Annotated in this window: 47 protein-coding genes (1 of these 47 only partly in view); 22 read left to right on the top strand and 25 right to left on the bottom strand. The window is 42.3% G+C overall.

Translation table 11 applies throughout. The annotated features are described in order from the left end of the window. The 3 genes in view from ACSX1H_RS15795 to ACSX1H_RS15785 are tightly spaced (at most 23 nt apart) and all read right to left on the bottom strand, a layout consistent with a single transcriptional unit that may run on beyond the window. Positions 1-1,188 carry the 5' portion of an aminoacyl-histidine dipeptidase gene (locus tag ACSX1H_RS15795; RefSeq protein ID WP_439185199.1) on the bottom strand. The gene continues 270 nt to the left of window position 1, outside the view, so only the first 1,188 of its 1,458 coding nucleotides appear in the window; its start codon is at positions 1,186-1,188; its stop codon lies beyond the left edge, outside the window. A gap of 23 nt (positions 1,189-1,211) precedes the next feature. After that, positions 1,212-2,105 (bottom strand): transglutaminase-like domain-containing protein, encoded by an 894-nt coding sequence (locus ACSX1H_RS15790; RefSeq protein ID WP_439185198.1) that lies wholly within the window; start codon positions 2,103-2,105, stop codon positions 1,212-1,214. A 6-nt stretch (positions 2,106-2,111) separates the two neighbouring features. Further along, positions 2,112-2,990, bottom strand: coding sequence for a nucleoside phosphorylase (locus tag ACSX1H_RS15785; protein ID WP_439185196.1), 879 nt, complete (start codon positions 2,988-2,990; stop codon positions 2,112-2,114). 231 nt (positions 2,991-3,221) lie between these two features. On the opposite strand from ACSX1H_RS15785, the gene ACSX1H_RS15780 reads away from it, so the two are divergent. After that, a complete protein-coding gene (locus ACSX1H_RS15780) occupies positions 3,222-3,677 on the top strand; it encodes a DUF4293 domain-containing protein (RefSeq protein ID WP_439185195.1) in 456 nt (151 codons plus the stop codon). A 50-nt stretch (positions 3,678-3,727) separates the two neighbouring features. Here ACSX1H_RS15780 and ACSX1H_RS15775 read toward each other — a convergent pair whose 3' ends face one another. The 3 genes from ACSX1H_RS15775 to ACSX1H_RS15765 form a co-directional block, all read right to left on the bottom strand. Continuing rightward, complete coding sequence (locus tag ACSX1H_RS15775) at positions 3,728-4,558, bottom strand: DUF4249 domain-containing protein (protein WP_439185194.1); 831 nt, start codon at positions 4,556-4,558, stop codon at positions 3,728-3,730. Positions 4,559-4,594: 36 nt separating this feature from the next. Then, positions 4,595-6,907 carry a TonB-dependent receptor gene (locus ACSX1H_RS15770; RefSeq protein ID WP_439185193.1) on the bottom strand — a complete coding sequence of 771 codons (2,313 nt, stop codon included), beginning with the start codon at positions 6,905-6,907 and terminating at the stop codon, positions 4,595-4,597. 74 nt (positions 6,908-6,981) lie between these two features. Beyond that, positions 6,982-8,226, bottom strand: coding sequence for a hypothetical protein (locus tag ACSX1H_RS15765; protein ID WP_439185192.1), 1,245 nt, complete (start codon positions 8,224-8,226; stop codon positions 6,982-6,984). A gap of 254 nt (positions 8,227-8,480) precedes the next feature. On the opposite strand from ACSX1H_RS15765, the gene ACSX1H_RS15760 reads away from it, so the two are divergent. After that, positions 8,481-10,127, top strand: coding sequence for a M28 family peptidase (locus ACSX1H_RS15760; RefSeq protein ID WP_439185191.1), 1,647 nt, complete (start codon positions 8,481-8,483; stop codon positions 10,125-10,127). Positions 10,128-10,174: 47 nt separating this feature from the next. Here the strand turns inward: ACSX1H_RS15760 and ACSX1H_RS15755 are convergent, their stop codons facing one another. The 3 genes from ACSX1H_RS15755 to ACSX1H_RS15745 form a co-directional block, all read right to left on the bottom strand. Then, positions 10,175-10,594: a GNAT family N-acetyltransferase gene (locus tag ACSX1H_RS15755; protein ID WP_439185190.1), complete on the bottom strand. Its 420-nt coding sequence runs from the start codon at positions 10,592-10,594 to the stop codon at positions 10,175-10,177. Between the two features lie 3 nt (positions 10,595-10,597). After that, complete coding sequence (gene odhB / locus ACSX1H_RS15750; protein WP_439185189.1) at positions 10,598-11,869, bottom strand: 2-oxoglutarate dehydrogenase complex dihydrolipoyllysine-residue succinyltransferase; 1,272 nt, start codon at positions 11,867-11,869, stop codon at positions 10,598-10,600. Positions 11,870-11,946: 77 nt separating this feature from the next. Then, positions 11,947-14,772, bottom strand: coding sequence for a 2-oxoglutarate dehydrogenase E1 component (locus ACSX1H_RS15745; RefSeq protein ID WP_439185188.1), 2,826 nt, complete (start codon positions 14,770-14,772; stop codon positions 11,947-11,949). 221 nt (positions 14,773-14,993) lie between these two features. Between ACSX1H_RS15745 and ACSX1H_RS15740 the strand changes: the two genes are divergently transcribed. After that, positions 14,994-17,846 (top strand): PD-(D/E)XK nuclease family protein, encoded by a 2,853-nt coding sequence (locus ACSX1H_RS15740; protein WP_439185187.1) that lies wholly within the window; start codon positions 14,994-14,996, stop codon positions 17,844-17,846. A gap of 9 nt (positions 17,847-17,855) precedes the next feature. Next, positions 17,856-18,458: a WG repeat-containing protein gene (locus tag ACSX1H_RS15735; protein ID WP_439185186.1), complete on the top strand. Its 603-nt coding sequence runs from the start codon at positions 17,856-17,858 to the stop codon at positions 18,456-18,458. 1,077 nt (positions 18,459-19,535) lie between these two features. Here the strand turns inward: ACSX1H_RS15735 and trmD are convergent. Further along, a complete protein-coding gene (trmD, locus tag ACSX1H_RS15730; protein ID WP_439185185.1) occupies positions 19,536-20,267 on the bottom strand; it encodes a tRNA (guanosine(37)-N1)-methyltransferase TrmD in 732 nt (243 codons plus the stop codon). A gap of 177 nt (positions 20,268-20,444) precedes the next feature. On the opposite strand from trmD, the gene ACSX1H_RS15725 reads away from it, so the two are divergent. The 5 genes from ACSX1H_RS15725 (at position 20,445) to ACSX1H_RS15705 (ending at position 27,707) form a co-directional block, all read left to right on the top strand. Then, a complete protein-coding gene (locus ACSX1H_RS15725; protein ID WP_439185184.1) occupies positions 20,445-21,053 on the top strand; it encodes a nuclear transport factor 2 family protein in 609 nt (202 codons plus the stop codon). Between the two features lie 5 nt (positions 21,054-21,058). Continuing rightward, on the top strand, positions 21,059-21,523 hold the full coding sequence (locus ACSX1H_RS15720) for a nuclear transport factor 2 family protein (RefSeq protein WP_439185183.1): 465 nt from the start codon (positions 21,059-21,061) through the stop codon (positions 21,521-21,523). A gap of 344 nt (positions 21,524-21,867) precedes the next feature. Then, a complete protein-coding gene (locus ACSX1H_RS15715) occupies positions 21,868-23,778 on the top strand; it encodes a DUF349 domain-containing protein (RefSeq protein ID WP_439185182.1) in 1,911 nt (636 codons plus the stop codon). A 216-nt stretch (positions 23,779-23,994) separates the two neighbouring features. Continuing rightward, a complete protein-coding gene (locus tag ACSX1H_RS15710) occupies positions 23,995-26,925 on the top strand; it encodes a DEAD/DEAH box helicase (RefSeq protein WP_439185181.1) in 2,931 nt (976 codons plus the stop codon). A 92-nt stretch (positions 26,926-27,017) separates the two neighbouring features. Further along, positions 27,018-27,707, top strand: a complete 690-nt coding sequence (locus ACSX1H_RS15705) for a head GIN domain-containing protein (RefSeq protein ID WP_439185180.1) — start codon at positions 27,018-27,020, stop codon at positions 27,705-27,707. A 42-nt stretch (positions 27,708-27,749) separates the two neighbouring features. Here the strand turns inward: ACSX1H_RS15705 and ACSX1H_RS15700 are convergent, their stop codons facing one another. Further along, entirely contained in the window at positions 27,750-28,340 is a 591-nt protein-coding gene (locus tag ACSX1H_RS15700; RefSeq protein WP_439185179.1) for a flavin reductase family protein, read from the bottom strand. Positions 28,341-28,472: 132 nt separating this feature from the next. Between ACSX1H_RS15700 and ACSX1H_RS15695 the strand changes: the two genes are divergently transcribed. Further along, a complete protein-coding gene (locus tag ACSX1H_RS15695; RefSeq protein ID WP_439185178.1) occupies positions 28,473-29,039 on the top strand; it encodes a hypothetical protein in 567 nt (188 codons plus the stop codon). 93 nt (positions 29,040-29,132) lie between these two features. On the opposite strand, the gene pyrI is transcribed toward ACSX1H_RS15695, so the two are convergent. The 4 genes from pyrI to ybaK all read right to left on the bottom strand — a co-directional run bounded on the left by pyrI (position 29,133) and on the right by ybaK (position 32,107). Then, positions 29,133-29,588 (bottom strand): aspartate carbamoyltransferase regulatory subunit, encoded by a 456-nt coding sequence (pyrI, locus tag ACSX1H_RS15690; protein WP_439185177.1) that lies wholly within the window; start codon positions 29,586-29,588, stop codon positions 29,133-29,135. A 24-nt stretch (positions 29,589-29,612) separates the two neighbouring features. After that, the gene (pyrB, locus tag ACSX1H_RS15685; RefSeq protein ID WP_439185176.1) at positions 29,613-30,521 is read right to left on the bottom strand and encodes an aspartate carbamoyltransferase; all 909 of its coding nucleotides are present in this window, start codon (positions 30,519-30,521) and stop codon (positions 29,613-29,615) included. A gap of 387 nt (positions 30,522-30,908) precedes the next feature. Further along, the gene (gene msrA, locus ACSX1H_RS15680; RefSeq protein ID WP_439185175.1) at positions 30,909-31,499 is read right to left on the bottom strand and encodes a peptide-methionine (S)-S-oxide reductase MsrA; all 591 of its coding nucleotides are present in this window, start codon (positions 31,497-31,499) and stop codon (positions 30,909-30,911) included. 122 nt (positions 31,500-31,621) lie between these two features. Next, positions 31,622-32,107 (bottom strand): Cys-tRNA(Pro) deacylase, encoded by a 486-nt coding sequence (ybaK, locus tag ACSX1H_RS15675; protein WP_439185174.1) that lies wholly within the window; start codon positions 32,105-32,107, stop codon positions 31,622-31,624. A 1,508-nt stretch (positions 32,108-33,615) separates the two neighbouring features. Between ybaK and ACSX1H_RS15670 the strand changes: the two genes are divergently transcribed. From ACSX1H_RS15670 to kdsA, 8 genes are all read left to right on the top strand, one after another. Next, positions 33,616-34,335 carry a DUF6261 family protein gene (locus ACSX1H_RS15670; RefSeq protein ID WP_439185173.1) on the top strand — a complete coding sequence of 240 codons (720 nt, stop codon included), beginning with the start codon at positions 33,616-33,618 and terminating at the stop codon, positions 34,333-34,335. A gap of 212 nt (positions 34,336-34,547) precedes the next feature. Then, entirely contained in the window at positions 34,548-36,362 is a 1,815-nt protein-coding gene (locus ACSX1H_RS15665; protein ID WP_439185172.1) for an AAA family ATPase, read from the top strand. Between the two features lie 226 nt (positions 36,363-36,588). Further along, a complete protein-coding gene (locus ACSX1H_RS15660) occupies positions 36,589-37,386 on the top strand; it encodes a type II toxin-antitoxin system antitoxin SocA domain-containing protein (protein ID WP_439185171.1) in 798 nt (265 codons plus the stop codon). Beyond that, entirely contained in the window at positions 37,383-37,727 is a 345-nt protein-coding gene (locus tag ACSX1H_RS15655; RefSeq protein ID WP_439185170.1) for a hypothetical protein, read from the top strand. Before ACSX1H_RS15660 ends, ACSX1H_RS15655 begins: the two co-directional genes overlap by 4 nt. Before the next feature lie 14 nt (positions 37,728-37,741). Further along, entirely contained in the window at positions 37,742-37,990 is a 249-nt protein-coding gene (locus ACSX1H_RS15650) for a hypothetical protein (protein WP_439185169.1), read from the top strand. 209 nt (positions 37,991-38,199) lie between these two features. Continuing rightward, positions 38,200-39,042 carry an MBL fold metallo-hydrolase gene (locus ACSX1H_RS15645; protein WP_439185168.1) on the top strand — a complete coding sequence of 281 codons (843 nt, stop codon included), beginning with the start codon at positions 38,200-38,202 and terminating at the stop codon, positions 39,040-39,042. A 290-nt stretch (positions 39,043-39,332) separates the two neighbouring features. Further along, positions 39,333-40,616, top strand: coding sequence for a replication-associated recombination protein A (locus tag ACSX1H_RS15640; RefSeq protein ID WP_439185167.1), 1,284 nt, complete (start codon positions 39,333-39,335; stop codon positions 40,614-40,616). Between the two features lie 120 nt (positions 40,617-40,736). Continuing rightward, positions 40,737-41,558 (top strand): 3-deoxy-8-phosphooctulonate synthase, encoded by an 822-nt coding sequence (gene kdsA / locus ACSX1H_RS15635; protein WP_439185166.1) that lies wholly within the window; start codon positions 40,737-40,739, stop codon positions 41,556-41,558. A gap of 51 nt (positions 41,559-41,609) precedes the next feature. Here the strand turns inward: kdsA and ACSX1H_RS15630 are convergent, their stop codons facing one another. Then, positions 41,610-43,856, bottom strand: a complete 2,247-nt coding sequence (locus tag ACSX1H_RS15630; RefSeq protein ID WP_439185165.1) for a sensor histidine kinase — start codon at positions 43,854-43,856, stop codon at positions 41,610-41,612. Positions 43,857-44,016: 160 nt separating this feature from the next. On the opposite strand from ACSX1H_RS15630, the gene ACSX1H_RS15625 reads away from it, so the two are divergent. Continuing rightward, positions 44,017-45,678: a dipeptidase gene (locus ACSX1H_RS15625; RefSeq protein WP_439185164.1), complete on the top strand. Its 1,662-nt coding sequence runs from the start codon at positions 44,017-44,019 to the stop codon at positions 45,676-45,678. Positions 45,679-45,747: 69 nt separating this feature from the next. Here ACSX1H_RS15625 and ACSX1H_RS15620 read toward each other — a convergent pair whose 3' ends face one another. The 9 genes from ACSX1H_RS15620 to ACSX1H_RS15580 form a co-directional block, all read right to left on the bottom strand. Further along, the gene (locus ACSX1H_RS15620) at positions 45,748-47,448 is read right to left on the bottom strand and encodes a formate--tetrahydrofolate ligase (RefSeq protein ID WP_439185163.1); all 1,701 of its coding nucleotides are present in this window, start codon (positions 47,446-47,448) and stop codon (positions 45,748-45,750) included. Positions 47,449-47,580: 132 nt separating this feature from the next. Continuing rightward, positions 47,581-48,306: a LytR/AlgR family response regulator transcription factor gene (locus tag ACSX1H_RS15615; protein WP_439185162.1), complete on the bottom strand. Its 726-nt coding sequence runs from the start codon at positions 48,304-48,306 to the stop codon at positions 47,581-47,583. Next, a complete protein-coding gene (locus ACSX1H_RS15610; protein ID WP_439185161.1) occupies positions 48,303-49,424 on the bottom strand; it encodes a sensor histidine kinase in 1,122 nt (373 codons plus the stop codon). Before ACSX1H_RS15610 ends, ACSX1H_RS15615 begins: the two co-directional genes overlap by 4 nt. A gap of 202 nt (positions 49,425-49,626) precedes the next feature. Then, positions 49,627-50,199 (bottom strand): RNA 2',3'-cyclic phosphodiesterase, encoded by a 573-nt coding sequence (thpR, locus tag ACSX1H_RS15605; RefSeq protein WP_439185160.1) that lies wholly within the window; start codon positions 50,197-50,199, stop codon positions 49,627-49,629. A gap of 2 nt (positions 50,200-50,201) precedes the next feature. Further along, positions 50,202-50,864: a rhomboid family intramembrane serine protease gene (locus ACSX1H_RS15600; RefSeq protein ID WP_439185159.1), complete on the bottom strand. Its 663-nt coding sequence runs from the start codon at positions 50,862-50,864 to the stop codon at positions 50,202-50,204. Next, a complete protein-coding gene (locus ACSX1H_RS15595; RefSeq protein WP_439185158.1) occupies positions 50,864-51,895 on the bottom strand; it encodes a threonine aldolase family protein in 1,032 nt (343 codons plus the stop codon). The genes ACSX1H_RS15600 and ACSX1H_RS15595 overlap by 1 nt, the downstream gene beginning before the upstream one ends. After that, positions 51,892-52,794 (bottom strand): hypothetical protein, encoded by a 903-nt coding sequence (locus ACSX1H_RS15590; RefSeq protein ID WP_439185157.1) that lies wholly within the window; start codon positions 52,792-52,794, stop codon positions 51,892-51,894. Before ACSX1H_RS15590 ends, ACSX1H_RS15595 begins: the two co-directional genes overlap by 4 nt. Before the next feature lie 35 nt (positions 52,795-52,829). Further along, the gene (locus ACSX1H_RS15585) at positions 52,830-53,933 is read right to left on the bottom strand and encodes a universal stress protein (RefSeq protein WP_439185156.1); all 1,104 of its coding nucleotides are present in this window, start codon (positions 53,931-53,933) and stop codon (positions 52,830-52,832) included. Positions 53,934-54,024: 91 nt separating this feature from the next. Continuing rightward, positions 54,025-56,235, bottom strand: coding sequence for a RelA/SpoT family protein (locus ACSX1H_RS15580; RefSeq protein ID WP_439185155.1), 2,211 nt, complete (start codon positions 56,233-56,235; stop codon positions 54,025-54,027). A 310-nt stretch (positions 56,236-56,545) separates the two neighbouring features. On the opposite strand from ACSX1H_RS15580, the gene ACSX1H_RS15575 reads away from it, so the two are divergent. The 3 genes from ACSX1H_RS15575 (at position 56,546) to ACSX1H_RS15565 (ending at position 57,542) form a co-directional block, all read left to right on the top strand. Next, on the top strand, positions 56,546-56,833 hold the full coding sequence (locus ACSX1H_RS15575; protein WP_439185154.1) for a YtxH domain-containing protein: 288 nt from the start codon (positions 56,546-56,548) through the stop codon (positions 56,831-56,833). Positions 56,834-56,902: 69 nt separating this feature from the next. After that, entirely contained in the window at positions 56,903-57,271 is a 369-nt protein-coding gene (locus ACSX1H_RS15570; RefSeq protein ID WP_439185153.1) for a phage holin family protein, read from the top strand. After that, positions 57,261-57,542 (top strand): hypothetical protein, encoded by a 282-nt coding sequence (locus tag ACSX1H_RS15565; RefSeq protein WP_439185152.1) that lies wholly within the window; start codon positions 57,261-57,263, stop codon positions 57,540-57,542. Before ACSX1H_RS15570 ends, ACSX1H_RS15565 begins: the two co-directional genes overlap by 11 nt. The last annotated feature ends 129 nt before the right edge of the window (positions 57,543-57,671 follow it).

The raw sequence follows: 57,671 nt of genomic DNA, 5'->3' as shown, positions 1-57,671 counted from the left end.
ATAGCCATCCGAGTGAATTACTTCAGCTGCTCCGAGAGTAAATACAGCGGTTACCATATTGGCAATGTCTTCTTTGGCACTCTCCACCGAACTGCGCTGACTGGTAGTAACCAGCACATGATCATCATGCATTTTTACCGATGCCAGATTGGTGGATGTTTCAACCAGCCCCTCAATATCACGACTCATTTCGATGACTCCATGCGGACAGGCGTAAAGCGCATTAAGTAAATTAGCCTGACTGGCTTTATCCATCACAAACTTGGGCATTTCAATTGATTCGAGTTTCATTCGCAACCCTGGCTCAGTTGCTTTAAGCTCCATTTGCACATCGTGAAACAGCATATTAAAAGCCACACGTACCTGCTCTTTGTAGGCACTTGGAACCACGGCAATGGCATGAGCTTCGCGCGCGATGGCGTTACGCAGGTTTCCGCCGTCAAATGTAGCTAAACGCGTATCATATTTACGGCCTGTTTCCCACAAAAAGCGGTTAAGTATTTTATTGGCATTTCCCAAGCCTTTGTGAATATCATCGCCCGAATGACCGCCTTTTAAGCCCGAAACAGATACTTTAAAAGCAAAGCCTTTTTCAGGAGCAGCCTCTTTCTGGTAGGGAAACTTAGCCAAAGTATCGACTCCTCCGGCACAACCGATAAATAGTTCGCCATCATCTTCAGAATCCAGATTCAGAAGAATTGGGGAGTTAAAAAACCCTTCCTTCAGTTCAAAAGCCCCTGTCAAACCCGTTTCTTCATCAACCGTAAACAAGCATTCGATTGGGCCGTGCTCTATATCTTCGGCTATCAAAAGCGCCATTTGCGCCGCCATGCCAATCCCATCATCGGCACCTAAGGTCGTTCCATCGGCTTTAACCCATTCGCCATCAATTACCGGAATAATCGGGTCGTTATCAAAATCATGCTTCTTATCACTGTTTTTTTCACACACCATATCGATGTGTGACTGCAATACAACCGATTTCAGATTTTCCATGCCAGGAGTAGCTGGTTTAGAAATCAATACATTTCCAATAGCATCCTTCTTGGCTTCCAGATTATTAGCTTCAGCAAATTTCAACAGAAATTCAATGATTTTCTCCTCTTTTTTTGAAGGCCTTGGCACCTGACAGATGGCTTCAAATTGCCTCCAAACCTCTTGTGGTTGTAATCCTGATAATTTATTCATTCTCCTTTGTTCAGTTAGAATTATTATTGTGGGTTTTCTTCATTTAACATATCGAAGAGCGCCAATAGCTTCTTTATTTCCTCCTTCTTTTGGTCCTCTCCAATACTGTCATATCCAAAGCTCAAATTATTAAACATGCGCCTGATGATGGTGATATTATCACAAGGCAAAAAGTATTCGGGCTGTGGCTGCAGCTTTTGCTGCTTTATAAAAAATTCAATCTCTTTCCGCCCCAAAACGGCTCCTTTGTTTATGGGGTTGATGTAAAACAGAACAGCAGCTTCGTTTGATGCCAGCTCGTTTTCAGTCATGGCAGCCTCATCAACAAAGGCTAAAATGAAATTTTTAGGCAGATTAACACCAAACACGGGCATCCCCAACTCCCTGCATAATATGGAGTAGATAACAGATACCGACAGCGGATTGCCCTTGTGCGTATTGAGCACCTCGCAGATGTAGTTATTTTCTGGCGCCAGGTATTTACTGGTATTGCGTGAAAATTTATGCACATCAAACAAAACATGGTTAACAATCCGTATTTTTTCCAGCGATGTCAGGTGTTCATTCATCTCCAGCCAAATATCCTTTCGCAGCTCAGAAAGCTGCTCCTTGATGCGGATGATACTCACATCAGGATATTGATATTTGCATGCCAGGTAGGCACCGTATAGCAAATCATTATTGGGGGACTTCAGCCATTTTTTTAGCTCTGCATGGATATCGTTCAGCTGAATGGAGTGGATAATGTTCTCTACCCGTGTTTGAAACAGGCCGTCCAGAGACTGCTCCCAGGCCTTTTCAAGCACCGGAACAATTTCAACCGGCTCTCTTAGTAAGGCACTTTCAACCGATGAGAAAACTTCATCATTCGGATCATCCAACAGAGCTATTAAAGCCTTTATCTTGTCCCTGTCCATGCTATGCTATTGTGTTAAACCATTCAAAACATGCTCAACGAGCTCTTTCATCACCGGTTTATAATCCTTACTGGCTTTTCCGGCCAGCCGGTTGGCTATTATTACACAAACGGTTGCTGCCCTATGCCCCAGCAAAGCTGATAAACCATAAATGGCCGAACACTCCATCTCATAATTGGTTACCCGATAACCCTGGTAATGAAAAGCCGTTATTTTATTGTTGATAGCCTTATCGGCAATGTCCAAACGCAGCTCACGCCCCTGCGGACCATAAAAGCCGGGTGCCGAAATAGTAATACCTCGCACAACCTTGCCCCCCTCCAGCTTGCCGAGTAGCGATGGTGCCGCATCGACCACGTAGGGTGCAGTTAATTGCGGGTTCCAATCCAGTGCTTCAGTAAATGCTTTTTCGAAGGATAAATCGCTCACTTCATTGCGGCGGGCATAGAAATTGATTAAACCATCAAACCCAATTGCTTTTTCACTAAGCAACCAGCTATCCACCGGCAAATCTTCTTGCAAAGCCCCTGATGTACCTATTCTTACAAAGTTTAGTGGCGTATGCTTATCTTTCACCATACGGGTTGCGAAGTCAATATTAACCAATGCGTCCAGCTCATTTACCACAATATCGATATTATCGGTCCCAATACCAGTGGCTACAACGGTTAGTCGTTTGCCATTGTATGTGCCTGTGCAAGACACAAATTCCCGGTTAGATTTTTTTAGCTCCACCGAATCGAACAGCGAGCTGATTAGCTCAACACGTCCGGGATCGCCTACCAGGATAATATTATGTGCGATATCTTCCGGCTTAAGGTGCAGGTGAAAAATACTGCCGTCCGGGTTAATGATTAGCTCAGAAGCTTCTATTTTCTTTTGCATGTAATACTAATTTGCAGTCAAATTAATGAATTTTTATCGTATAAAGCATTTGGAATGCGCAATTTTAAACGAACATAAGAAAAAATCGTTCGAAAAGGCACCGATTACCCATTGCTTTTTCTGTTTGACTAATGCAGAAAAGACTCAGACTGAAACCTTGAGTATGCTTCAGGATATTGCCAAGAAATATGTAAATTCGCGCTTGACAAAAATCAAAAAATAGGAACTACCATGATACAACGAATTCAGACTGTATACCTTTTGATAAGTGGCCTGCTGATGGGCAGCCTGTTTTTCCTGCCTTTTGCTCATCTTGAAGCACAAGCAGGTGAATTATATAATTTCATGTACAGAGGCCTGAGTAATACAGATGGCGAATTAGTGATTCCGACGCTGGCATTGGCTATATTAATAACCGTAGCCACTGTTATTCCGTTCATCACCGTGTTTTTATACAAAAAAAGGATGTTGCAGATTCGCTTATGTGGGCTCAACATGGCACTTTTATTAGGTTCGACAGGTATGGTGTATTACCTGGGCACCCAACTTGCCGAAGAAATATCTGGTATCGTCAGCTATAAAATCATGACTGCTTTCCCGATTGTGGCGCTGATTCTTACCTTTTTAGCTCTAAGAGCAATTGGGAAGGATATTGCACTACTTAAATCGATGGATCGAATTCGCTAGAGAACAAGATAATGAAACGAAGGGCCCTGCAAGATTAGTTGTGGGGCTTTTTAATTATATACGAGAAACTGTTGCGAGGCCAATCCTGTCCATCTTCCAATACCGCCCTTAATATTAGTGTGCGTTTGCTGATCGACAAAAGTAAACGGGCTGTTTTGGCCTAAATGGTCAACATACATCCCGTTTAAGACCTGATAAGCTGCTGCGTCAATTTGGGAAATTTTAACGAGTACTGTATCGGTCATTGCAAATTCATCGGGCTTTAATGCCCGCTCCGAATTGATATTATGAATGCCCAAAGGATCGGGCTGATCACTTCTTTTTATTTGAAAAGTATGTACTTCTCCATTGTACAAACGGTCGTTTTTTAATGGCTTATCCGAAGGGTGAAACCGCGTATCAAAATGGTAGGTAAAAATCTGCGAATAGTAATAGTTTGCTTCTAAAGCATGGTCATTCATAGTCGCCATTATCACCATTGAGCTATCGGAGGCAGCCACCGCCTTAACCCCATCAACCTCTGGTAATGAGGGGATTGTTGTAACAGACTCCACAACCCTGTTTTGATAGATCACTTCCAAGAAGTAGGTTTCCCCCACTTCGCCCTTCATATTAATGGTTTTGTAAACAAAAGGAGGAAAAAACTCTTTTCGACGCGTCAAAGTCAGTACTTCTGACACTCCTTTACCATTAGTAATTGTGACCTTGGCATAGTTTAGAAATGTATTGCGAATGGAGGCCGAATCGTAGTCGGTTAAGAAGGGTGAACTCATGGTTAAAAACACATTGGCTGTTTGGCCGTTTTCAATCCAGCCATCCACCACAATTTTACTTTCGTAATCGACCTGATCAAGCGCTATATCCTTTGAACAAGCTGCCATAATCACTATTAAAATTATCCAAAAAAACCGCATAGCTTAAAATTTAAAGCGCCAACTTAACGATGGCATTATTGGAAATAAAGAAACCTGCTTGGCCTTTATACTCAACTCGTAGTCCTGCTGCCCCTCTGCTACCTCGTAATAAATAAAATATGGATTGCTGCGGGCATACAAATTGATTATTGAAAAATTAAGTACCGATTCGGCAAACAACCTGGAGCGTAGCCGGTAGTTCATCGACACATCAAGGCGATGATACGGTGGCATCCGATAATTATTAACGCCGGCATAATCGTTGGCAATATTACCCATCATCCAGTAGCGACCCGTTGGCAAGGTTGCTTTATTGCCGGTAGCGAAAATAAAAACAGCTCCAAAATCAATGCGCTTATTGCACCTGTACACTGTTTGAATATTCAGATCGTGCCGTCGGTCGTATTTAGCATCGTGCCACTTACCGGCATTAATCCCATCGTACTGCTGCTGCACCCAGCCCAGTGTATAGCTGAGCGTATAACTAAAAGGTTGTGCTTCTTTATTAATGTAAACCTCACTTCCATACGCTATTCCTTGCCCCTTGTAAAAGTTATCCTCAAAGCTTTCAACCTCATCCTGATTAGTATTGAGCTTTAATAACAACTGGTTATCCATGTACTTACCATAGGCCTCTACTCCCCATTGCATCTGCTTGTCCGGATAGGATTTAAAGTATCCCACCGTCAGCTGATGGCTTGTTTCCATAGGTAAAGCAGCCGTAGCGGGCATCCAAACATCCGATGGCAAAGGGATGGAGGCAATGGATGCTAAATGGATGTTCTGCGAATTATAGGCATAGGAGGCCTTATAGGAGCTATTGACGTAAGGATCGTAGTTAATACTGAATGTTACATTCGGTACCACCTGAACTGCCTTATCTGTAGCTAAACTATTTTCTGCGCGGCCTGCATGCAACATTCGATAAAGGTTTAAAGCCACACCACCATATACAGACCAATGATCGCTCAGCTGTGCCTGGTCACTAATAAAAATTTTTGCGGAAGTACTGCGGTAGTCATCAACAATTACTTCGGCTGTATTAAAATTACTAAGCTCTATATTTTGAGGAACTACATCGTAAAGGGTCACCCCACATCCCCATCTTAACAAGTGGTTTTCTCTGCTAAGACTGAAAGTACTTTTAACACTGATTTGCTCGTAGTCCGTTTCAAAACGCATTCGTCCATCGGGCACCTCAGCTCCAAAATTGGAGAAGTAAGCCGAATAGGCGAGTGTATTCTCCATCAGCAAATGAGGCTGAAGGCTGTTCTTCCAGACCAATGAAGCCCCCTGATTCCCCCATTTTGATTCTGATTGTAAGCTGTTTTTGGCATTATCCATCTGAAAATCATCCTGCCCCATGTACCAGCTCAACTGAAGACTGTTGCGCCCGGAATGATACCGAAGCTTGCCGTTCCAATCGTAAAAGGTATAAGCATTTTGTTCAAAATAATTGTCTTCTTCTGATAAAAAAGGCTGGGCTATGTACTTTAAAACATCCAGATAGCTCCGACGGATACCGGTGGATAAATACCATTTTTTATTTGCAGACTGCCCATTATAAGTCAGGTTAGTAATGATATTTCCAATATTACCTGCCCAGTTGCTGCTATCGGGTTTTTGCTGGTAGGTGTGCACAATAATGGATGAAGCTAAACGGGAAGACTGGTGCACGGGAGCATTGCCCTTAAAAAACTCAACACGATTGGTCAATAATGGATTAAACACCGAATACATGCCCATTAAGTGGGTGGGATTCATCAGTTCGATATTGTCGAAGAGCACGTAATTATGTCCGGGCGAGCCTCCTCGCACATAAATTCCCGAGTTACCTTCACTGACTGACTGCATGCCAGGTAATAGCTGCAGGCCTCTTAACACATCCGGACTTCCCAGAAAGGCAGGCAGGTTTAAAATATCGTCCTTTTTAAGGCTCAGCTTGCCGGGGATATATTGTTTCACAATGGTATTTTGCTGCCCTTTTACCTCAACTTCAGCAGTGCTGTAAATTTTAAGCCGTAGTTTGATAATCAATTGTGCAGTAGACTTAGTATCCACCTTTAAAACTTGTTGTTCAAATGCGGTATGCCCCACTGAAAGGCCCACGGTGCCTTCCATTAAACCACATAGTTCAAACCGACCTTCCACATCTGAAACAGTCCCAATTTTTCCATCCAGTGCAGTGATGTGCGCCGCAGGCACCGGCAGACCATCTTCCCTATCGACAACGACTCCTTTAATGCACCAGTCTGATTGTTGAGCCAGAGCTACAATTGGCAGTAAAAGAAAACTATATAGAAATAAATATTTCAAAAGATAATTATTAATAAAACAAGAAAAGGAGGCCGAATCCGACCTCCAATTTCATTACTATCTAATTGTTCTGCTTATTGCACTGGCGTTCCATAGCTGGCATCCAAGGCGGCAACAAAATTTTCAATTTCAGTTACAAGACCGCTAAATCCTTCCTCAACAAACTGGTCAACAGTTACTTTGGAGCCATCACCAAACACCATTAACATGGCTGGTTCGTTATAGATACCTCCATAGTTATCTTGCACCTCTTTCAGGTAGAACTCACCCTTAGCAATGATTTCGTTTGTATCATCATAACGCACATAGGTAATAACATATTTATTGATCAGGTCGATTAGCATGTTTTCCATCTCAGCTTCGGTAGTAGTCTGCTCAAATGAGTTAGACAACTCTTCCATAAACCCTTTCACATCGAAAATACCCTCAACTTTAATATTGCCAAGCTGAAACCAGATGTTAGAATGCTCAAGCACTTGCTGTGCAAAAACAGTGTTCATGTCACCACCCTGCTGTGGTACTGAATTTAAAATCTCGTCATAAGAGAAGTTCCCCTCCACTTTAATGCCGTTGGCATAAATTACACCACCATCGTATTTGAATGAAGCGCTGGTGCTAACTACTGAAGTGGTATTTGTTAGGTTACTTTCAAAAGAAAATTTCTCCAAAGTGATAATTTCTTGCACATGCTTTGGCGTATCATCATCATTCCACTGCGCCTCTAATGAAAAGCTGGTTAAGACCTCATCACCTAACTTAACGTGGGCGTTAAGTGTTAATGGCAACTCAACTGTTGTTGTTGACATTTCATCCTGATGAACGGCTTCTTTGGCGGTAAAGTTGTAGATACTTACCTCGGCTGTCTGACCATCCACATCAAAACGAAAAGTCGCTTCTGTCTGTGAAGTTTCCACTACTTCCCAATCCTGCACTTCGGTATTCCACTCGTAAACACCTGCTTCTTCGGCAAACTGCTTAGTTGCACTTGTTTGCTCCACCAAAGCAGCTTTTAAATTAACAGTTGATTTAACACCACTGCTAAGCGCCATAATTTCGTTAAGACCAAACTGCACCGCTGCTGCAGGCTGAGCATTTGCTAAATCCATATTGGCAAAAAAGCCATCCAGCACATCGTAAGTTTTAAGACTTTTGGCAGCATCTAGTTGATTTACCAGCTTAATTCCTTCTGTTTCAAGCTCTTTTTTGTGTTGCTCAGGAGATAATTCGCTGTACACATCTTTGTTTTCGTCATCGCTACAAGCAGTAAATGCAAAAACACCAGCAACTAGCATTGCTGAAAACCATTTCATTTTTTTCATACAAAATTCAATTTCAGACCAAGGCATTCCATTAGAAGCCACCATGGCCCACTTTAGGTTAATAATTTTTTGTTTGTCAATTATTACAAGTTAGAGCTGTTACGGCACTTCAGGTATTTTGTTACCTGTCATTTGTCAATTTAACTCTAACTTGCTAGGTGGATATGCTTTAAAAATTTATTTTTTAAAGCACATGTGCCATACCAATTATTAAAATGTATCTTCGTTAATCATTCTTTTACAGTATCTACATCATGATCCGACAACATTTTATTTTCTTACTGATACTGCTGAATATAGTAGCCTGCAGCACACAAGAGCAGTCATTACAAACAGCATCCGAACATATATCAAATCAAGCCATTACGAAGTTTGTTCAGGAAATTGGAAGTGACAAATACCTTGGCCGAAAACCCTTTGGCAAAGGCGAAGAACTCACCCTGAACTTTTTACAGCAACAGTATGAAGCCATTGGCTTAGAGCCTGCCATTGAGGGCAGTTTTCTTCAACCAGTGCCGCTGGTAAAGGTTATGGGTGCAGTTCAGGGAGCAGCAAGGGTTAGCAGTCTCAAGGCAGAACATGGATGGAGCGTTTTTGACGATTTTGTAGCCTTCTCGCGTCGCTTAACCCCCACTATTGAGTTAAATAACTCTCAAATGGTTTTTGCCGGCTATGGCATTGTGGCGCCAGAGTACAATTGGAATGACTATGAGGGATTAGATGTTAAAGGAAAAACAGTGGTGGTTCTGGTAAATGATCCCGGTCTGAACTCCGGACGGAAAGATTTTTTTACCGGCGAAGCCATGACCTACTATGGCCGCTGGAGCTATAAATACGAAGAAGCAGCCCGACAAGGTGCGGATGCCTGTTTAATTATTCATGAAGATAAAGGCGCCGGTTATCCCTGGTCGGTGGTGGTTAATTCGGCCGCTGTTGCCAAAGTCTATCCGGTGGTTAAAAATGATTACATCAACCGCTGCAAAATAGAAGGATGGATTAACGCTGAGGCTGCCAACCAATTATTTTCTTCTCTGGACCTGGATTTGAATCAACTGAGAAACGAAGCTGCTTCCGGTAAATTCAAAGGACTGAATATGGATGCAGAAGTAAATATACAACTGCACAACAATTGGGAAAAAGATGTATCACACAATGTTTTAGGCCTTATCAAAGGAACTGATTTGGCTGATGAATACCTTTTTTACTCCGCCCATTGGGACCATCTGGGCATAGGTAAACCCATGAACGGCGATTCGATATACAATGGTGCTGTGGATAATGGCACATCACTGGCCTGGATGCTGGAAATTGCCAAAGCATTTAAAGCCATGCCAGTTCCACCAAGGCGAACCGTTGTGTTTTTTTCGCCGACAGCCGAGGAATCAGGCCTAAATGGTTCGGCTTACTATGCCGACAACCCCATATTTCCCATTAACAAAACGGTTGCCTGCATCAACAACGACCTGATGCTGCCTTTTGGTAAATGCAGAGATGTGATGATTACGGGTTATGGCCAATCGGATTTAGATGATTTAGTGAAAAAACAGGCTGAACAACAAGGGCGATACATTTTACCCGATCCCAATGCCCACACTGGCATGTATTACCGTTCCGATCACTTTAGCTTCGCACGGGTTGGCATACCTGCTCTTTTTGCACGTGGCAACAACGATCACTGGGAGCATGGTCAAAGCTACATGAGTGAAAAAGAGCAATATTGGATCAATCACTGCTATCACAAACCCGATGATGAATACGAACCCTGGTGGGATGTATCCGGTGTAGCCGCCGATGCCCGGCTCCTTTTTCGGGTTGGTTGGGAAATCGCCAACATGGAAGCCTATCCGCAATGGAAGGCACATTCTGAGTTCAAAGCGATACGCGAGAAACAATTTAAATAATGAAAAGGCCTCAAAGATGATACTGCTTGAGGCCTTTTTGTTTGTCTTTAGTTGAATACTTTCTCCATAATCACATACTCTATTCCGCCCTTTACAAAGGTTCTATCAGTTAACCTCATCCCAAATCTGGCGTAATATTCGCCCTTATCGCGCCGGGCGTTACACCAAATTTTTTCGCTATTGGAACATTGAGCAATTTTAAAAACTTCTTTCAATAATAATGTCCCATAGCCTTTTCCCTGGTAGCTGAATAGCGTCGCGAATTTTCTAAACTGAGCGTGCCCGGATTCAATAAACAAAGAAATTACCGAAACCATTTCATTATCCACAAATAAGCCGTAGTGCTTTCCCTCTGCATCATTGGGCAGGCGCACATAATCGCTTGGCTTATCGGGCCACATTACCTCGTGTCGAATGGCCATGGTTTCTTCGGGCGTAATTTCAACAATTCGGTGATTCCTATTCATTCGTTACAACCCTAACACGGCCTGCTCGGGATCAACGCCACCCGATAATAGCTTAGCCGGATTTTCGAGCATCTCTTTAACTTTAACCAGGAAGCCAACCGAATCTTTACCATCAATAATGCGGTGATCGTAGGACAAGGCCAAATACATGATTGGACGAATCTCAACCTGTCCATTCACAGCCACCGGACGCTCCACAATGTTGTGCATCCCCATAATGGCCGACTGTGGAGGGTTGATAATTGGCGTACTCAGCATTGAACCAAAAACACCTCCGTTTGTCACGGTAAAGGTGCCGCCGGTCATCTCATCCAGCCCAATTTTGCCTTTTCGTGCCTTCTCAGCCAGGTCTTTCAGTGATGATTCAATCCCATCCAGACTTAAGGTTTCCACATTGCGAATTACCGGCACCATCAAACCTTTAGGGGTTTGCACAGCCACCGAAACATCGTGGTATTCGGGCATCACAATCTCATCGCCATCAATCATGGCATTGACCATGGGATGATGTTTTAAGGCCAGCGATGCTGCCTTGATAAAAAAGGACATAAAACCCAGTTTCACACCATGCTGTTCTATGAATTTAGACTGGTACTTTTTGCGCAGGTTCATCACCGCCGACATGTCCACTTCGTTAAAAGTGGTAAGCATGGCCGTTTCGTTCTTCACCGCCACCAAACGCTGACTGAGCTTCTTACGCAGCATGGACATTTTCTGGCGCTCCGCTTCCCGGCTGGCAGTGGCATCTATAAAGGACGATGCCCTTGTGGAGGCTGCTGCTTCTTTCTCCTGAGGCATGCTTTTCACTAAATCAACCTCTTTGGTCGACAGGCGCTTCAAACCATTAATTACCTGATCTATATCCAGCCCAGCCGCCTCCATTTGCTTTTTGGCTAAAGGCGATACTTTGGCATTGGGGTAACTCGTTGATGCCACATCCTGCTTAGGAGCTTCAGCTACCACCTCTTTGTCTTCTGCTTTAGTTGTTGCTGCAGCCTCCTCTTTAGCGGGGGCTGGCGTTGATTTGGCCTCACCGGCAAAGTCAGTATCTACTGTACAGGCAACGGCTCCAACAGCAATTGCTTCGCCCGCTTCTACTGCTAGACTTATTTTACCGGCTTCTGTAGCCAGCAACGACAAAGTTGCTTTGTCGGATTCAATTTCAGCTATTTCCTGATCTTTCTCTACCACATCACCATCGTTGACCAACCAACTGGCCAGTTCAACTTCTGTAATGGATTCGCCCGGGGTAGGCACTTTTATTTCAATAATCATCTTTAATAGTTTTCTAGTTATTAGGCAGAAGACATCTTACTTCTGTCTCATCGATTTTTTCGAACTTAAAACTTTATTTATATTGAAAATCTAGGTTTCTCTTCAAAGTACTTGTGCTGCTTGAGTATCTCCGTTCTCGATTTACCTTCTACACACTGCAGGCCACAGTATTTAAGCTGACGCTCACAATGGCAGCCTTTAAACACTTTGTTAATGATTTCATTCTGTCCGATAAGATGCAGACCATTCAATCCGGTGGCCGGACTGCCACTGGCAATACGGGCTACCGGCACAATGCCCACATTAGGCATCTTGCTGCGGATGTAATTCCAGGCGCCCATATTTTCAGGTTCTTCCTGCACCCATAGATGCAACAGAGCATTACTGTACTTCTTTAAGATGGCCTCCACCTGCTCATGCGGGAACGGGTGCATCTGCTCCATACGCACCAAAGCCACATCGCGAGCATCTAATTCCTCTTTGCGGGCCAACAGATCGTAATAAATTTTCCCGGTACAGAAAACCACCCGTTTCACATCTGCCACATCCACTTTATCATCATCAATCACCTCTTTGAAACCACCCTGCTCAAAATCAGTTAACGATGACACACACTTCGGATGACGCAACAGACTCTTCGGCGTAAACACCACCAACGGAATGCGGAATTCGCGCTTCAACTGACGACGCAGCACATGGAAAAAGTTAGCTGGTGTTGTACAGTTAACTACCTGCATATTATTGCGAGCTGCCAGCGACAGAAAGCGTTCTACCCGGGCACTGGAATGTTCAGGTCCTTGTCCCTCAAAACCATGGGGCAGCAGCAATACCAATCCATTCATCAGCCCCCACTTTTCTTCGGCCGATGAGATATACTGATCTACAATCACCTGCGCCACATTATAAAAATCGCCGAACTGAGCCTCCCAAATGGTCAAAGCTTCGGGCTTAGCCAGCGAATAGCCATATTCGAACCCCATCACCCCATATTCCGACAACAGGGAATTATACACTTCAAACGGCGCCTGCTCCAGTGCTATATGCTGCAATGGACGATAACGCTGATCCGTATCTTCAATGGTTAATGCCGCATGGCGGTGCGCAAATGTGCCGCGCTCTGCATCCTGACCACTCAAACGAACCGGGTGACCCTCGGCCACTAACGAAGCATAAGCCAGCTGCTCTCCCAAAGCCCAATCCAGGCGATCCTCATTCACCATTGTTTTGCGATCATTGACAATCTTATGCAGCTTTTTGAAGAACTGCTTATCCTCGGGCAAATAGTTAATGCGGTCTAACAAAGTCAGAATTTGCTCCCGCTTAACTGAGGTATCCGGTGAGCGGACAAAATCCTCAGGTTCTGAATAGCGGTAGCCGGTCCAGTCGTCATCAAGAAAGCGCTGAATAACCACTTTATCAATTTTTTTGGAGGCATCCAGCTCTTCTTCAAGCAGCTGGTTGAAGCGCTCTTCAACCTGTTTGGCATCTTCCTTGGATACCACTCGCTCGGCTTCCAGCTTCAGCTTATAGATGTCACGCGGATTTTTATGACGTGCTATTTCTTTATAGAGGATTGGCTGAGTAAAACGCGGCTCATCCCCTTCGTTATGTCCATATTTTCGGTACGATAACAAATCGATAAACACATCGGAGTTAAAGCGCTGACGGTACTCCATGGCCAGTTCAATGGTGTAGACCAATGCCTCCACATCATCCCCATTTACATGAAAAACCGGTGAGCGGGTAACCTTGCCTACATCAGTGCAATAAGTTGATGAACGCCCTTCGAGGTAATTGGTTGTGAAGCCCACCTGGTTATTGATAACAATATGAATGGTACCTCCTGTTTTATAGCCAGGCAGCTGCGCCATCTGCACCACTTCATAAGCGACGCCCTGACCTGCAATGGCTGCATCGCCATGAATAACAATGGGCACCACCTTGTCGTAGTCGTGATTGTATTTATGGTCGATTTTCGAACGGGAAATCCCTTCAATAATTGGCGCCACCGTTTCCAGGTGCGAAGGGTTGGGCGTAAGATTAACCCGCACTTTTTTCCCATTGGACGTTTCAACATCGCTGCAATAGCCTAAGTGGTACTTTACATCCCCAAGAGAAATGCCCTCTTCGTACTCATCACCAACAAATTCTTTAAACACGTTTTTGTATGGCTTATGCAAAATATTGGTGAGCACATTTAAACGCCCGCGGTGTGCCATGCCAATTACCACCTCTTCGGCTCCTAACTCGGCCCCTTTGTCGATGAGGGCATGAAGACCGGGTATTAAGGCCTCTGAGCCTTCCAGGGAAAATCGCTTTTGGCCCACAAACTTTTTATGAATAAAGCTCTCGAAGCCAACCGCGGTGTTGAGTTGATTGAAGATGAGTCGTTTTTTATCGGCCGTAAAAGATGGGGTGTTGCGAACACTTTCCATGCGGCTTTTCATCCAGCTTAATATTTCGGGATGCCGGATGTATAAATACTCCACCGCTACCGACTGACAATAGGTTTGCTGCAAATGACCAATGATATCTTTTAGCGAAGCTGCTCCAATACCGAGTTCATTACCGGCCTGAAAAACCGTATCCATATCCTTCTCGGACAGCTCAAAATTCTCTATATCGAGTGTTGGATAGTATTTGCGTCGCGAACGAACCGGGTTTGTTTGGGTAAACAAATGCCCCCGCTGGCGATAGCCATGAATGAGGTTAAGCACTAAAAATTCTTTATCAACCAAGCCAGATGATGACGTGGGCTGCTTGTAGTTTTCAATGGCAAAATCAAAGCCCTGGAAGAACTTTTGATAGGAGGCATCAACCGAATCGGGGTCTTGCTTATATTGCTGATAAAGCTCGTCGATTGAGCCTATTTCACTGTTACCCAAAAATGAGAATTTATCCATAAAACTATTTTCGTGAGAAAAACATTTTGTATTTCTTTCCTCTTTTAACAACTAAATGACATTAAAGTTAAAATATTTTTAGCCTTTAAAAGCTATTATAAAACACCTTTTTATCTGCTATTTTTATTTGGTTGTTTATTTAAAAAGGCTATGGACTGCGGCTCAAATTGACGAGGCAAACCAAAAAAACATAGTACATTTGTTAATCAAAATTCGACCTTATGACATCCGGATTCCTTAACGCCATAGCCTCCTATTATCACCAGAACGCCAAAGCAGATTTAGCAGACTACTGCTTTGTATTCCCCAGTCAGCGGGCGGGTATCTTTTTTACCAACCACCTGAGGCAACTGGTGGACGGCCCTTCCTGGGCACCTCAAATACTTACTGTGAATGATTTTTTCGCCTCATTGTCGAAGTTGATTCCGGCCGATAACATCACCTTGCTGTTTACCCTTCATCAGGTTTACAATTCGGTGACCAAAAAGGACCTTAGCTTCGATGAATTTCTGCCCTGGGGCGAACTGTTTTTGGGTGATTTTGACGATATAGATAAATACCTGGTAGAGGTTGATCAACTGTTTTCCAACCTGATTGCCTTTAAAGAGCTGGATGACGATTACAGCCACCTGAATGAGAAACAGCTGGAAGCCATTAAAACATTCTGGGGTACTTTTAAAGCAGAACAACTGTCATCGCACCAAAACCATTTTCTGGAAAACTGGGAACACATCCCACACATCTATAAGGCTTTTATTAAGCAGCTGCAAGGCCATTCGCTGGCCTACGAAGGCATGATTTACCGCGAAGTAACCGAAAAAATAATTAACAACAGCCTGCCGGAAATTAAGTGGAAGAAAGTGATTTTTGTGGGGCTGAATGCGTTAACGCCGGCGGAGCGAAAACTAATGGATAATCTGCGAAAGCGACAGCTGGCCGATTTTTTCTGGGACTATTCACCATGGATGGAAAATACGGAAAACGATGTGTTTCAAAGCCGTGGACCCGGTTTGTTTCTGAATGAAAACCGTTTGCGCTACCCCGCTCCTAAAGATTTTATTTTACCGCTCAATGAAGCGGGCCCGGAAGTAAGCATCACAGCAGTGGCTAATCCGACCGAACAGCTAAAATCAGTGCACACCTTTTTGACCAAAGAATATGAAAGTGACCTGAAAACAGCGGTTGTTTTGGCCGACGAAACCATGCTGATGCCAACCTTGCATGGGATACCAGGTAATGTGGACCGGGTGAACATAACAATGGGCTACCCTTTGAACAACACACCGGTATTCGGACTGGTTAACCTGCTGTTTGACTTACAGCGCAATGCGCGAAGCAGCAAAGAGGGCACCTGGTTGTACCACCGTCATGTGTTACCCATTTTACAGCATCAGTACATTTCATTGCTGGCCGAAGAAGATTGCCGGGCACTGCACAAAAAGCTGGTAAAGGGAAACTATATTTTTGTTAAAGCCAATGAGCTGCACAGCAACGATCTGTTTAAACTGTTGTTTGCAAAAGTGACCAATGGCACTGATTTGGCCGCTTACCTGGTTAGTATTCTCTCAAAAATATATGAGCTGCTGCAACCACAGGAAGATAAACTACTGGAACAGGAGTTTGTATTCGCACTGCACAAAAGCATTGTGCGCCTGCAGGATTTACTGGAGCAGAATCAGCAACACGAACTGCTGCCCGAAACCTGGATTAAGCTGTTTAAAAAGCTGGCCGATTTTCAAACGGTTCCATTTAAAGGGGAGCCCCTGGCCGGCTTGCAGGTAATGGGAATATTGGAAACACGCGCCCTCGATTTTGACAAACTAATTATACTCGATTTGAACGAAGGGGTATTTCCGCGCACATCAGCCCCCAACACCTTTATCCCGGCCACTTTGCGGGCAGGTTTTGAGCTGCCAACCATTGAGTTTCAGGACGCCATCTTCTCCTACTATTTTTTCCGCCTGATCCACCGGGCCAAAAAAGTAGAACTGCTCTACTCCACCGGTGCCCAGGGCATGAAAGCCAACGAAATGAGCCGTTACCTGTATCAGCTCAAATACGAGTTTAATGCACAGGTAAACAGCCATACAACATCCGACAGCGTGTCTTTGCTTGGGGCCCCGCAGCCCATAGCTCAAAAAACACCAGCTGTTCTTAGCGAGCTAAATAAATACAAAGCCGGTAATCAGCGTTTTCTTTCGCCCAGTGCCCTTTCTGTTTACATCGAGTGCTCCATGCGCTTTTACTATCAAAAAGTTGCAAATATCAGCGAGCCACAGGAAATAACTGAAGAGGCCGATGCACGCATTTTTGGTTTAATTTTTCACGATGTGGTAGAAAACCTGTATAAACCCCTGGAAGGCCAAGAAGTGGACGCAGCCACTATTGAGGGCTGGATAAAAAATAAAAAACGCATTGACGAGCTGATACGCAATGGCTTTAACGAGCACCTGAGCGATTATGAAAAAGGGAAAAACGCCTTTACCGAAATACACGGTAAAAATGTGATGGTGTTTGAAGTAATACGACGCTATCTGCTGCAGTTCCTTAAACTCGAAAAAGAAAGAGCGCCCTTTACCATTGTTGAACTGGAACGCAAAGTGGAGCACAGCTACAACAGCAACGGGCTGCATTTGAACATTGGTGGTTACATCGATCGCCTCGAAAGCAAAGATGGCCTGCTGCGCGTGATGGACTACAAAACCGGTACTGGCGATGCCACCATTAACTCTGTTGAAGACCTGTTCAACACCGATAAGCATAAAAAAATTAAGGCCACCTTTCAAACCCTGCTCTATTCACTCATATTGGATGAAACAGCCAACCAGCCAGTTCCGCTTCAGCCTGGTGTAATTTGGGTAAGAGATGTGTTTAAATCGGATTACAATACGCAATTGTTTATCAAAGATGGCAAAAGTAAAAGCCCCATACTGTTGCAAAGCGTACAAAATGAATTTAAAGCCGGGCTTGACAACTTGCTGGCCGATCTTTACAACCCGGATATTCCCTTTCAGCCGGTGGAAGACATCACCAAATGCCGCTTTTGCCCCTATAAATCGTTGTGTAACCGATAAGTAGATAAAGTGAGGATCAGTCGAACCATTCTACTAGTCATCAGTCAAATAGTTTTACTGGCTTGTGCACAAACGCACAGCACAAAAACAACCAGCGGTAACTATTTTGACAAAAGTAAGCAAGACACCCTTATACAGGGTGTTTTAATAGCGGTTACAAATGAAGAGTACCTTCAATATGGTGCTCCGGTGGCTTATATCAATGAACGTTGCGACACTGTTATTCCCTTTGGAAAATATGCCTATTTAGGAACAGACACCCTTAAGCACTTCGCTTGTGTTATCGATTACTCAAACGATGGCTCATACGGAAAGTGGCTTGCCATCGACAGCGAGCAAAATACGCTTTTCGACATCGTTAGTTTTGACAATGGGCCAGATTATTTTCAGGAAGGTCTGGTTCGGGTTAAACGAAATGGCAAAATGGGTTATGCCAACCAATACGGACAAGTAATCATCCCTTGCAGGTATGACTTTGCCTGGTGGTTTGAAAACGGCCTGGCAAAAGTAACCCTGGACGCTGAGGTGGTTAAAAACAAATACGATGAGCACTCGCGAGTGGAAGCTGACGAATGGTTCTATATTGATAAGCATGGAAACAGATTAGACTAACACCTCCCTCGCGACCAAACAAAACAAGGTTGGCACAGGCAATCTCTCTTCTCGCTAAGCGAAGTTTGTAGCTTCGCTTTATCTGCAATGTAGTCTGTTATTACCTAACGGTTAACTGTTAAAAGCAAAGCCTATACCACGAAGTGGAACACTACGCAGAGCGTGGGGCCTATCGCTTGGTTTTCATCCACCATCAGCAACGCAATTCGAATACCTACATACCAAGTGAGAAAGTTAAATCCACAAGCATCACCTGAAAATAATTAATTCGCTGTTAATAATTTTCCAGATTATGGATATCTTTTATGATTAAATAATTACTATTAAACAACGATTTTTCACATATAAACACCCGTAAAACACACATCTCATTATAAATATTTATCTAAATATCAATAGCTTGCAATGTTTTTAATTAAAGAGTTGATAAAAATTTCATTATGGAAAACTTTCTGGAAGCTAATAAGCGCATAGACACTTGATTATCTGGCCATAAACAAATAATTATGGACAACTTTTGTTAAGTGTTAATAACTAATATTTGCTCCAACTTACAACTATAAGTACCTTTGTTTGACAACAAAAGCCACTGAAATATCAGCAGCTTTCTCAATTTTTTACTAATTTAAAGATAATCGTTTATGAAGATTATTAATTTAACTATCGAGCATCCCGACAGGTCGAGGCTCATTGATTACTTGCTTGCCCTTGTGATGATAGCTTTGCAAGCAATATCAATTTTCTTCATTTAATTTTTAAGCGCCGGACCCCCATCCGGCGTTTTTTTATTTTGATAAAAATACGACCGAAATTGTCAAATGCAAATTTTTACCTGTCTAAAATAATTCTAAATAAACAAGCAATTTAATGAAGCATCACCCCGTTTCAGCACGAATCCCTTTGCGTGGTAATGTTTTATTACGTCCATCCACGCTAAGCGAAGTTTGTAACTTCGCTTTATCTGCCATGTAGTCTGTTACTACCTAACGGTTAACTGTTAAAAGCAAAGCTTATACGACGAAGTGGAACACTACGCCGAGCGTGGGGCCGCTTTATTCAAAAGGAACGAATCTAACGCTACTCCTCCAACAAATCAGGACGTATCTGCTTCGTGCGTTCATAGGCTTGTTGCTCGCGCCATTCATCAATCTTGGCCTGGTTACCGCTTAGCAGCACTTCCGGCACCTTCCAGCCATTGTAATCAGCCGGGCGGGTGTATACAGGAGGCGATAGTAGCCCATCCTGAAAACTGTCAGTCAAAGCTGATGTTTCGTCCGACATCACGCCCGGTATGAGGCGAATAATGGCATCACTCACCACAGCAGCAGCCAGCTCACCGCCAGTCAGCACATAATCGCCAATGGATAGTTCCATGGTCACATAGTGATCGCGTATGCGCTGATCGACTCCCTTATAATGGCCACATAAAATCATGATGTTTCCACATAGCGACAAGGTATTGGCAATGCGTTGTTCAAAACGCTGACCGTCGGGTGTCATGTAAATAACATGCTCATACGCTCTTTCAGCTTTCAGTTTATCAATCAGATCGGCGATGGGCTGAATGGTCATCACCATGCCGGCGCCTCCCCCAAAAGCATAATCATCCACTTTTTTATGCTTATCCATGGTATAATCGCGGATATCATGAAAATGCATCTCTACCAAGCCCTTGTCAACGGCACGTTTCATAATTGATTGGGTCAATGGCCCTTCAAACATCTCCGGGAAAAGTGTCAATATATCTATGCGCATGATGAATTCTGATTTTTCGCAAAGATAGAAATAAGTAGGTAGTACACGGTGCATCGGGCCCAACTTTAAACACCTGAACAAGCAAAAGCGTTACTTAAGTGCTAATTAATGTGCACCTGTTAAATGCTCATTCGGCTATTTCTTACCATTTTATTGGCTGAATAATTTACATTCATTAACACATGTACTAAATTACAAGGAACTAACTATTTACCTGTTATAGTAAAAATAGTGTGTATTAAATCAATTAATCAAACCATTAAAGAGGTTATATCCATGAGAAAGTTTATCCATGCATTCAAGATGCTCACCGGCAGCATCATTATTCTGGCAGCTCAGAGCTGCTCAAACGACAGTTCACCGCCGCTCCACCAGCAGCGTCTCGAAATTGGACGCGCCTTGCTCGAAGTGCAGGCACCCAATGTCGATGAAGTTCTGCCCTACTACACTGACGACATCGAGTACCACGACCCCATTGTTGATATCGAAGGAATTGAAAACATGACGGCCTTCCTCAACCAGCTAATCATAGAAGCCTCGCCCAACCTGGTTACTACTATTGAGGACGAAACCCTCATTGGCGACATCTATTCAGCAACATGGATTATGAGCAGGGATTTTCTGGATGTACCCTATCAGGCCAAGGGCATCTCTATTTTAAGTTTCGCCCCAATTCTACACAAGTGTACTATCAGCGCGACTACTATTCAGAAGGCGATATTATGGCCACCATCCCCGGCTTGGATGAAGCTATCGCAGGTTTCAGAACCTACTACAGGTGTGCCGTCGATCCCACCTTTGACTGCCCGTTCCCCTCTGAATCCCAAAACTCAGAGATAACACAAATGCAGCTGAAAAATGAACTAGCTACCAGCCAGTTGCAGGTTGGTCGCCAGCTGGTTGAAATAAATGCCGAAAACTGGTCTGACGTGCTTCCATATCTGACGGATAACTATGAATACCACGACCCTATTGTTGACATAAATGGCCCCGAAACCATGGCTCAATTTCTGGCGCGTCTGTTTACCGGATCTTCCAACTTGTATACCATTGTTGAGGATGAAACCATAGTAGATGACATTTATATGGCCACCTGGACCATGAGTGGAGAGTTTAACGGCGCTCCTTTTAGTGCTCCGGGCATGTCTATTGTTAAGTTTGTTGAAGGTACCACGCAAACCTATTACTCCAGAGATTATTACACCGAAGGAGATGTTATGCTGGGAGTGCCTGAACTAACTGATGCGGTACTCGGTTTCCGCCACTACTATCGCAGTGCGGTTGACCCGACTTACGTTAGTCCGGAATAGATAAATAGTGAACACCACTTACAATTTAATACCTCAATAGCCTGGAATAAACATTTCAGGCTATTTTTTTCAATTGTAAGACCTATCAGGTGGAAGAGATACTGTATCAAACCGTTTACTCCATGGGCCAGGCAAACGCAACAGCACGCCATTCGCTTACAATTACAGCGCTGATGTTTGAATATCTGAAGGTTCAATGAGGAAATCATTGTCAGCTTCTAATGACTTGCAAATGCGTCTTTTTAAGGCAAAAAATTTGCCTATTGCCCGATTTACAATATATTCGTAAAATAAATTGACACTAAGGAGCATACCTTAGGCCAGAATAAAGAACTCAAAAGCTTATGGAAGCACAAGACCTAAACAAACCGACCAACGATGGTGCAGGTTTGAATTCAGACAATCAAGCTGAAAATACGCCTGCAAGCAACACACCCGACAATGAGGTGCCTACTCCAACCAATGAAGATACTCCGGAAATAAACAAGCCTGCCGAAGCTACGCCGGCAAGTAATGATGATGAGTCCCCAAAACTGGAAGCAGTTGACCACATCATGCTGACCAAAGAGGAGTTGGTTAAACGCCTCAAGCAAGTGCTTAAAAATTTCCCGGTTGAACACATTAAAGAGGAAGTTGAAGCTATTAAATCAGCTTTCTACAAGAAACACTCTGCCGAAATTGAGGATCTTAAGCGTAAGTTTATTGAGTCTGGCGAGTTAGAAGAAAATTTCACGGCGCCTGACGACGAGCTCGAACTCAGCCTAAAAGACCTGCTGAAAGAATTTAAGGCGCGAAAAGCCGAGTTTAACAAACGCCTCGAAGAAGAAAAAGCCGATAACCTGCAAGCCAAACTTGATGTTATTGAAGGCATTAAGGAACTAATTAACGGACAGGAATCGCTGAATGAAACGTTTCAGCATTTCAGAGAGCTGCAGGAAAAATGGCGCAACATAGGCTCTATCCCTCAAAACCGTGTGCACGACTTGTGGGAAACCTACAACCATACCATCGAGAATTTTTACAGTTACATAAAAATAAATAAAGAGCTGCGCGACCTTGATCTAAAAAAGAATCGGGAAGCTAAAATCGATTTGTGCGAGAAGGCAGAGAAATTGCTGCTTGAGCCAACCATTGTAAAAGCCTTTAAAACCTTGCAGAAATACCACGAGCAATGGCGCGAAATAGGCCCTGTGCCGCGTGAGGAGAAAGAAGATATCTGGGCTCGTTTTAAGGAGGCAACCTCAAAAATTAACAAGCGTCATCAGGAGTATTTTGAGAGCTTAAAAGACCAGCTGCAGAAAAACCTGGAGGCCAAAACAGAATTGTGCGAAAAAGCCGAATCTCTGGCCACACTTGAGTTGCACACGCCCAAAGATTGGGAAAACAAAAGCAAGGAGCTTATTGAGCTTCAAACCATCTGGAAAACGATAGGTTTTGCTCCCAAAAAAGACAACAACCGCATTTATGATCGCTTTCGCTCAGCGTGCGATTCTTTCTTTAACAACAAAAGACAGTTCTTTAAATCCTATAAATCGGAACAAAGCGAAAACCTGCAGCTGAAAACTGAGCTCTGCATTCAGGCCGAGAGCATGAAAGACAGTACCGATTGGAAGCGGACAACCGAAGATTTTATACGTATTCAGAAAGACTGGAAGAAGATTGGCCCTGTTCCACGTAAGCAATCAGATGCCATTTGGAAGCGTTTTCGCAGTGCCTGTGATGCCTTTTTTGAGAATAAAAAAGCGTTCTTTAGTCAGAAAGATGAGTCGCAGGAAGAAAACCTGAAGTTAAAAGAGGCCTTAATTGAGGAAGTGAAAATTTTTGAACCAAGCGATAATGCGGAAGACAATTTCCAGAGACTGCAGGACTATCAGCACCGCTGGAACGCAATAGGCCATGTACCAATTAAGGACAAAGACCGTGTTAATCAGGAATTCAGAAATCACATCAATCAATATTTCGACAGCCTGAACCTCAATGAGTTTGAGAAAAATGTTGAGAAATTCCGTAATAAAATAGAAAACTATAAATCGGAGCGTGCCGATGACCGCCTGACCCAGGAGCGCAATAAGATCATCAACAAACTAAAGCAGTTGGAAAATGATATTACCGTTTGGGAAAACAACATTGGTTTCTTTGCTAAATCGAAAAAATCAGATGCCTTGGTGCGCGACTTCCAGCACAAGATTGAAACCGGCAGACGCAACATCAAGCTTTTGAATAAAAAATTAGACATGCTTGAAGATATGGACTAAATCAAGATTGTAATCTTCTTGTTCTAAAGGCCGGCTTTTTGTCGGCCTTTTTATTGCTCCTCTTTTTCATTGCATCCAATATGCCGGTAACAAAAACCTGATCCCTGAAGCATTGTTTTATCGGGATCTGCCAATGGCCTTTTTAATAATCATACTATCTTTGTTGGTTCTATAATTGAATAAAGAAGCCGGAATTAAACAATCGCTTAAAAAGTAATGGAGCAATTTGTAACTGTTATATCTGAAAAACGCAGCATTGGTTTTACCCTTATCCCCTTTTATGCCCAACAAAATGACAGCGGGGCCTTGCAATTAATTGAGCAGGCTACGTTTGAGCATATCGATGAGCAGCGGTTTGATTTTTCATCAGCTCAAAAAGAAGTAGTGAAGCTGCTGGTCAGCATTAATGAGCAGAACTTGTTCAAGCGCTTCTCCAAACAAAAAAATCTGAAGCTGTTTTTTGATAAGCTGGAAGAACAGTTCACAACAGACCACATCCGACCGGTAATGGATGATAAAATTACCAAAGCTCTGGAGGTGATTGCCCTGGCCGATATTCCCGTTTATTTTAAAGATCCGAACTACAGCTCCATCTATTCGTCAGACAGAATAAAAGTAAGAGCCTTGCACGATCAGCCCTTGTTTGATTTCAATCTTGAGCCAACCGGCCTCAAGTACACCCTGAAAATAAGGACTGAAAATGGAGAGATGGGGCTCACCAACCGCGAAGTGCTGGAACTAACTGCCTCGCCTTGTACTTTTTTGATCAACCACCAGCTGTTTCGCTTCCAAAACATCGATAGTAAAAAGTTTAAACCGTTCTTAAAGGTTAATCACCTTATTATTCAGCCGCGCAGCGTTGATGCCTACATGGCCTCTTTTGTTGAAAATTGTGTGCGCGACTTTCAAGTGCATGCCCAGGGTTTTTTTATCAATAATAAAGATGCCCAACTTCAGTCCATCCTCGTTTTAGAAAACGATTTGGCACAACAGCCTGTTTTCACCCTTAAATTTAAGTACGACGACAGGGAATACCTGGCAGGCACTAAATCAACTGTATTTGTCAATCACCGAAAGCTGAAAGGACACCATATATTTGACCGGTTCAAGCGCAAAACAGAAGACGAACACAAAGCAGTAGACGTTCTGAAAGAGCTCGGTCTTAAAAACATCAGCGACTCCCAGTACCGTCCTGCGGCTGGTAAGAGCGCCACCACCGAGATGCACGCCATTATTGAATGGCTCAACACCAATGCCCAGGCCTTACTTAAAAACAACATTAAGGTTATTCAGCAAGGTTTTGATTACCACTATTATAGCGGACAGGTAAAACTGACCATGCAATACGTCGAAGACAATGATTGGTTTGATATAAAAGCGCTAATCATTATTGATGAGTTTAAAATTCCCTTTCAGCGCATCAGGCAACACATCGTGCGAGGGAAACGCGAATTTGTATTACCCAATAAGCAGGTATTTATCATACCCGAAGAGTGGTTTACCAAATACGCCGACCTCATGCATTTTGCCAAAGCCGATGGGGATCAGTTGAAGTTGGATAAGATGCATTACAAACTGCTCGATCAGGAACTGCTAAATGAAGTATCGCCACAATGGCAGAAACGCATGGCACAACTGCAGCAACGAAGCATCGACTACCAGTCGCCCGATGGCCTGCAGGCCACGCTACGCTCCTATCAGCTGGAAGGCTTCAAATGGATGAAAGTTTTGAATAACAACCGCTTTGGAGGCATACTGGCCGACGATATGGGATTGGGTAAAACCATTCAAACCATTGCTTTACTGCTCAATCAGTACGAAAGTAATGAAAGCAGTCCGTCGGAAGCACCTCAGCAGGACCAGTTAAGCATGTTTGATTCGGTGCAGGGCTTCAACACAAGCTCTATTCCGCCTAGCCTTATTGTAATGCCCACATCGTTGGTGCATAACTGGGCCAATGAAATAGTTAAGTTTGCCCCCAAGCTAAAAGTGTATCTGTATACAGGCAATAACAGAACTAAATCGAAGCAAATAGGCAAAATACTCAAACACTACCACATTGTTCTCACCACCTATGGCATTGCCCGCAACGATATTGAGTACCTGAAAGATTACAGGTTTCATTATACCATATTGGATGAGAGCCAGAACATAAAAAACCCGGGTTCGAAAATCTATCAGGCAGTGAGCGAAATTCAATCGGACTACAAATTGGTACTGACCGGTACACCCATTGAAAATGCGCTGGTTGATTTATGGGCTCAGATGAATTTTGTGAATAATGGATTGCTGGGGAATCTCAACTTCTTTAAAAACCATTATGCCGGCCCCATCGAAAAAAAGCAGGATGAGGCCAAAGAACAGAAGCTACGGGAACTGATTAACCCCTTTATTTTGCGACGTACAAAAGAAATGGTGGCCAAAGAGCTGCCACCTGTAACCGAGCAAACTCTGGTGTGTGACATGACCGAGGAACAGCAGAAATTTTATGAGCGGGAGAAATCGGGCATCCGCAACGAGCTGCTGAAAGCAATTGAACAAACCGGTGTCAATAAAAATGCCATACTGGCGCTACAGGCCTTAACCCGCCTGAGGCAAATCGCCAATCACCCCGCACTGGTTGACACGAATTATAAAGGCTCATCAGGTAAGTATGAGCAAATATTTGAGAAGCTTAAGAGCGTCATCAGCGAGCACCATAAGGTGTTGATCTTCTCATCGTTTGTTAAAGACCTCGAATTAATCGAAAATGACCTGAAGGCACAAAAGCTCAAATATGCCAAGCTAACCGGCGCTACCACCGACCGGCAAATGGCCATTAAAAGCTTTACAGAAAATGAAGATTGCCGCATTTTCCTTATATCACTCAAAGCAGGCGGTGTTGGACTTAACCTAATCGAAGCCGATTACGTGTTTGTGCTCAACCCCTGGTGGAATCCGGCAGCTGAGGCACAGGCCATTAATCGTGCCCACCGCATCGGACAAACAAAAAATGTATTTGTCTACAAATTTATTGCTGCCGACACCATTGAAGAGAAAATTGCCAAGCTACAGGAACGAAAAATGGAGCTGGCCGACACCTTTATAACTACCAATAACCCCCTAAAAGATATGACAGAAAACGAGCTTCGCGATTTATTTGCATAGTTTTTGTAAGAAACCCTAACATTGCGAACAAGGTTTCGTATTGAGTGGTTAAAAACAATGGAAAACAATCATAAATTTAATACATGCATCACATGAAACTAACTAGCACACTCTTATTATTATTGGCTTTTGTAAGTGGTTTAAGCGCCCAGGAACCCGACTATACACAAATCAGAAAACTGGGCTCTTTCGATAAGGTCAAAGCATCGAAAGGCATCAATGTTACGCTGATTGAAGGCGATAAGGAAGAGGTAGATGTGCATATCAAAAATGCTGAAGTATCCGATGTGATTACCAAACTAAAAAACCGTGAGCTGCAGATTAAAATGAAAACAAAAATTTATAAGGACATGGCAGTGCAGGTGTATGTTACTTATAAACAACTGAGAGAAATAGACGCGGGCTCCGGCGCTACAATTGATGCCGAAAACACAATTTATGCCGAGAGTTTAAGTTTGCGCGGAGGCACCGAATCAAACGTCACCCTGGATGTGGATGTAAATAATCTTGATGTGAATGGTTCCACCTCACGTATTGAGCTCACTGGCAAAACAAAATATCAGGAAGTTAGTATAGGTGCCGGTGGTTCCTACATTGGTTTTGATTTGGAGAGCGAAGAAGCTTATGTAAAAGCCACGCTTGGCAGTACCATGGAAGTAACAGCCACTAAAAAATTGAATGCCACCGCCGGTTCAGGTGGTGTTATTCACTACAAAGGCGACCCTGCAAAAGTTGAAATAAGCGAAAATACAGGTGGTAAAGTAAAGAAACAAACCAACTAAGAAAAACAAACCCCGGCACATCCCGGGGTTTTTACTTTGTACTTATTTCTTTTTTCGGTTTCGCTTTTTCTTTTTTTCCACCGCATGGCCAAACTTACCAATCTTCTTCCCCACCTCGAAATAATGCCCGTGTGAGTAGCAGATCGGCTTCGCCTTCTGCAAGCTAAAAGCGCCGGTTTTCTCATCAATGTATTGCTCATCTGCCTTTACATTAACCACCTCAGCGATAAACATATCGTGCGTTCCCAGTTCGGTTACATCCTTTACTTTGCACTCAATGTTTATGGGTGATTCTTCAATAATCGGAGCACTTACCACAGAGGCTTTGCCCGGCGTTAAATGCATCTCTTCAAACTTATTGTACTGCCTGCCCGAACGTACCCCACACCAATCGGTTGCATAAGCTAAATCTTTGGTGGTTAAGTTGATTACAAACTCGCCGGTTTCTTTCAGTATTTGATATGAATGACGCCCCTTCCGTACCGATATATAGCACATTGGAGGATCTGAACAGATAGTACCTGTCCAGGCAATAGTTATAATGTTATAGTTTTCGGGCGAATTTCCTACGGTTACCATCACAGCCGGTAAAGGGTAAATCATGTTGCCCGGCTTCCAGTCTTGCTTTGCCATGTTATCGTCTTTTACAACAAAGATACATCACCGTTAGGAATTGAACGATTGTTTGAAAAAAAAATCAAATGCGGTAAGTGTTTCCACTAAATATATTGTCATATTAAAAATTATTCAACCAACCCTTATCTAATGAAGAAACTACTGCTACTACTTTTCTGTTGCGCCTTTTTGCGCACCGAAGCACAAACAACCGAGCTCAGTCTTACTTATTCACCACTTTCTCTTTACCAGCTGGAAAAATTGGTAGATGGCTCTTTTGAAGGACAAAGCAAGTATTTTGTGCTCGGGGCCTTTAATATGGAGTACTCCAGCTACCTCAACAATTGGCTAAAACTAGGGATAAACCTGATGTACGACAAAACAGTGAGTGAAGGTAGTATTCCATTCTATTATTCGCCACTTTCGGTTAAGAACCCTGAATACCGCTCCACAAAATCGGCGTTTATTATAGCCCCGGTACTTGATTTTGAGTATCTGCGGCATCCTAAATTTAAACTTAGCAGCGGACTAAGTATTGGCTATGGCTACGAGCGCATCAGGAATGAAGGCGGACTGAACCAGTCGATGAATATCAACGGACTTACGTTTCAAATAAACCTGTTAGGCTTTAGATGGGGCCAACAACAGGGGCTAACCGGAAATATCGGATTTGGTTATAAAGGAGCAATCAATCTGGGGTATTTTATCCGCTTCTAGAAAACTACCAATTATCTGCAAACAAAAAACTCCCGCTGAAAAGCAGGAGTTATTGGCATCAGTCAAAATACATTGACTGATTTTTTCGGTATGTTAAAGCACTTCGAGGTGCGCTTCATTGGTAATCTTTTCACAATAGTGACACTTCAGGGCCAAAGGCTGTTTTTCAACCAATGAAAACTTGGTAGTCATGTTCTCATTATTGGTAACACACTTCGGGTTAAAGCACTTGGCAATACCCACAATGCTTTTGGGAATTTCTACCTGCTTCTTTTCAACCACTTTATAATCATCAATAATATTTAATTTGGCAAAAGGCGCAACCAGAGCAATCTTATTGATATCCTCATCAGCAAAAAATTTCTTTGCCACCTTAATAATGGCTTTGTGTCCTTGCTGCTTACTTTTCAGGTTGGTTCCAAATGTAATTTGATTCTCAATCTTATCCAGTCCAAGTATAGAAATTACTTTAAATAAATGAGTGGCTGGTATATGGTCTATTACGGTTCCGCTTTTTATAGCTCTAACGCTTAACTCTTTCTTTGTCATGATTCAATGTCTTTTAATCTACTATTACTTTAATCCTAAAATAGAAGCCATGATGGCCATACGTGCATACACACCGTTTTCTGCCTGCTCAAAATAGTAGGCTTTAGGGTTGGCATCCACATCGGTATGAATTTCATTCACACGTGGCAGAGGATGCAGAATACGCAGGTTGTCTTTGGTGTTATCTAACATTGAATTGCGCAACACATACACATTCTTCACTTTCTCGTAATCAATAGGGTCAGAAAAGCGCTCGCGCTGAACACGGGTCATGTAAAGAATATCAGCTGCTTCAATTATATCGGTAAATTCGAGGTGCTCGTAATACTTAATTCCTTTCGAATCAAGAAACAGCTTATACTCATCGGGCATTTTCAGTGCATCGGGTGCAATGAAGTTAAATGTTGGATTAAACTGCGACATGGCCATGAGCAAAGAGTGCACGGTGCGTCCATACTTCAAATCACCAACAAGAAAGATGTTCAGGTTCTCCAGTGTTCCCTGCGTTTTGTAAATGGAATACAAATCAAGTAAGGTTTGTGTTGGGTGCTGATTAGCTCCATCGCCTGCATTAATTACTGGCACATCCGACACTTCGGAAGCATAACGGGCCGAACCTTCCAGCGGATGACGCATCACAATTAAATCGCTGTAGTTACTAACCATTTTAATCGTGTCGTTTAGCGATTCGCCTTTCGATGTTGAAGACGATGAGGAATCGGTAAACCCGATGATACGACCACCCAATCGCTGAATAGCGGTTTCGAAACTAAGGCGTGTACGGGTTGATGGCTCAAAAAATAAGCTTGAAACCACCTTATCATCCATTAACTTCTGGTTGGGATTAGCTTCAAACTCGGCAGCCAGCTCAACAATGCGTAAGATTTCATCTTTAGAGAAATCGGTGATGGAAACTAAACTTTTATTCTTCATTTGCATATCTATTTACTGCGGACAAGTGCCCACTTTATTTGGTTGGATTTTATTTGCGTTATGAAATCTCCCAATAGCTTACCAAACAGCACAAAAAAAAGACCTGAATTAAAAATCAGGTCTTTTTTGATATATCTAAAAAAAATAAGTTGATCAGCGTTGAGAGAATTGAACGAGCAAAAGGAAAAACGAGTTATTAAACCATCATTTTCCGGATGATTATCTGACGTCAGGCGTCGAAGATATTGGTCAATCTGTTGTCTCATTCCGGAGTTCAAAGATAAGTAATTTTCATATTACAAAACAACCATTTTATGTAACAATTTTTAGATTCGTCTTTGCACCCTTTTTATTAAACACAATATACCAACTATTTACAAGTAAACATTATTTCAACTTTTCTTTAAACAGCTTCTTAAACTTCTCCATTTTTGGATTGATCACCGCATTGCAATATGGCTGTCGCGGGTTATTGGCAAAATAGTCCTGGTGGTAGTCTTCAGCTTTGTAAAATGTTTGAAATGCACTTAGCTCCGTAACTATCGGGTCGTCAAATATTTTTTCCCGCCCCAGCTCCTTAATCACCAACTCGGCTATTCGCTTTTGTTCATCTGTGTGATAAAAAATCACCGATCGGTATTGAGTCCCAACATCAGCGCCTTGCCTGTTGAGTGTTGTGGGGTTATGGGTGGCAAAAAACACCTCCAAAAGATCTGCAAACTGCAGCTGCTGAGGATCGTAAGTAATCTGCACCACTTCGGCATGCCCGGTAAGCCCCGTGCACACTTCCTTATAGGTTGGATTGGCCTGCTCGCCACCACTGTAGCCCGACTCCACCGTATCAACGCCTTTAAGCGCAGCAAAAATGGCCTCGGTGCACCAAAAACACCCGCCACCAAAAGTTGCCAGAGCCTTCTCCTGTCCTGTACTGTTTATACTTATCATTAGCGATATCGTTAAAATTATCAATTGTTTCATAAGCCTATGCATTTAAAAGCATAACAGCCCACGAATTGGAATGTTTAGCTCCCAATCTGTGATAAGAATAAACTCTAAAAACAGGACTACAAGGCTCGGCTGTGCTAATAAGCAATGGCCACCTATGCCTCTTTCACCAGGTGGGCCGGCTGCCCATTTACAACCCTGAGTAAATCAGCAATATCCAGTTCGATAATATGCCCTTTTTTACCCCCACTCACAATTACTTTGTTCTGCTCACTTGAACTTTGTTCCAAAAAGGTCGGAAATAATTTTTTCATTCCCAGGGGTGAGCAGCCGCCTTTGAGGTAACCGGTATATTTTTGCAGGTCTTTATGCGGCAGCATCTCAATCTTTTTCTCACCGGTTGCCAGGGCTGCTTTTTTTAAATCCAGCTCCCGGGTGATGGGAATAATAAACACATACAATTCATTTTTCGCACTCTTTGCCACCAGCGTTTTATGCACCAGCTTAACATCACGTTGATTCATCCGGGCCACTAATGTGCCATCGGTATTTTCCTCGTTACCATAATAATGAAATGCTTCGTAGCTAACCTTATTGGCATCCAGCAGCCGCATCGCATTGGTTTTAACCTGTTTTCCCATAGTACAGTGCTTTGGAATGCAAAATAAGCGCATTTAATTGAAAATACCTGCTCTAAAAGAACAGACCTGTGCACTATCAAATATGCTTAATTTCATTTTCTTCTTGGTAAGAAAACGAAACAAAAGAATCAAGTCAGACAAACTATCCCTTCCCGCTCCTTCAAAACGGAGTTTTGAGTTAAGGAAGAAAAAAGCAATTAACTGGTCGTTTAGCCTCTGACATCAGCAACGCAAATGGGGTCCCCACTCAACGAAACGAAGCAAAATGAGATTTGATACCAAGCTGCAAATCTTTAAATCTCATGCGGAGTAAGTTGTTAGTGGGTCATTGAGTGCTGTAGTCAGCGGACCTTTTGACAACTTTTGCGACTGAAGGGAAAAGTTGGAGCCCGTCCGACTTGAGGACAAAGCCTTACAAAACAGTTTTATCTACCCGAACGGCAAGGAGTATTATTACATCGCCCTTATGCCGGGCTGGCATTTCCTTTTGCATTGCCCAAAAGGAAACCAAAAGTCTAGTTCCATTGATGCTGCCAACGCACTTGACATTGCTGTTTAGAGTAACTTATTAATAATTATGCGTTTGGCACTTAAGGAAGGTTAAACGGGTTTACTCCCATCGCCGGCCCGCCAATGGAACTGGCTCCCGCTCCTTCAAAACGGAGTTTTGAGTTAAGGAAGAAAAAACCGATTAACTGGTTGTTTAGCCTCTGACATCAGCAACGCAAATGGGGTCCCCACTCAACGAAACGAAGCAAAATGAGATTTGATACTAAGCTGCATATCTTTAAATCTCATGCGGAGTAAGTTGTTAGTGGGTCATTGAGTGCTGCAGTCAGCGGACCTTTTGACAACTTTTGCGACTGAAGGGAAAAGTTGGAGCCCGTCCGGCTTGAGGACAAAAGGGGCGGTAAATACTGAAGTCTTAATGTGTTGGTATCAGGGGGATTGATACGATTAGTAGAAGCCCGTCCGGCTCGAGGACAAGGCCTTATACAAATATCCAATCATCTATAAAACAGCAGATTTTAATCATACAAAATTTAACATCCCCATATAAAAACATAACATTCGTCAATAAAAAATATAATTACCTCCCGAAAAGGTGTTACGGTTTCGCACTTCTGCAATTAACTAATATAACGCTAACCGCATAGTTATGATTGCTTTTCGCCCATCCAATTTAAACTTCAAAAACAATAGTTTTCTAATAAATAGGTCTATAACTAAATGGTTATTGGCTGCTTTTGCATCAAAACAGGCTTTAACTACATAGTTACATCACGATTTAATAGTAAAACGAACTTTAACGATTTAGTCAAAGCACATCGGAGAGACAAAACAAGCCTTCACTAAATAGTTAGAGCATCATTGAAGACAAAAACGAGCCTTGACTATTTAGTCACGCGAAAAAAATAAAAAAGTGACACGACTATTTAGTTACAAACAATAAGCGACTAATCTCAATACACAAATAGTTATTTTTTAACCCTCCAAAAAGAATTTACATGATTAAAATTTCAAAAATACTTACAACCACCCGAGTGAGTGAGCTTAATGGCGTAACACAACAAATATTAGACGAGTACTCTAAGGGCGATTATAGCACTGATAGGCATCTTACTCAGTTATTTTCACAGGTGTCTGAACTAAACAACCAGCTTGGTATTGCTATCATGCGAGATACAGTAGAATCAGAGTTATCTGAACTCGACGGTGTAACCGATAGTCTATTCACTTTGCTGCATGGCTTAACCAAAGGCTATACCTGCCACCCCGAGGAGGCTGTATCCGGCGCTGCCATTCAATTGTTTAAAATGATAGATAAGTACGGCCTGGAAGTAAAAAGCAAAAGCTACCGCGAAGAGTATCCGTTGCTGAGCTCAATGATTACCGAAAGTAAAACTGAGCCGTATGCCGCTTGTATTACAGCCCTATCGGGGTGCGACGTACGCTTCAGCCAGCTCGAAACAGCGGTAAACAACTTTACTACCAAACAGATTGCTTACCTCTCAGTAAAAGATGATGAGAAAAACAAGAGCTCAGCCACTCTTATTAAAAAACAGCTCATTGGTTTTATTAACGACGAACTAGCCCCGTACCTTGGTGTGATGCAAAAGGTGAATACCACCCTATATGGCGAGCTGGCACAATTTACTGCCAACCGTATTGCCGAGAGTAATGCTGTGGTGCGCAACCGCAGCAGCAAAGTGGCAGTAGACCAATAAACAAATTAATTGAGATTAGTTGCAGCCCTGCAGACGTGCGGGGCTGTTTTTGTGTCAACGAGCCAATAACTCGCCATAACTATTCATCTGATAAGGCATTATACTTTTCTATATAGAAAATATTATACATCTTTAAGATGGTGAACGATATAAGAAATATAACAGCACTTGGTGAGGTTATTGAGGAGTTGTGCTTCATTAAAAAACATACTATGAAAATATCATCTTTTAAGTTAATAGATTTTAAACCAATAAAGAATATTGAAATTGACAACCTCGGTGATGTTGTTATAATTGCTGGTGCAAATGGTTCTGGTAAAACAAGATTAAAGCAAGCAATTGTCCAGAGTATTCAAAATACTCCTATTATGGATTTAACAATTCAAGCAACAAGAAAAGATGAAGCAGAAAAATACTTCAACGGACATGAGGTAAAACTAATAAATAGACAGCAAAACCAACAATTCAAAAATTACATTAATTCAAGAAAATACGGCCAAGGTAAATATGTAGGTTCCTTAGTTCAAATAGATTCAAAACGAACTCTTGAGACTATAAGTTACAATCAGATAAGTTATCAAGTAGTTGACCCTGATGATACAGAAACACCATGGAACTGGGGATACTCTCCATTTGTCAATAGGTGGCGTGAATTCATGAATTATATTCATCAAAAAGTTGCTGCCCATAAAAACAAACTAGCAGAAGCAGTTCAAGCAGACCCATCCCAGACTGGGACTACTATCTTGCAAAATTACCCTCACCCTTTAGAAAAATACAAATTAATATTTAAGAATATTCTGCCAGGTAAAATCCTACAAGATATTAATCCTGCTCAGCCAAATGAGTTTCACTATAAAGATGGAGCTGGTCAGATTCTTCCTTTTTCTTCACTTAGCTCAGGTGAACAAGAAGTAATAAAGGTTCTTTTTGATGTTGCTAGAAAAGATATAAAGCATTCTGTATTTATAATTGATGAGCCAGAATTACATCTTCATCCAACCCTTACTTTTAAATTAATTGAAGCCCTGAAATCTATTGGAGAACACACAAATCAGTTCATTTTCTTAACCCATTCCGCTGATTTGATATCAACATATTATGCTACTGGAAACGTTTTCTTTATTGATTCAGACCAATCTGGACAAAACCAAGCCCATAGACTTAGTGAACTGAAAACTACTCATAAAGAATTGGTTCAGCTAATTGGTGAAAATTTAGGGCTATTTGCTGTTGGTAAAAAAATAGTTTTCATTGAGGGTGAAAGTTCCAGCATTGACCGTTTAGCTTACCATAAGATTGCTCAAAAAGTAGATTCAGAGATAAAAGTCAACCCTATAGGCTCTGTGACTAATATTGGTGCATTGAAAGCTGTAGAAGAACAAATAAGACAGTCCATATTTGGCGTGAATATGTATATGGTTAGAGACCGTGATGGACTTAGACAAGAGCAAATAACTTCTATTGAAGCAAGTGGTCATATTTTTTGCTTAAAAAGAAGACATATAGAAAACTACTTCTTAGATGAAGAAATTCTCAGAAAAGTTGTTGTTCATCTTTATTTAGATAAAAATAAGGATTTGACAGAAGAGTTTATCAAAATTGAGACTAAACGTATTGCCACAGAAACATTGAGTTTCAATTTAATTAAAAACTTTAAAGACTATCTTTCAGCAAACTATTCACTTAAGGCTCCTAAAGTTAATATTGGTAATAATATGCCAGTTGATACAATTATCAACGAAATTTTAGATGGATTTGAGGCCGAAATCAACAAACTAACGGTGGAGTTAGACAGAACAAAAACTGAAAGATGGCTTAAACAAGAAAAAGTTAGGCTAGAGAATCTCTTAAGTGGTGAAAATTGGGAAAATGAGTTTCAAGGAAAACCTATTTTCGCCAGATTATGTGGTGAAATATTGAAAGCGGACCATGTAAGAATAAGAGAGTGTTATATTGATATTGCACTTGAACATAAACCAGAAATACTAAAAGACTTAATTCAAATATTTGAAAAAATAAAATAACGAAAGCACAACAATGTGTATAATTCATAAGGGTTACAGAGGTTTTCGAGCGGAATCACCCGCTTCAATTTTGGGTGGTAACTTGATAGGTAGGAAGCCCGCAATCCCTTACGACACCATACACTCAACGTTGGATGGCATGGAACTAAAGCGATGTATGACATTCTAACAATTCATTGTTTTATATTGGAACATTTTCTATTTTTGTATAGAAAACTACATGGATATGAAAACAATAACTCAAAAAGAATTGGGAAGTAGGATATCTGAACTTCGAAAGACAAAAGGATATTCTCAAGATGAACTTGCTAAAATGTTGAAAATTTCAAGACCATCTTTAACACAAATTGAATTAGGAAATAGAAACGTTTCTGTTATCGAGCTTAAAAAGATTGCAGATAACTTATCTATCTCGATTGATAAATTATTATCTCAGGAATTCACAACGGAGGATATAAGTTTTTCTACTTCGAACGATCTAGAATGTCAGGAGGTAAGAGTATCAACTCCAAAATTAAAGATTGATAAGTTTAAAGATATATTGCTATACATTCTTGAAAAATGTGCAGGCAAACCAAATATTGGAGAAACTCTATTATATAAACTACTTTACTTTTCTGATTTTAATTATTACGAAATATACGAGGAGCATTTGACAGGTGCAGTATATCGCAAACTACCATTTGGACCAGTACCACAAAAACTTGATTCTATAATAAAACAGATGATAGCAAGTAAAATGATTATGAGATTTAAAACGGAGTATCATGGTTATCCACAAACAAGGTATATCCCCCTCGTAAAACCAAATTTGAAAAGTTTGAAAGCAAGTGAGAAAGATATTCTTGATAAGGTAATTGAGCAATATTCAGATTGGTCAGCATCAGCGATAAGTGAATATTCTCATAAAGATATGCCTTGGTTAGCATCGAAAGAAGGAGAAGTAATTGACTATGAGCTTGCATTCTATCGAGAACATCCATATTCAGCTAGAAATTACAATGAAGATAATGATGTCCTATGAAAATAGAGGAACTAGAGGAATATAAGAAAGATGTAAAGAACCTTTCTAAAAAATATAGGACATTACCTGAAGATATAGAGATTGTCAAGAAAATTTTATTTGTAAATCCGAATGAAAGACCACCTTTTAGCTTTAGAATTGATAACTTAGGAATAGAAACGTGTGTTATTAAAGTAAAAAAAATAGCAAGTAAGTCTTTTAAAGGTAAAGGTGTTAATTCTGGATTTCGATTGATATATGCTCACTATGAACACGAAAATAGAATTGTTTTGATTGAATTATTTCACAAATCAAAAAAGGAAATTGAAGACAGAGATAGGATTTCTAACAATTTCAAATAAAGGAGGATTTAAGTATGGCTAAAAATCAAAAGCAAACTTCGAAGAATGTAGCTTCTTTAGCAGCAAAAACTTTGATAAATGATAATTCATCACAAATAGCAAAGAAACTCGCTGGGTCGGCATTATCACAAAAAAGTACGACTAAGCAAACAAGAAGTGAAATGGAAAATACGGCATCAAAGGTTCTTAAAAGTTCTAAATACAATGATGACACCAAAACTTTAGCAGCATCTATTCTTTCTCAATCCAATAAAAAGAGATAGCAGTAACCACTTTGCCTAACATTTTGTATAAGTAATAGCTGTTTCAGTGGGTATTAGAGCGGTAGTGGTTCTAATCAACCACCGCCAAGGATGATTTGGCTATACATAAGTAAAAAGTTAAACCCAAATGCAACGCTTTGGCTACTTAGTCGCTGAATACCGCTGCCGCGCACATCCAATCACCTGACAAACACTACTCAACCAACCCCATGAAACAACTACTTACCTTCACCATCGTTGCTATTATAACTGCCAGCTGCGGCACTCATCAAGGTGATTGGTATCAAATCCAGGAGCTCGATAGAAGCACCTATATTATTTCCGAACCCCTTAGTTCGCAGCGTAACTCCTGCTTTTTAATCATCGGCGAGCAAGAAGCCATATTACTGGATGCCGGCACAGGCGAAAATAAAATGCAGAGCATGGCACAGGTGGCCGATTCGCTCAGCCCGGTGCCGATTACCTTGCTCCTGTCCCACTTTCATTTCGACCACATTGGTGGTGCTTCTGATTTTAAAGCCATTGGTCTTCCGGCACTTCCGTTTCTCATGAATCGCCTGTCCGCCGATAGTATTCTGGCACTCACCAAAACCGACGTACTTAGTGATGATACCCTCTGCCTAAAAATCTCCAAGCTATATTCGGTTGGCACAGCCATCGATTTAGGTAAGCGTAAAATACAGGTCCTCCACACCCCCGGCCACTCAAAGGCATCCATTACGCTCATCGACCATGCCCGGCGATACATCTTTACCGGCGATCTTATCTACAACGACCTCTTGCTGATTAATAACTGTGAGGCCTATCTGCAAAGCATCAATACGATTGATGCACATAGCAATTCGGGCTACCGAATATTTGGCTCGCACGGAACGGCCGAGGTAAATTACAAACACCTGGCAAAAGTAAAAAAAGCTATACTAGCCTACCAGGCAGGCGATGGTTCTTTTGACTCTATCAAGAACCTCTGTTTCTTTGGTACTCCTAAAGAGGTATATCAAAAAGGAGATGTAGCCTTTATGGTAGGTTACACCGATGTGTTTGATCATTAAAACCTCACGAGAAATATTGTCTTTATAAGACAATCGCATTAAAATGGTAATGCTTTTTAGTCTGCGTTTTACCAACATAAGTAACGCCGTTTGCGACCCATTGGCAAAAGCGGAGGAAAGAATTGCAAATTGTGAATGCAACTGAAAACAAACACTCATTACCAAAAAGGTGAAGCCTCAACGGCGTGAGTTGAAAAAACAATTTTTAATGCAATTGCCATGGGGCATTTCTATTTGCTGCTGCAGGCAAAAATGAAATTTGTATTTTTGAGTTCTTAAAACAGAGATGCATGAGTGGATATCCTCCTTTGGCCGAACGCATGCGGCCTACAAACCTCGAACAGTATATTGGTCAGAAGCACCTGGTTGGCAAAGGTGCCGTACTTCGTAAAATGATTGATCGCAAAATGATTTCGTCCATCATCTTGTGGGGGCCTCCCGGGGTAGGAAAAACCACGCTGGCAAAAATTATTGCCAAGCAGCTTGAGCGCCCGTTTTTTGTTTTGTCGGCCGTTAACTCCGGTGTAAAAGATGTGCGCGAAGCCATCGAAAAAGCCCGTAAAGCACGCTTTTTTAGCTCACCCTCTCCCATTCTGTTCATCGATGAGATTCACCGCTTCAGCAAGTCGCAACAGGATAGCCTGCTGGGTGCTGTAGAGGAAGGCGTGGTGACACTGATTGGCGCCACTACCGAAAACCCATCGTTTGAGGTTATTTCGCCTCTCTTGTCGCGCTGCCAGGTGTATGTTCTTAAAGCACTGGAAAAAGAAGATTTACTGGAGCTGGTGGATAAGGTGTTGAAAGGAGACATCCTGCTAAAAATGAAAAGCATTTCGGTGAAAGAAGATACCGCCCTGCTGCGCTACTCCGGTGGCGACGCCCGGAAATTGCTTAATATTCTGGAGTTGGTAACCAATGCCGAAATAACTAATGAACACATAGAAATTACAGATGAGCTGGTAACTACCAACCTGCAACAAAATCCGGCCCAGTATGATAAAAATGGCGAGATGCATTACGACATCATTTCAGCCTTTATCAAATCCATCCGAGGCAGCGACCCCGATGCCGCTGTTTACTGGCTGGCCCGCATGGTGGAAGGTGGCGAAGACCCAAAGTTTATTGCCCGACGCCTCATCATCTCAGCTTCGGAAGATATTGGCTTGGCCAATCCCAACGCGCTATTGCTGGCTACCAATTGCTTTGAAGCCATTAAAATGGTTGGCTGGCCCGAATCGCGCATCATCCTGTCGCAGGTAACCATTTACCTGGCCACCAGCCCTAAAAGTAATTCAGCCTATCAAGCCATTAACGATGCCCAGTCGCTGGTGAAACAAACCGGCAACTTGCCAGTTCCTTTACACTTGCGCAATGCACCAACCAAACTAATGAAAGAGCTCAACTACGGCAAAGAATACATGTATGCGCATGCCTATCCCAATAATTTTGTAGAGCAGCAATACATGCCGGATGACTTAAAAAACAAGCGCGTTTACTACCCGCAGGGCAACCAGCAGGAAGCCAAAGTTGATGAACGCATGAAATTTTTGTGGAAGGATAAATACGAGAAATAGAAAGAAACAAGGATAGTGGGCAATTGATTAAAATTTGTCGGAAGCAATGCCTATTTTTGTAAACAGTAAATAATACCAACACCGGATTCCCACCTGCGGACGCCGGACTATTTTAAAATCATGGATATAAATAAAATACCAAAAATTAAACATACCGATAGCGGTAATTTCTTCCTGATGGCCGGCCCCTGTGCCATCGAAGGTGAAGAAATGGCGCTGCGCATTGCCGAACGTGTGGTTGAGATTACCAACAAACTGCAAATACCTTACATTTTCAAAGGTTCCTACCGCAAAGCCAACCGCTCACGCATCGATTCATTCAGTGGCATTGGCGATGAGAAGGCTCTAAAAATCCTGCGCAAGGTGAGTGAAACGTTTGATATCCCAACAGTAACCGATATTCATGCTGCCGAGGAAGCTGCCATGGCTGCGGAGTATGTGGATGTGTTGCAGGTACCCGCATTTTTGTGCCGCCAAACAGATTTATTGGTAGCAGCCGCCAACACCGGTAAAGTGGTCAATATTAAGAAAGGACAGTTTCTGAGCCCCGAATCCATGGTTTTTGCGGTAAACAAAGTGAGGGATTCGCACAACAGCCAGGTTATCCTCACCGATAGAGGGACGATGTTTGGCTATCAGGACATGATTGTGGACTACCGGGGCATTCCTGCCATGAAGCAGTTTGAAGTACCGGTTGTGCTGGACATCACCCACTCATTACAACAGCCTAACCAATCGAGCGGTGTAACAGGTGGTAAACCAGCATTGATTGAAACAATCGCGCGCGCTGGTATTGCCGTTGGTGCCGATGGTCTGTTTATCGAAACACACTTTGACCCGGCTAACGCAAAATCAGATGGAGCAAACATGCTGCATCTTGATCTGCTTGAAGGCCTGATGGGGCGTTTAGTGGAGATTCGAAAAGTAGTGAACGGCTTTTAAGCTAAAAAGAGATAAAATACCTGGCGCCGGATACTGATTCGGCGCCTTTTTTTATTGTTCCAACATAGGAAGGTAGACCAGTACATTGGTGCCCTGTCCCACCTTACTCTTCACTTCTATTTTCCCGCCGTTTTTCTCCACCATTTCGCAAGAAAGATGCAGGCCCAGGCCAGTTCCTTTTTCATTGGAAGTGCCCGAGGTGCTTATGTAGTTATTAATGCTGAACAGGGTCTTAAGCTTATCGGCCCGAATGCCAATGCCCGTGTCCTTAATCGATAAAACAACAAAGTTACCTCGGATGGCTGCCGAACAGGTCACCTTTCCTTCAGCACCGGTAAATTTAATGGCGTTATGGATTAAGTTTCGGATAACAAACTTCATCATATCCAAATCTGCATAAATAACCTCCTGCTGCCTGACATCATTGATTAAATACACCTGCTTGTTCTCGGCCTGTATGGCGTAATTATCGATGGCCATATCCACCAGACTCCTGAGCCTGAAGTACTGCGGACACACCACCATTTGCCCTAGCTGACTTTTCGCCCATATCAGCAAATCATCCAACAACTTGTAAACATTTTCACTGCCAATGGCAATTTGCTCCACATAGGTTTTAATTTCCTCTTTTGAATAGTTATCCAAATTACTTTTTAGCAAGCTTGAGAAGCCCAAAATACTGTTAAACGGGTTTTTAATGTCATGTGCAATTATCGAAAACAGCTTATCCTTTGTAGCATTGAGTTCTTGCAGCTTCTCTTCGCGCTCCTTTAGCTGCAATTCGGTCTCTTTCTTTTTCGTGATATCGGTGATGATACCTATTATTTCGATAATTTCACCATTAATATCCCGAATAGGTGATACGTGCAAATCGCCCCAAAAGGTAGATTTATCCTTTCTCAGAATTTCACACTCCAAATTGTAATCATTGACCTCACCGGCCAGCAAGCGTAAAAAATTGGTGTTGGCAACATCCTTCCAGCGCGGATGAACAAACTGAAGGTGCTCACAGTCATAAATTTCCTCCTTACTGTGGTACCCAATCATTTTTTGAAAGTGCTCATTTACCAACACAAATTGCCCTTGCGGCGAAACCACCCCAATGCCGGCCACCGTATTGTTTACAATGGCATCCAGCTTATTGCGATGTTGAATAAGCTCCAGCTCACTTTTCTTCAGAGGGGTTAAATCCATCCCTACCGATTGGTATTCAAATATATTCCCTTTAGAGTCTACCAGGGCCCGGTCTAACCACCTCATCCATTTTGTTTGACCACTGCCCAGCACCGCCTGATGCTCCACTACACTAATCGCATTCTCAGCTGTTAAAGACTGAACCACTTGTTTGGCCCGTGCTTTTTCTTCTTCGGGGTACCAGTCATAAATACATTTACCAATTAGCTCCTCCCGCTTTACTTCAAAGGCTTTACAATAGGCCTCATTGGCATAAATCAGTATTCCGTCCCGGTTAAAGCGACTAATCAATGCAGGTGCATCTTCTACCAGCGAAAAATAGCGCTGCTCACTCGCTTCCAGTGCCTGTATCGTTTGTCGGTAAGGCGAAACATCATAAAAAAACAGGCAAACCCGCTGCTTACCAAATGGGAAAGTCCGGTATCGAATATGTTTACCAATATCTTTCAGGTGCGACTCAAAAGATAATTTGCGTTTCATAACCTGGTCAAGGCTTTTCTTATCCATTGAGTATTCTGGCAGTATATCACTGATCTTCAAACCAACAATGCCCAGTCGCCCAACAACAACCCCGGCGGAAGGATTCGCTCTTACCACCTGAAAATCAATAATCTTATCCTGTTTGTAGATGGGTTTCAGGATGGCAATACCAACCGGTGAATTATCAAACAGCTCATTCAAAAAACTGGTATCCGCGGTCAACTGCAGTTCTAACTCACGCTGGCGCGTGATGTCTTCCTTCACCGCAATGAATCCGGTTAATTCTCCCCGCTCATTTTTAACCGGGTTAATAACCGCCTTTTCCCAGATATAGGCGCCTGATTTAGTGATGTTCTTAAACTCGCCCCTCCAGGTTTGACGATTGTTGATTGTTGTCCACAGCTGCTGGTAATAGTTGCTGTCGTGATGCTTGCTCTTAAAGAGCCGTGGGGTTTTTCCGTATACCTCATCGCGTTGATAACCATACTTTTCGACAAAACTATTATTGACATAGCGAATGGAACCATTTAAATCCGTCAGGATTACAATGCTTTCTGAATAGTCTAACGCCTGGATTAAATCATTGCTGATGCACATCTTCCCCCAATGTATCTCTTTGTGCAAATAACTAAAAATGGGAGTAAATAGCAAGCAGTTAAGGAAATATGTTAAGAGCTACCCGCTTTTAATGCAAGGGTCGAAACCTGTCAAATCTCACTTTGTAATAGTTGGGATTTTATATATTTGTGTCAGAACAAATATTTTCACTTAATATTCAATTGATATGATGAAAAGATTAATTGCATTGATGGGAGTTGCGGCCATGTTGCTACACATGACACCTGCCAATGCCTGTACCAATATTTTGGTCACAAAAAATGCCTCAACAGATGGTTCCACATTGGTTTCTTATGCGGCTGATTCGCACGATTTATATGGCGAACTTTACTTTTGGCCGGCCGCCACCTACGAAGCCGGAACAATGCTAAAGGTGCATGAATGGGATACTGGTAAATACCTGGGGGAGATACCACAAGTAAGTCAAACTTACACGGTAATTGGTAACATGAACGAGCACCAGCTCACCATTGCTGAAACAACCTTTGGCGGACGACCTGAATTGAAGGACAAGAATGGGTTAATTGATTATGGAAGCCTTATATACATCACGCTTCAGCGCGCCAAAACTGCTCGCGAAGCCATTCAGGTGATGACTGACCTGGTAGCTGAGCATGGCTATTACAGCTCTGGCGAATCCTTCTCTATTGTTGACAAAGACGAAGTTTGGGTAATGGAGATGATTGGTAAAGGTGAAAATAACAAAGGTGCTGTATGGGTAGCCGTTAAAATTCCTGACGGATACGTATCGGCTCACGCCAATCAGGCCCGCATCACTACTTTCCCTTTAAAAGACAAGGAAAACTGCCTGTACTCAGAAGATGTTATTTCCTTTGCCAGAGAAAAAGGCTACTTTGATGGAAAAAACAAAGATTTTAGCTTTGCCGATGCCTATGCCCCACTTGACTTTGGAGCTGTTCGCTTTTGCGATGCACGTGTATGGAGCGCATTCAACATTATGAACCCGGCCGAAATGGGCGAATATGTAGACTATGCTTTAGGTAACTCTCTCGACCGTATGCCCCTTTACATCAAGCCGGACAGGAAAATATCGCACCGCGATGTGATGAATATTATGCGCGACCACTATGAAGGAACGCCGCTTGATATGACGAAAGATGCCGGTGCCGGTCCTTACAGCAAGCCTTACCGCTTCCGCCCTTTAACCTGGGAAGTAGATGGTGAAAAATTCTTTAATGAGCGTGCGATTGCGACGCAGCAAACCGGTTTTTCGTTTGTAGCTCAAATGCGCAACTGGCTGCCCAACCACATTGGTGGTATCCTATGGTTTGGTGTGGATGATGCCGCTTCAAGCGTTTATATGCCGATGTATGCAGGTATGACAGACGTACCTAAGTGTTTGGCTCAAGGCACAGGTGACCTGCTTAACTTCACCTGGGATTCATCATTCTGGGTATTCACCTTTGTAAGTAACCAGGCATATGGCCGCTACAGCCACATGATTGAGGATATAAAAAAGGTTCAAAAAGAACTGGAAGATAACTTAACATCATACACCACAGCAATAGACCAGTCTGCTAAAGCCTTGTACGATCAGAACCCGGAACTGGCCCGCCAGTTTTTAACTGATTTTTCGATTAACCAGGCTGAGCTGGTAACTGAAAGATGGCGCAAGCTAGGTGAGTTCCTGTTGGTGAAATACAACGATGGTAACCTGCATGAAGAAGAAAACGGCGTGTTTAAGCGCAATGAGCATGGTAATCCCGCGCACGCCAAATTCCCTGGCTACTCGCAGGAGTACTACCGCACAATTGTTAAAGATGCCGGTGAACACCTTAAATTAAGAGAGCTCCCTACTGAGGAATAAACTTTAGAAAGGTATAACAAAAAACCTCGCTTTCAGGCGAGGTTTTTTGCTTTTATAGGTAGTTTGTTTTTATGACAAGCCAGTAATAACGCCATTTTCATCAATATCCATGCCTTCTGATGCCGGCACAGAAGGTAAGCCAGGCATGCGCATCATCTTACCCAAGATAGGAATGATAAAACCGGCACCTGCTGCAATTTCGAACTCACGCACGGTTACCGTAAACCCTTTAGGTCGTCCAATCAGCTTTTCGTTATCGGAGAATGACTTCTGAGTTTTAGCCATACATATCGGTAACTTATCCAGCTCAAGGCTTTCTATTTTTTTGATGTCCGCCAAAGCCTGCTTGGAGAAATCAACACCATCGGCTCCATATATTTCACGGGCAATGGTCTCTATTTTTTCTTTAACCCCCAGATTATGATCATACAATGGCTTAAAATTGTTTTTGTTGGCTTCTGTCTCTTCCACCACCGCTTGAGCCAAAGCCATTGCTCCATCGCCGCCCATTGCCCAGGCTTTAGTTGGGATAGCCTTCACGCCCAAATCGGCACACAGCGACTGAAGTAAAACCACTTCTTCTTCTGTATCAGAAATAAAGTTGTTGATCGAAACCACTGGGTTGAGTCCGAACTTCTGTGCATTTTCGATGTGCTTAGCCAGATTTTCAAACCCCTTTTTAAGGCGCTCGGTACTTGGTGTGTTCAGCTCATCAGCAGGCGCGCCGCCATGGTGGCGCAAAGCCCTAATTGTAGCCACAATAACCATTGCTTTGGGCTTTAAACCACCCGCTACACACTTAATATTTAGGAACTTTTCGGCGCCTAAATCAGCTCCAAATCCGGCCTCTGTCACTACATAATCCGATAGCGACAGTCCCATTTTAGTGGCAACAATGGTGTTGGTACCCTGGGCAATATTAGCAAACGGTCCACCATGAATAATGGCTGGATTTCCTTCCAGTGTTTGCACCAAGTTTGGTTTTATGGCATCCTTTAATAATAAAGCCATGGCTCCCTGTGCGTTTAAATCGCGGGCATAAACCGGCTTCTTATCAAAAGTATAACCCACAAATATGTTTCCTAAACGCTTTTTTAAGTCGGTAATATCGTTGGACATGCACAAAATAGCCATGATTTCCGATGCCGCGGTAATGTTGAACCCATCCTGGCGAGGAATGCCGTTGGGAGTGCCACCAAGACCTATTACAATATCGCGTAATGTACGATCGTTCATATCAATCACACGTTTCCAAATCACGGTGCGTGGATCAATATTTAAATTTCGAGTTTTACTCTGAATATTATTATCAATTAAAGCAGCAAGCAGGTTGTTGGCCTTTTCAATAGCTGAAAAATCGCCGGTAAAATGCAGGTTGATGTCTTCCATTGGCACCACCTGTGCATGTCCGCCTCCTGCAGCACCGCCTTTGATACCAAAAACAGGGCCCAGTGAAGGCTCCCTCAAAACAGCAGTCGCCTGTTTCCCAATTTTGTTCAATCCCTCAGTTAAACCAATAGAAATGGTTGTTTTCCCTTCTCCGGCAGGTGTAGGTGTTAAAGCAGTTACTAAAATCAGATTATTGCTGTTTACCTTGCTCTCATCAATCAATTTTAAAGGGAGTTTTGCCTTATACTTTCCATACAGCTCCAGATCGTCCTCTGCAATATTTAGTTTTGCAGCCACCTGAGAAATATGCTGCATTTGAGCACTCTGAGCTATTTCTAAATCACTTTTTACCGCTTGGGTATTGTCAATCGGGTTACTCATCTATCCTATTGTTTTATTTGATACTTGTTAAACCAACAACAAGTTGCAGGCCATCAATTGAGCTGGCAAAAATAGGAAAAATGCTAACATATAGGCCCACAAATAGCATGTGCGCTCTCCAAAAAAATATACTTAACTATTAACTAGTCGCTTATTAACCACTTCCTTAAACGATTTTCCAATGGGGATGTATTTCTGAACCTTATCCAACTTTAACTGATTTCCATAAAAAGCAACAATCCTTTCGATATTAACGATATAGGACTTATGCACTCGCATAAACCCATGTTTTTCAAGCTGCTGCTCCAGGTTACGTAAAGACTCCAGTGAAACAATTTTCTCGTTCACACAAAAGAAGGTCACATATTCACGTAAACCCTCAATATAGAGGATGTCCTTAAACTTGATGCGATAAATTTTATGGTCTGCTTTTACCATCATAAAATTTTTGGTCTCGGGCTTTGGTGGCAATGTTTGAAAATCGCTCACAACATGCTTGTAGGATAAGCGATCGCCGACCTTGTTAATGGTGTGCATGAACCGCTCAAAAGAGAAGGGTTTCACCAGGTAATCGAGCACATCCAGTTTGTATCCTTCTACTGCATACTCTTCATACGCCGTTGTAAATACCACCAGCGGCTTTTTCGTGAGGGTCTTTAAAAAATCAATCCCTGTAATATCGGGCATTTGTATATCCAGAAACATCAGATCAATATCTTCGTTTTGGATAACACTCATGGCTTCCAGCGCTGATTTATAACTCCCTACTAACTCCAGGTGAGCAAATTTGGCAATAAAATTTTGCAGAAGTTCACGAGCCGGAAACTCGTCATCTATAATGATGCATTTGACTTTCATACGGTATTAATTTTAAGGTTAAGGCGATAGGATACTTCATCAATATCAATGCTGATAGCATGCTTATTGGGGTATAAATATTTCAGTCTCCTTTTCACATTCTCGACTCCAATACCACTATTCTTATCAGCAGCAATCTTTGTTTTGGGCACGCTATTGGCTATTTCAAAGTAGATGTTTTCATCGTCGGTGGTGAGCAGCATTGATATCCATCCGTTCTCGGTATCTTCAATCTTGCTGTGCTTAAAGCTGTTTTCCACAAAGGGAATGAGCAGCATGGGTTCAATCATTTTCATGCGGTCGGCCCTGTCTATATCTACATGAACATTGGGAATTCCCTCTATTTTTATGCGCTGAAACTCGATGAAGTTTTTTATGTAATCCACCTCTTTACCCAGTTTTACTTTTACATCTTCCGACTCGTAAAGCACATACCTTAACATGGCCGAAAGCTTTAGCACCATCTCTGGTGTTTTTACCGAGTGGAGCATGGATAAACTATAGATGTTGTTCAGAGCATTGAATAAAAAGTGTGGGTTCATTTGCGACTTCAGAAACTTCATCTCATTCACCAGGTTTTGGTTTACCAGACTCAATTCGTGCTGCTTTCGTTTTCGCGAATCGCTGTAAATCCAAAAAAGTGTGCTAATAAACAGCATGGCAATAAAAGAGGGCACCCCCATCATGTTGAAGCCTAAAAAGCGCCTGTCTTTAAACCTTGGTGGCTCTTTTTTTAATATCAAATCTTTATGATCCTTTAAAAAGCGGTCCTGCTCAATGGCCCGCTCCCATTTTTCATCATTCCGCAGGTCTTTCATAGATTTAATACCCATGTGAGCGCCCGTGGTGTGGTAGGCAAACGCAATGGTCAAAAGCGTTAGCCCCATTCCTAATACATATTTCGCATAAGCTCCTTTTGCAATGTACCTTGGCAGCAGCCAATAGGCATTTATATAAAAAATAGCTGCACTCACCACCAAAGTACGAAACACAAATACGATGGCTGTAAATGTGTCCATAATAATAAGTGGCAGGTAAGATAACAGCAGGCCATAGGCTATCCACCATCCCAGATGCACAAGTACTTCCTTACGCTTTAATCGTGCCCATTTAATCATGCTGCAAAAATAGCTGTTTTACGATTATTGAATTTTCTTTTCAATGAACGATGGTTATTTATCAATCAACATCCAATTCTCTCATTTTATAGCCACATGCTGTATACATAGATAAAGAGAGAGCGGATATTGAATTGTTTTTGAGTCCTGAATAAAACACTTCACTTTTGTATCAAACAAAATAACAAATTAACTATGGAACCTAATCGCCCTCCTCCGGCCCATCATCATCTCTCCAAACTCCGCTCAACGGATAAGCCTGCAACTGTCTGTATTGAGGCCCTTGAGGACTTAATACACTCTCCAGTAGCAAAAACCGGCTGACCTCCAGACTGCTTGAGCAAAACTCCTTCTCCATTGCTTCAGATATGAGTTCCCGATCTTTAATGGATAGTTTATGCGGATGCTTGATTCGGGCCAATGTAATATGTGGCTTAAAGCCAGATGAACGATAAGGCATATCTGCCAATACGGTCTCAATTTTGCTTTGCAGTTGAGACAAGGCCACAGACTCTTGAACCCCGCACCATATTGCTTTCTGACTATAAGACTTAAAACTACCCAGCCGACTCGTTTTCAAGCTAAAACTACTGGCCGAAACCTTGCTAAGCTGCCTTTTGATTCGCTGGCAGGCCTGTTCGTCCACCTCCCCAATAAATTTTAGGGTAAGATGAAATGATGCTACCAACCTGCACTTAACGGTGCACAATGGTTTCTGCATGGCTCGCAGTTCGTTCGCTTTATCTGAAAAATCAATTGCAACAAAAAGGCGCATAATTAATCCGTGTGTTCTTTATTGGTATTATCTACTTCCCAAAACGGATATTCATACTCTTCGTCGGGCCATTCTTTAACCGGTTTTTGAGGCCCTTTATTGCGAAAAATAATCGCCAGTAAAGCACCCGCCACCGATCCCCACAAATGCGATTCCCAAGAATACGGAACATCCCATTTAAAGGGAAATATTCCCCAAATCATACCTCCATACAAAAATATCACCATCAGAGAAATAGCCATTAGTGGTATGTAATTACGAATAAAACCACCCACCACTAAAAAAGCTGCCAACCCATAGATAACTCCACTGGCACCAATGTGCCAGGCATCGCGTCCGCCCAGCCAAACCCATAAACCTGTCAATAGATAAACTAATATAAACACTTTAACGGCTATGCCGCGGTAGAAGTAAAACAGGGCTGCTCCTAACACAAATAACGGAACGGCATTGGCAAAAAAGTGTTCCCAGTCTGCGTGCACCAGTGGTGCCAGGATAATTCCTCCCAAACCTTCGAGCGATAATGGCTTTATGCCCCATTCAACAAAACTAAAGCCTTCCAAAGATTCAATCAGCTTGAGCGAAAAAGTGATAATCAAAAAAAAGATCGGAATGACCGTGGCCGTTTTAATCTTTCGTAACTCTATGTCGGATAATTTTGTCACTATTGCATCAGGCGTTTAAGGGTATTAACAAATGCATTAATGTCCTCTTCTTTTGTGTCAAAGGAAGTCATCCAGCGCACTTCAGCATGGTGCTCATCCCATACATAAAAGAAAAACTCATTCTGTAAAGGAGCAATGATTTCCCGGGGAATAGTGACGAACACCCCATTAGACTCCACTTTTTGTGTGATTTCAACACCTGCAACACTCTGCACCTGTTCTGCAAGCAAACGGGCCATTTTATTGGCATGCAGCGCATTATCTTTCCATAAATCACCTTCGAGAAGAGCGATAAACTGGGCAGCTATGTAACGCATTTTGGAATGCAACTGCGTAGATTGTTTGCGGATATACCTCACATTTCGGGCCAAATCGGCATTGGCAAATACGATTGCTTCTCCAAACATAAGCCCATTTTTTGTGCCCCCAAACGACAGCACATCTACCCCAGCTGCAATCGATGTTTCGGCCAGCGAGCAGTCTAAAGCTGCCGCCGCATTAGCAATTCGCGCTCCATCCATGTGCAGGTATAAGCCCTTGCTATGCACATAATCGGCTATGGCTTTAACTTCCTCAACCGTATAAATAGTACCTAGTTCGGTAGCCTGCGTTATTGAAACCAATTTGGGCTGCGAATGGTGCTCAAAACCAAAACCGTGCATATATTTTTTAATCTGCTCAATTGTTATTTTACCATCGACCGATTCAATGGGCAATAACTTGCAACCTGATAATTTTTCGGGAGCACCACACTCATCAACATTTATATGAGCCGTTTTGGCACAAACAACTGCATTAAACGACTGGGTTAAGGCCTGAATGGCAATTACGTTGGCACCCGTACCATTGTATACGAAAAATGTTTCTGTTGCTTCACCAAACACCTGCTTAAACAGGGCCTGTGCCTTTTCGGTTACCTTATCACCACCATAACCAACCGCATGTCCGTCATTAACATCAGCCATCGCCTTCAGCACCTCGGGGTGCACGCTGGCATTATTATCGCTGGCAAAACCTCTTATATAGCTCATTTATTGTTCGTCAATTTAGTTCTACATGTTTCAATTGAATTCTCGTATGTTTCTTTAGAAATACAGCGGTAACCGCTTGTTGTTTCATTAATAAAATAATAGTGTCCGCCCCAATTGTGTTTGACAGACAAAAAAACACGGTATAGGTTATCTGCAACAAAGATCGTTCTCAGAACCGTCCGATTCTTAAACGTAAACTTTTCGTTATGCTCCCCATCAGGATAGGATTCTTTTAAGGGTGGTACCCTTTCTGGATCACTAACGGTTGCTTGGGGCACATCTTCAGTAAGGGCACGCTTTGGTACTTCTTTTTCAAGTGCAGCTGTCTGCTGCGGCAGATTTGCCTCATTGCTGCTCTTCACAGTTTGTTTGACGTTATTTGGGCGTTTTCCCTGCTGGCGCATTTGCTCCACCCGGTATTTCACTTTTAAGGAGTAATCCCGATCATCAGAAAAATCACCAACACGCCCATTTGCTCTGGGTTTAGCTTCATCGTAGCGTATTTTAGCAACCGGATTCTTAAAAAAAACAGTATCGACCCCATCAAACATTTTAAACAAACGCACCGGCATGTGGTAAGGCTCAATATTTGATGCCGAGACGCCTTGGGGCAAATGCGTGGCAAACTCAATTACCTTAGATACATAGCCCTCTTTGAAAAATGAAAATGTATAGGTTGTGTTCCAATCCAATGACGCAAAAAACATCCCGTTTGCAGAGATTGGGATACTACTTTGTTGCCTGTTACTTCTTAACTCAACCCTGACATCACTGTAATCCCCTCCCACCTCAAGTATTTCACCACTTACAGGGTATTGTGCGACAACCAAAGTACAATGCAGCAGAAGGCCGGCTATCAGTAAGCCGGCCTTAGGATATATTGTACATAATTGTTTCACACTCCAGGCAATTTGGTTTGCCTAAAATTAGAAAATTAATCGTTAAATACTAATAATGGCGTGGTAGAATGGAACAACATTTTTTTGGCCAGATTCGGGTTAATAATACGACTAATCAGATTTCTGCGTCTTCGGGTAAACGAGAGCATATCAATTTGGTTATCTCTTACATAGCCTTCGAGCCCCACAAATAAATCTTCGTGCTCAATTAAATCGCATTTCACCAGTTTTTCATCGTAGTTGGCCTTTATGTGCTCCTTCAGGCCTGTCATTCTCACCTCATCCCACTGTGAATGCTCTTTTGAGCTTACATGACCACAGGTGACCATCATATCTAATGGGCGAATTAATTTTTCGAGTTTTTGCAACGATTTGAAATCGGCCTCCTGAAAATCAGTCGCATAAAGTATGTTTTTCAGAGCTCCCAAACCGGTGTATTCAAAGTTCTCGGGAATGGCTAAAACAGGCACTTTGGCGTTTTCCATCACCTCGGCCGTTACGCTGCCAATTAAATCAGCCGCTTTACGGTCGGCTCCCCGTGTACCCATTATAATCACTAGTGGACGATAAGCGCGACTGTATTTGACGATCTCATCCTCAGCGATTCCTCTCACCAGTTCCATTTTTAATGCAACAGGTTTGCTCAGTTGCTCATTTCTCTGGTTCAGGTAAGTTTTCATTTCTTCCATGCCTTCACGTGCTTTCTCTTCCAACTCCATCACCATCTCCTCGGTGTTTACTTCGTAGGCAAATGTGTCGGAAAAAGGCATGGCACTAATAATGGGATTGAAGTAGGTATGAAAAACCGTCAGTTCAGCATTTAACTCCTGCGCCCAATCCAAAGCAAACTCGGCGGCCTTACGTGAATAATCTGAAAAATCAACGGGCAGCAATATACGTGGTGGAATATCTTTCACTTCCACTTCTTCCATCTCTTCCGGCATCATCCCCTCCAATATTGGCAGGGCCTTTTCGAGAGAGGCTTCAGATATCCGCACTTTCACCCCTGTTGAAACAGCCCCCTGAATGAGGTTCGTATTTTCCAGAAAACATTCAATTTCTTCTGCCTCAAGCATCGACTTTAAGATGTGTGCCCGCTCAAAGGATAATACAACTAACGTAATGATTTTTTCTTCCATGGCGTTGTTTTTAAAGGTTAGATACTTACCTCATTAATGTAACCCAAAAAAAAGAAAAAAACAAACGAACAGGCCTAAGAATCGTTATGAATTAGGCTCCCACGCGCGAAACAGTATAAACGCCTCTGATATTCTTAATTTTCCTGATTAAAGCGGTTAAACTATTGATATTATCGACAAAAACGGTTAATGTGCCTTCAAAAATCCCTTCGTGCGAATCAATGCTCATGGAGCGAATCTTAATTTTTAGCTCTTTTGAGATGACCTGTGAGATATTGGTCACAATCCCAATATCATCGACCCCTGTAATTTTCAATGTAGCCTGATAGCTAGTATCTGAACCGCTCGTCCACTGCGCTTTGACGATGCGATAGCCAAACTTAGTATGCATATCGATGGCGTTGGGACAATTTTTCCGGTGTATTTTAATGCCCCCCATCGAAGCCACAAAACCAAATATCTCATCTCCAAAAATTGGGTTACAGCACTTAGCAAGCTTATAGTCAACATTGGTCAGGCTCTTGTCAATCATCAGAACATCATCATCCGGCAACGTGTCCTTACCCGATACAAACTTCTCGGCACTTCGCTCCTTGTCATGTTCCGCTGTTTCATCTTCCTTTTTATCAAGCCTGATAATAAACTCCTTAATACGCGAGAAATCAACCTTATCGATGGCAATGGCCCGCATAAAATCCTGCACAGTTTTGTACCTGAAGGCCTTCACTAACTGATTCAGCAACTGATCACTCAATTCGTATTTCCAGTTTTTTAACCTTCGCACAAGCATCTCGCGGCCAATCTCTGCTTCCTTGTATTCGATGTCGCGCAGCGCCTGTTTAAGTTTAGACTTAGCTTTGGAGGTGACCACAATATTGAGCCAGTCTTTTTTAGGCTCCTGATTGCTGGCCGTTTGTATATCTACATGATCGCCGTTTTTTAGCACATATTTAATGGGAACATTTTTATTATTGACCCGTCCCCCAACGCATTTCTTACCAACTTCGGAGTGTATTTCAAAAGCGAAATCGAGCACGGTGGCTCCTTTTTTCAATCGCCTTAAATCCCCTTTAGGAGTGAACACAAACACCTCTTCATCGTATAAATCCAGCTTAAAATCATCGATGAAGTCAACGGCGTTTAGCTCAGGATTTTCAAGAATTTCGCGCACATTAGACAACCATTCATCCATGCCTTTTTCCCCTTTATGCCCTTTGTACTTCCAATGGGCAGCCAGTCCCTTTTCGGCCACTTCATTCATGCGCTCGGTTCGTATTTGTACTTCCACCCACTTACTTTCTGGCCCCAACACCGTGGTATGCAGTGACTCATAGCCATTGGATTTAGGCACTGAAATCCAATCGCGCAAACGACTTGGATTGGGCTGATACTTATCTGTCACCACTGAATACACCTGCCAGCACTCTGCCTTTTCTTTCTCCAGTTCACTGTCTAATATCACACGAATGGCAAACAGGTCATAAACATTTTCAAACTCAGTATTTTGCTTTTTAATTTTATTGTAAATAGAATGAATGGTTTTTGTCCGCCCTTTGATTTCGAACTTTAAGCCTTGCTTTTTCAGCTGCTCCTCCAAGGGTTCGATAAACTCACGAATGTACTTATCACGGGCCCGCTTGGTTTCATTCAGCTTTTTGGCAATAAAGGAGTACATTTCTCTATTGGTAAACTTCATGACCAAATCCTCCATTTCGGATTTGATGTTGTAAAGCCCCAGGCGATGGGCCATTGGCGCATATAGATAGGCCACCTCGCTGCTGATCCGTTGCTGATCCTCGGCACTATACAGAGCCAGGTTTCGCATGGTTCGAAGCCTGTTAGCGATAATCAGCAGCACCACACGGATATCTTCTGCAAAAGTGAGCAGCAATTTTCTGAAATTATCATTTTGTATGGAGGTTCCTTTGTTGTAGAGTTCGCTTACTTTTACCAATCCCCTGGTTATCAGGGCTACTTGTTTGCCAAATGTTCGCTCCACTTCATCAACCGAAACCGAGCCGTCGACCACTGTGTCATAAAGTAAGGCCCCCATCACAGCTACCCGGCTCAATCCTAATTCGTTGATCACCACCAAAGCTACCTCCAGCGATTCCAGAACTTTGAGTTCGCCGGCCTCATTCCGTGCCACTTCAGGGTTGTGCATTCGGGTCATGTTTAATGCTTTCCTGATTAGATCCACATCGGCTGCTTCCATTAACGGCTTGCAAGCCAATAGCAGTTGCCTATAAGCCTTCCGAATTTCTGTTCGCTCCTTATCCTTAATCTCAAGATTCAACGCCATTATCCCTTATTTACAGTTCTTTATAAATCCTTTTCTCTATTCACTCAACAAACAGTCAATAACGCAGACCATCCAACGAGGGGAAATCCAGAAGCCCTGTTCAACTACTTGCTGTGCTCACAAGTGAATGCTTGTAAAGTTATAATAATATCGAAAATTTCATGCCCCGATTTGTTAACAGATAATGCCCTAAAGTGATGATTTATGATTATCTTTCCACGAATGCTTTGATTTGGTACAGTAAATAAATTGACTTCTTAAGTTAGCTTTTGTACCTTAAATAACATTATTAACCTTAAAATTAAAGGCCATGAAGTATACTGGATTATTTTTAGGAGGTTTATTGACCGGAGCAGCTCTGGGGGCCTCATTAGCTTTACTATACGCACCACAATCGGGCAAAGATACCCGGGAGCAGGTAAAAGCTAAGATTAAGGAAATGGAAGCCGAATTACAACAACTAAGAGAAAAAGTGAAGGTAAAAGGCGGAGAGCTAAAGGAAGAGATGAAAGTGAAGATGAATGATCTTGAAAAAAAGATTGAAAGCCTTATCAATGAGTACAAAAAGAATCTTGAACCCACACACGGCGCCAATTAATTCTGAACAATTTGTTTTAACCTAATATCCCGAAAAGCTTCTTTTCGGGGTATTTTATTAGCACACATCATGAAAGAACACCTATCTGAAGAAATAAATGAAGTTAAAGATGAATTTGAGGAGTACATTAATGCCCGTTTGGATTTAGTGAAGCTTCATACGGCTGATAACCTTTCGCGCTTTTTTTCGGGCATGCTTATTAAAATGGGCTTATTTTACCTGTTCTTCTTTGTACTGCTGTTTGTTTCGCTGGCAGTAGCCTTCTGGCTCAATGATTTATTTGAAGGTAGAGGTGTAGGTTTTTTGATTGTTGCCGGATTCTACCTGATTCTGTCAATTTTGTTTTATGCCATGCGCAAACTACTTATCCAAAGACCTATTATCCAATCATTTATTCAATTATTCTTTCCTAAATACACCAACTACGATGAACCTTAACAGAAACTCATACGGTCATATTAAATCATTCGAAGATTTCGAGAATGAAAAAATCAAACTTTATTATCAAATCCGCCTGTCGGAAAAAAAACTAGAATTAAAGTACATTGAGCTGGTTGCATTTTTGAACCCCATGCGTTTTGTTCCTTTCCTGATAAGCAGTTGGCTAACACCCCTAACCGCTTCTCTAAAAAACTTCATTCTTGGTTTTTTCACCAACAATGCACCACAGGCAAAGACACAAAACTCCGAAGAGAAAGTTGAAGAATAACAGGAAAATGAAGCTGAAAGTTTTTTATTTTTAAGTTAATTACACTATTTTTGCAGCCGATTTCACGTAATCTCTTACTGAACAAGGGAGTCATGTAATATTGCGTGAATAACGTTTAATCCAATAAAA

It is taken from the genome of Carboxylicivirga taeanensis, from assembly GCF_051851475.1.
Classification (GTDB): domain Bacteria; phylum Bacteroidota; class Bacteroidia; order Bacteroidales; family Marinilabiliaceae; genus Carboxylicivirga; species Carboxylicivirga taeanensis.
The sequence above is the reverse complement of the archived record's forward strand: the minus strand, read 5'-3'. Positions and strand labels throughout refer to the sequence as shown.

Excerpts from the sequence above, each read along its gene's own strand:
- ACSX1H_RS15790 (WP_439185198.1), bottom strand. The coding sequence starts at position 2,105 with ATGGACAGGGACAAGATAAAGGCTTTAATAGCTCTGTTGGATGATCCG.
- ACSX1H_RS15785 (WP_439185196.1), bottom strand. The coding sequence starts at position 2,990 with ATGCAAAAGAAAATAGAAGCTTCTGAGCTAATCATTAACCCGGACGGC.
- ACSX1H_RS15780 (WP_439185195.1), top strand. The coding sequence starts at position 3,222 with ATGATACAACGAATTCAGACTGTATACCTTTTGATAAGTGGCCTGCTG.
- ACSX1H_RS15775 (WP_439185194.1), bottom strand. The coding sequence starts at position 4,558 with ATGGCAGCTTGTTCAAAGGATATAGCGCTTGATCAGGTCGATTACGAA.
- ACSX1H_RS15765 (WP_439185192.1), bottom strand. The coding sequence starts at position 8,226 with ATGAAAAAAATGAAATGGTTTTCAGCAATGCTAGTTGCTGGTGTTTTT.
- ACSX1H_RS15760 (WP_439185191.1), top strand. The coding sequence starts at position 8,481 with ATGATCCGACAACATTTTATTTTCTTACTGATACTGCTGAATATAGTA.
- ACSX1H_RS15755 (WP_439185190.1), bottom strand. The coding sequence starts at position 10,594 with ATGAATAGGAATCACCGAATTGTTGAAATTACGCCCGAAGAAACCATG.
- odhB (WP_439185189.1), bottom strand. The coding sequence starts at position 11,869 with ATGATTATTGAAATAAAAGTGCCTACCCCGGGCGAATCCATTACAGAA.
- ACSX1H_RS15745 (WP_439185188.1), bottom strand. The coding sequence starts at position 14,772 with ATGGATAAATTCTCATTTTTGGGTAACAGTGAAATAGGCTCAATCGAC.
- ACSX1H_RS15740 (WP_439185187.1), top strand. The coding sequence starts at position 14,994 with ATGACATCCGGATTCCTTAACGCCATAGCCTCCTATTATCACCAGAAC.
- trmD (WP_439185185.1), bottom strand. The coding sequence starts at position 20,267 with ATGCACCGTGTACTACCTACTTATTTCTATCTTTGCGAAAAATCAGAA.
- ACSX1H_RS15720 (WP_439185183.1), top strand. The coding sequence starts at position 21,059 with ATGCAGCTGAAAAATGAACTAGCTACCAGCCAGTTGCAGGTTGGTCGC.
- ACSX1H_RS15715 (WP_439185182.1), top strand. The coding sequence starts at position 21,868 with ATGGAAGCACAAGACCTAAACAAACCGACCAACGATGGTGCAGGTTTG.
- ACSX1H_RS15710 (WP_439185181.1), top strand. The coding sequence starts at position 23,995 with ATGGAGCAATTTGTAACTGTTATATCTGAAAAACGCAGCATTGGTTTT.
- ACSX1H_RS15705 (WP_439185180.1), top strand. The coding sequence starts at position 27,018 with ATGAAACTAACTAGCACACTCTTATTATTATTGGCTTTTGTAAGTGGT.
- ACSX1H_RS15700 (WP_439185179.1), bottom strand. The coding sequence starts at position 28,340 with ATGGCAAAGCAAGACTGGAAGCCGGGCAACATGATTTACCCTTTACCG.
- ACSX1H_RS15695 (WP_439185178.1), top strand. The coding sequence starts at position 28,473 with ATGAAGAAACTACTGCTACTACTTTTCTGTTGCGCCTTTTTGCGCACC.
- pyrI (WP_439185177.1), bottom strand. The coding sequence starts at position 29,588 with ATGACAAAGAAAGAGTTAAGCGTTAGAGCTATAAAAAGCGGAACCGTA.
- pyrB (WP_439185176.1), bottom strand. The coding sequence starts at position 30,521 with ATGAAGAATAAAAGTTTAGTTTCCATCACCGATTTCTCTAAAGATGAA.
- msrA (WP_439185175.1), bottom strand. The coding sequence starts at position 31,499 with ATGAAACAATTGATAATTTTAACGATATCGCTAATGATAAGTATAAAC.
- ybaK (WP_439185174.1), bottom strand. The coding sequence starts at position 32,107 with ATGGGAAAACAGGTTAAAACCAATGCGATGCGGCTGCTGGATGCCAAT.
- ACSX1H_RS15670 (WP_439185173.1), top strand. The coding sequence starts at position 33,616 with ATGATTAAAATTTCAAAAATACTTACAACCACCCGAGTGAGTGAGCTT.
- ACSX1H_RS15665 (WP_439185172.1), top strand. The coding sequence starts at position 34,548 with ATGAAAATATCATCTTTTAAGTTAATAGATTTTAAACCAATAAAGAAT.
- ACSX1H_RS15660 (WP_439185171.1), top strand. The coding sequence starts at position 36,589 with ATGAAAACAATAACTCAAAAAGAATTGGGAAGTAGGATATCTGAACTT.
- ACSX1H_RS15655 (WP_439185170.1), top strand. The coding sequence starts at position 37,383 with ATGAAAATAGAGGAACTAGAGGAATATAAGAAAGATGTAAAGAACCTT.
- ACSX1H_RS15650 (WP_439185169.1), top strand. The coding sequence starts at position 37,742 with ATGGCTAAAAATCAAAAGCAAACTTCGAAGAATGTAGCTTCTTTAGCA.
- ACSX1H_RS15645 (WP_439185168.1), top strand. The coding sequence starts at position 38,200 with ATGAAACAACTACTTACCTTCACCATCGTTGCTATTATAACTGCCAGC.
- ACSX1H_RS15640 (WP_439185167.1), top strand. The coding sequence starts at position 39,333 with ATGAGTGGATATCCTCCTTTGGCCGAACGCATGCGGCCTACAAACCTC.
- kdsA (WP_439185166.1), top strand. The coding sequence starts at position 40,737 with ATGGATATAAATAAAATACCAAAAATTAAACATACCGATAGCGGTAAT.
- ACSX1H_RS15625 (WP_439185164.1), top strand. The coding sequence starts at position 44,017 with ATGATGAAAAGATTAATTGCATTGATGGGAGTTGCGGCCATGTTGCTA.
- ACSX1H_RS15620 (WP_439185163.1), bottom strand. The coding sequence starts at position 47,448 with ATGAGTAACCCGATTGACAATACCCAAGCGGTAAAAAGTGATTTAGAA.
- ACSX1H_RS15615 (WP_439185162.1), bottom strand. The coding sequence starts at position 48,306 with ATGAAAGTCAAATGCATCATTATAGATGACGAGTTTCCGGCTCGTGAA.
- ACSX1H_RS15610 (WP_439185161.1), bottom strand. The coding sequence starts at position 49,424 with ATGATTAAATGGGCACGATTAAAGCGTAAGGAAGTACTTGTGCATCTG.
- thpR (WP_439185160.1), bottom strand. The coding sequence starts at position 50,199 with ATGCGCCTTTTTGTTGCAATTGATTTTTCAGATAAAGCGAACGAACTG.
- ACSX1H_RS15595 (WP_439185158.1), bottom strand. The coding sequence starts at position 51,895 with ATGAGCTATATAAGAGGTTTTGCCAGCGATAATAATGCCAGCGTGCAC.
- ACSX1H_RS15585 (WP_439185156.1), bottom strand. The coding sequence starts at position 53,933 with ATGGAAGAAAAAATCATTACGTTAGTTGTATTATCCTTTGAGCGGGCA.
- ACSX1H_RS15580 (WP_439185155.1), bottom strand. The coding sequence starts at position 56,235 with ATGGCGTTGAATCTTGAGATTAAGGATAAGGAGCGAACAGAAATTCGG.
- ACSX1H_RS15575 (WP_439185154.1), top strand. The coding sequence starts at position 56,546 with ATGAAGTATACTGGATTATTTTTAGGAGGTTTATTGACCGGAGCAGCT.
- ACSX1H_RS15570 (WP_439185153.1), top strand. The coding sequence starts at position 56,903 with ATGAAAGAACACCTATCTGAAGAAATAAATGAAGTTAAAGATGAATTT.
- ACSX1H_RS15565 (WP_439185152.1), top strand. The coding sequence starts at position 57,261 with ATGAACCTTAACAGAAACTCATACGGTCATATTAAATCATTCGAAGAT.